The organism is Pseudovibrio flavus, assembly GCF_009711345.1.
Classification (GTDB): domain Bacteria; phylum Pseudomonadota; class Alphaproteobacteria; order Rhizobiales; family Stappiaceae; genus Pseudovibrio; species Pseudovibrio flavus.
In genome coordinates this window covers 206790-256442 of the sequence record NZ_SMMA01000063.1, presented here as the reverse complement: position 1 = coordinate 256442, position 49653 = coordinate 206790, and the positions used below count along the sequence as shown (strand labels likewise).

At 52.1% G+C, this 49653-nt stretch carries 41 protein-coding genes; 24 read left to right on the top strand and 17 right to left on the bottom strand.

All coding sequences use genetic code 11. From position 1 onward, the window contains the following. Nucleotides 1-613: glycerate kinase type-2 family protein (locus E1162_RS13000; protein WP_306455037.1), on the top strand; the 613-nt coding region annotated here is incomplete at its 5' end. Between the two features lie 167 nt (nucleotides 614-780). Here E1162_RS13000 and E1162_RS12995 read toward each other — a convergent pair. After that, nucleotides 781-1749 (bottom strand): hydroxyacid dehydrogenase, encoded by a 969-nt coding sequence (locus tag E1162_RS12995; RefSeq protein WP_155131643.1) that lies wholly within the window; start codon nucleotides 1747-1749, stop codon nucleotides 781-783. A 308-nt stretch (nucleotides 1750-2057) separates the two neighbouring features. On the opposite strand from E1162_RS12995, the gene E1162_RS12990 reads away from it, so the two are divergent. Then, nucleotides 2058-2771 carry a FadR/GntR family transcriptional regulator gene (locus E1162_RS12990; protein WP_155131640.1) on the top strand — a complete coding sequence of 238 codons (714 nt, stop codon included), beginning with the start codon at nucleotides 2058-2060 and terminating at the stop codon, nucleotides 2769-2771. A 234-nt stretch (nucleotides 2772-3005) separates the two neighbouring features. Here the strand turns inward: E1162_RS12990 and E1162_RS12985 are convergent, their stop codons facing one another. Continuing rightward, nucleotides 3006-3911, bottom strand: a complete 906-nt coding sequence (locus E1162_RS12985) for a hydrogen peroxide-inducible genes activator (protein ID WP_155131637.1) — start codon at nucleotides 3909-3911, stop codon at nucleotides 3006-3008. A 166-nt stretch (nucleotides 3912-4077) separates the two neighbouring features. Between E1162_RS12985 and katG the strand changes: the two genes are divergently transcribed. The 4 genes from katG to E1162_RS12965 all read left to right on the top strand — a co-directional run bounded on the left by katG (nucleotide 4078) and on the right by E1162_RS12965 (nucleotide 9394). After that, the gene (katG, locus tag E1162_RS12980) at nucleotides 4078-6243 is read left to right on the top strand and encodes a catalase/peroxidase HPI (RefSeq protein ID WP_155131634.1); all 2166 of its coding nucleotides are present in this window, start codon (nucleotides 4078-4080) and stop codon (nucleotides 6241-6243) included. Nucleotides 6244-6491: 248 nt separating this feature from the next. Further along, on the top strand, nucleotides 6492-7496 hold the full coding sequence (locus tag E1162_RS12975) for a DctP family TRAP transporter solute-binding subunit (RefSeq protein ID WP_257098953.1): 1005 nt from the start codon (nucleotides 6492-6494) through the stop codon (nucleotides 7494-7496). An 82-nt stretch (nucleotides 7497-7578) separates the two neighbouring features. Next, the gene (locus E1162_RS12970; RefSeq protein WP_155131631.1) at nucleotides 7579-8073 is read left to right on the top strand and encodes a TRAP transporter small permease; all 495 of its coding nucleotides are present in this window, start codon (nucleotides 7579-7581) and stop codon (nucleotides 8071-8073) included. Beyond that, nucleotides 8066-9394 (top strand): TRAP transporter large permease, encoded by a 1329-nt coding sequence (locus E1162_RS12965; RefSeq protein WP_155131628.1) that lies wholly within the window; start codon nucleotides 8066-8068, stop codon nucleotides 9392-9394. Before E1162_RS12970 ends, E1162_RS12965 begins: the two co-directional genes overlap by 8 nt. Before the next feature lie 55 nt (nucleotides 9395-9449). On the opposite strand, the gene E1162_RS12960 is transcribed toward E1162_RS12965, so the two are convergent. Both E1162_RS12960 and E1162_RS12955 read right to left on the bottom strand, forming a co-directional pair. Further along, a complete protein-coding gene (locus E1162_RS12960) occupies nucleotides 9450-10046 on the bottom strand; it encodes an outer membrane protein (RefSeq protein WP_155131625.1) in 597 nt (198 codons plus the stop codon). A gap of 108 nt (nucleotides 10047-10154) precedes the next feature. Beyond that, nucleotides 10155-11249 carry an ROK family transcriptional regulator gene (locus E1162_RS12955; RefSeq protein WP_257098952.1) on the bottom strand — a complete coding sequence of 365 codons (1095 nt, stop codon included), beginning with the start codon at nucleotides 11247-11249 and terminating at the stop codon, nucleotides 10155-10157. Between the two features lie 168 nt (nucleotides 11250-11417). Between E1162_RS12955 and E1162_RS12950 the strand changes: the two genes are divergently transcribed. From E1162_RS12950 to E1162_RS12930, 5 genes are all read left to right on the top strand, one after another. Continuing rightward, on the top strand, nucleotides 11418-12776 hold the full coding sequence (locus E1162_RS12950; protein ID WP_257098951.1) for an extracellular solute-binding protein: 1359 nt from the start codon (nucleotides 11418-11420) through the stop codon (nucleotides 12774-12776). Between the two features lie 68 nt (nucleotides 12777-12844). Next, the gene (locus E1162_RS12945) at nucleotides 12845-13801 is read left to right on the top strand and encodes a carbohydrate ABC transporter permease (RefSeq protein WP_155131616.1); all 957 of its coding nucleotides are present in this window, start codon (nucleotides 12845-12847) and stop codon (nucleotides 13799-13801) included. Further along, a complete protein-coding gene (locus E1162_RS12940; protein ID WP_155131614.1) occupies nucleotides 13802-14902 on the top strand; it encodes a carbohydrate ABC transporter permease in 1101 nt (366 codons plus the stop codon). A 4-nt stretch (nucleotides 14903-14906) separates the two neighbouring features. After that, nucleotides 14907-15965, top strand: coding sequence for an ABC transporter ATP-binding protein (locus tag E1162_RS12935; protein WP_155131611.1), 1059 nt, complete (start codon nucleotides 14907-14909; stop codon nucleotides 15963-15965). 2 nt (nucleotides 15966-15967) lie between these two features. Then, on the top strand, nucleotides 15968-16834 hold the full coding sequence (locus tag E1162_RS12930; protein ID WP_155131608.1) for an endonuclease/exonuclease/phosphatase family protein: 867 nt from the start codon (nucleotides 15968-15970) through the stop codon (nucleotides 16832-16834). Nucleotides 16835-16895: 61 nt separating this feature from the next. Here the strand turns inward: E1162_RS12930 and E1162_RS12925 are convergent, their stop codons facing one another. The 5 genes from E1162_RS12925 to E1162_RS12905 all read right to left on the bottom strand — a co-directional run bounded on the left by E1162_RS12925 (nucleotide 16896) and on the right by E1162_RS12905 (nucleotide 21946). Beyond that, nucleotides 16896-17564, bottom strand: a complete 669-nt coding sequence (locus E1162_RS12925) for a GntR family transcriptional regulator (RefSeq protein ID WP_155131605.1) — start codon at nucleotides 17562-17564, stop codon at nucleotides 16896-16898. A 260-nt stretch (nucleotides 17565-17824) separates the two neighbouring features. Beyond that, nucleotides 17825-18937 (bottom strand): mandelate racemase/muconate lactonizing enzyme family protein, encoded by a 1113-nt coding sequence (locus E1162_RS12920; RefSeq protein WP_155131602.1) that lies wholly within the window; start codon nucleotides 18935-18937, stop codon nucleotides 17825-17827. Nucleotides 18938-19010: 73 nt separating this feature from the next. Continuing rightward, a complete protein-coding gene (locus E1162_RS12915) occupies nucleotides 19011-20342 on the bottom strand; it encodes a TRAP transporter large permease (protein ID WP_155131599.1) in 1332 nt (443 codons plus the stop codon). Nucleotides 20343-20351: 9 nt separating this feature from the next. Further along, a complete protein-coding gene (locus E1162_RS12910; RefSeq protein ID WP_257098950.1) occupies nucleotides 20352-20870 on the bottom strand; it encodes a TRAP transporter small permease in 519 nt (172 codons plus the stop codon). Nucleotides 20871-20932: 62 nt separating this feature from the next. Beyond that, nucleotides 20933-21946: a TRAP transporter substrate-binding protein gene (locus E1162_RS12905; protein ID WP_155131596.1), complete on the bottom strand. Its 1014-nt coding sequence runs from the start codon at nucleotides 21944-21946 to the stop codon at nucleotides 20933-20935. 350 nt (nucleotides 21947-22296) lie between these two features. Between E1162_RS12905 and E1162_RS12900 the strand changes: the two genes are divergently transcribed. Continuing rightward, nucleotides 22297-23382, top strand: coding sequence for a mandelate racemase/muconate lactonizing enzyme family protein (locus E1162_RS12900; protein ID WP_155131593.1), 1086 nt, complete (start codon nucleotides 22297-22299; stop codon nucleotides 23380-23382). Between the two features lie 94 nt (nucleotides 23383-23476). Here E1162_RS12900 and E1162_RS12895 read toward each other — a convergent pair whose 3' ends face one another. Genes E1162_RS12895 through E1162_RS12885 form a run of 3 tightly spaced genes read right to left on the bottom strand, consistent with a single transcriptional unit; the run spans nucleotide 23477 to nucleotide 26315 of the window. Further along, the gene (locus E1162_RS12895; RefSeq protein ID WP_155131590.1) at nucleotides 23477-24184 is read right to left on the bottom strand and encodes a DUF1868 domain-containing protein; all 708 of its coding nucleotides are present in this window, start codon (nucleotides 24182-24184) and stop codon (nucleotides 23477-23479) included. Continuing rightward, nucleotides 24181-25167, bottom strand: a complete 987-nt coding sequence (locus E1162_RS12890; protein WP_155131587.1) for an endonuclease/exonuclease/phosphatase family protein — start codon at nucleotides 25165-25167, stop codon at nucleotides 24181-24183. The genes E1162_RS12895 and E1162_RS12890 overlap by 4 nt, the downstream gene beginning before the upstream one ends. 14 nt (nucleotides 25168-25181) lie before the next feature. Further along, entirely contained in the window at nucleotides 25182-26315 is a 1134-nt protein-coding gene (locus E1162_RS12885; protein WP_155131584.1) for an ROK family transcriptional regulator, read from the bottom strand. A gap of 258 nt (nucleotides 26316-26573) precedes the next feature. Between E1162_RS12885 and E1162_RS12880 the strand changes: the two genes are divergently transcribed. The 4 genes from E1162_RS12880 (at nucleotide 26574) to E1162_RS12865 (ending at nucleotide 35197) form a co-directional block, all read left to right on the top strand. Then, nucleotides 26574-27557: a Bug family tripartite tricarboxylate transporter substrate binding protein gene (locus E1162_RS12880; RefSeq protein ID WP_155131581.1), complete on the top strand. Its 984-nt coding sequence runs from the start codon at nucleotides 26574-26576 to the stop codon at nucleotides 27555-27557. An 88-nt stretch (nucleotides 27558-27645) separates the two neighbouring features. Further along, nucleotides 27646-28347, top strand: coding sequence for a tripartite tricarboxylate transporter TctB family protein (locus E1162_RS12875; RefSeq protein ID WP_155131578.1), 702 nt, complete (start codon nucleotides 27646-27648; stop codon nucleotides 28345-28347). A gap of 18 nt (nucleotides 28348-28365) precedes the next feature. Next, complete coding sequence (locus E1162_RS12870) at nucleotides 28366-29880, top strand: tripartite tricarboxylate transporter permease (protein WP_155131575.1); 1515 nt, start codon at nucleotides 28366-28368, stop codon at nucleotides 29878-29880. A gap of 181 nt (nucleotides 29881-30061) precedes the next feature. Beyond that, complete coding sequence (locus E1162_RS12865; protein ID WP_155131572.1) at nucleotides 30062-35197, top strand: Ig-like domain repeat protein; 5136 nt, start codon at nucleotides 30062-30064, stop codon at nucleotides 35195-35197. Between the two features lie 123 nt (nucleotides 35198-35320). On the opposite strand, the gene E1162_RS12860 is transcribed toward E1162_RS12865, so the two are convergent. The 4 genes from E1162_RS12860 to E1162_RS12845 are packed head-to-tail and all read right to left on the bottom strand — an operon-like array spanning nucleotide 35321 to nucleotide 38779. Beyond that, the gene (locus E1162_RS12860; RefSeq protein WP_155131569.1) at nucleotides 35321-36073 is read right to left on the bottom strand and encodes an SDR family NAD(P)-dependent oxidoreductase; all 753 of its coding nucleotides are present in this window, start codon (nucleotides 36071-36073) and stop codon (nucleotides 35321-35323) included. Then, nucleotides 36064-37083, bottom strand: a complete 1020-nt coding sequence (locus tag E1162_RS12855; RefSeq protein WP_155131566.1) for a ketopantoate reductase family protein — start codon at nucleotides 37081-37083, stop codon at nucleotides 36064-36066. Before E1162_RS12855 ends, E1162_RS12860 begins: the two co-directional genes overlap by 10 nt. Next, on the bottom strand, nucleotides 37080-37781 hold the full coding sequence (locus tag E1162_RS12850) for a creatininase family protein (RefSeq protein WP_155131563.1): 702 nt from the start codon (nucleotides 37779-37781) through the stop codon (nucleotides 37080-37082). The genes E1162_RS12855 and E1162_RS12850 overlap by 4 nt, the downstream gene beginning before the upstream one ends. Before the next feature lie 2 nt (nucleotides 37782-37783). Then, nucleotides 37784-38779 (bottom strand): GntR family transcriptional regulator, encoded by a 996-nt coding sequence (locus E1162_RS12845; RefSeq protein WP_155131560.1) that lies wholly within the window; start codon nucleotides 38777-38779, stop codon nucleotides 37784-37786. Nucleotides 38780-39009: 230 nt separating this feature from the next. On the opposite strand from E1162_RS12845, the gene E1162_RS12840 reads away from it, so the two are divergent. The 6 genes from E1162_RS12840 to E1162_RS12815 all read left to right on the top strand — a co-directional run bounded on the left by E1162_RS12840 (nucleotide 39010) and on the right by E1162_RS12815 (nucleotide 46046). Beyond that, nucleotides 39010-40578, top strand: coding sequence for an ABC transporter substrate-binding protein (locus tag E1162_RS12840; RefSeq protein ID WP_155131557.1), 1569 nt, complete (start codon nucleotides 39010-39012; stop codon nucleotides 40576-40578). A 72-nt stretch (nucleotides 40579-40650) separates the two neighbouring features. After that, entirely contained in the window at nucleotides 40651-41625 is a 975-nt protein-coding gene (locus E1162_RS12835; protein ID WP_155131554.1) for an ABC transporter permease, read from the top strand. Continuing rightward, on the top strand, nucleotides 41625-42551 hold the full coding sequence (locus E1162_RS12830) for an ABC transporter permease (protein WP_155131551.1): 927 nt from the start codon (nucleotides 41625-41627) through the stop codon (nucleotides 42549-42551). Before E1162_RS12835 ends, E1162_RS12830 begins: the two co-directional genes overlap by 1 nt. After that, nucleotides 42548-43516, top strand: coding sequence for an ABC transporter ATP-binding protein (locus tag E1162_RS12825; protein ID WP_155131548.1), 969 nt, complete (start codon nucleotides 42548-42550; stop codon nucleotides 43514-43516). Before E1162_RS12830 ends, E1162_RS12825 begins: the two co-directional genes overlap by 4 nt. Next, entirely contained in the window at nucleotides 43513-44556 is a 1044-nt protein-coding gene (locus tag E1162_RS12820; RefSeq protein WP_155131545.1) for an ABC transporter ATP-binding protein, read from the top strand. Before E1162_RS12825 ends, E1162_RS12820 begins: the two co-directional genes overlap by 4 nt. Further along, complete coding sequence (locus E1162_RS12815) at nucleotides 44553-46046, top strand: carboxypeptidase M32 (RefSeq protein WP_155131542.1); 1494 nt, start codon at nucleotides 44553-44555, stop codon at nucleotides 46044-46046. Before E1162_RS12820 ends, E1162_RS12815 begins: the two co-directional genes overlap by 4 nt. Nucleotides 46047-46105: 59 nt before the next feature. Here the strand turns inward: E1162_RS12815 and E1162_RS12810 are convergent, their stop codons facing one another. After that, nucleotides 46106-46768, bottom strand: a complete 663-nt coding sequence (locus E1162_RS12810) for a GntR family transcriptional regulator (protein WP_371311931.1) — start codon at nucleotides 46766-46768, stop codon at nucleotides 46106-46108. A 119-nt stretch (nucleotides 46769-46887) separates the two neighbouring features. Between E1162_RS12810 and tcuA the strand changes: the two genes are divergently transcribed. After that, nucleotides 46888-48291, top strand: coding sequence for an FAD-dependent tricarballylate dehydrogenase TcuA (gene tcuA, locus E1162_RS12805; protein WP_155131537.1), 1404 nt, complete (start codon nucleotides 46888-46890; stop codon nucleotides 48289-48291). Further along, nucleotides 48278-49411 (top strand): tricarballylate utilization 4Fe-4S protein TcuB, encoded by a 1134-nt coding sequence (tcuB, locus tag E1162_RS12800; protein WP_155131534.1) that lies wholly within the window; start codon nucleotides 48278-48280, stop codon nucleotides 49409-49411. The genes tcuA and tcuB overlap by 14 nt, the downstream gene beginning before the upstream one ends. Nucleotides 49412-49653 lie beyond the last annotated feature (242 nt).

Here is a 49653-nt window from a genome sequence, read left to right as displayed (position 1 = left end):
GAGTGGCTTTGAGGGTGGTGCCCGCGAAGTATTGGAAGATTGCGCTTCTCAGGCAAGTCGGCCGTTCTCACTCAAAGGCGTCAATATTGAAACCCATATGGTTGCAGCACCTCAGTTGGCTCTAGAAGCAGCCGCAAAGCTCTGTGAAGCCGAGGGCATTCCAGCTTACATTCTGGGTGACAGTATTGAAGGCGAAGCCTCTGACGTTGGCGTTGTTATGGCAGGTATGGCCCGTCAGGTTGAGAAATACGGCCAGCCGTTCAAGGCTCCATGTGTTCTGCTTTCCGGCGGTGAGACCACTGTAACGCTGAAGGGCAATGGCCGCGGCGGCCGCAATGTGGAATTCCTGCTTTCTCTCGCTGTTGCCCTTGATGGACAAAAAGGCGTTTACGCGCTTGCAAGCGATACTGACGGTGTCGACGGCATTGAAGAGATTGCTGGCGCATACTGCGATCCAACCACGCTTGCTCGCGCTTGGGACAAGGGCATCAACCCGCGTGAAGCGCTGACCAACAACGACGGACATGGCTTCTTTGAAGCCATTGGCGATAGCGTGATTACCGGTCCTACCCGCACAAACGTCAACGACTTCAGAGCAATTCTGATAGCTTAACCACTCAGGAAACCTACTGAACAAACCCAGCCTTTGCGCTGGGTTTGTTTTTTCGCAAGAAAAAGCCCGCCACAAATGTGGCGGGCATCAATCGCAAGGAAAGCGCTATCTATTCAAAAAACTCAAGGAAGGGATATTGATCGATAGAGCGACGATTGATCTCTTACTCAAGCTTCAAGCGCCTTAGGATTAACGATCAAGCTCGCATCATGACAGCCATCAAGGTAGTTCAATGCATTAATGGTAGCGCCATAGCACATTCTCGCCATCGCCTGCTTTGTCTGCGCTGCGCAATGCGGCGTCAAAATCATCCGCTCGTTCTCAAGCAAAGGATTGTCGGATTTCGGTGGCTCGGAAGAATATACATCAACGCCAGCTGCAAAAACATGACCTTCACGGATTGCTTCATCGAGCGCCTTCTCATCAATCAATGCACCGCGAGCAGTATTAATTATAATGGCGCCTGGTTTTAGTTTCTGAATCCTTTCGCCAGAGAGGAGGTATCCATCCTCAGGCCCCTTCGGCGCATGAATACTCAAGGCATCTGCATTTGAAAGTGCGTTATCCAAATCTCGCTCCAAGATGTAACCTGCTTTTTCGACATGAGCAGCATCGACAAATGGATCGTAAACTGTAACTTTCATGCCAAGTGCAGTGCAGAGCTCTGCCATTCTGCCGCCAATTCGGCCAAAACCGACGATGAGCATATCGCGCCCATCCAGCTCCATTGAATCAATCGCTTCACGGTGATTGAAATTATGCACCCGCACCGCTGCATCGTAGCTTTTGATCTGCTTGGCAGCGCTGAGCAGTAGGGTAAGAGCATGTTCAGCTACAGCACGCGATGTAACGTTTCCGGTAACGATTACCGGAACGCCCGCTTCTGTTGCCGCCGCTACGTCAATGTTATCGCAGCCCACACCTGTACGAGCGATGATCTTCAAGTTCTTGCCTTGAGATAGTACCTCATTGGGAAACGGCAAATAGCGCAGAACCAGCGCTTGAGCGTCCGCAATTTCCTTGGCAAGCGTTTCAAGATCAAACTGCTGAACATAGACGCTCTGGATGTCGCTGCGCTCCTGCAGCAATGCGGTGGCGGTGCTTTCTAACCCACCGTATACAACAAGTTTCTTCATAGACTAACCATTTCAACTGAGTAGAGTGGAAGCCCATTCAACAACACGGCGACCACCAAAATAGAACCTGCATTCGAAGCTGTACGCTATCTGCCAGCGACGACCTTCTTTAGTGATATTATCTTAAAAGGAATATTATTGTATTAGGAGATTATCTTAGATATAGTATCTTTTAGAGGGCAGGCGCAATTAAATACCAGTGCAATTCAAGCCCTAAAGGATAAACTGGATTTCGTTTTGGCGACCAAGGGTGTATCTGATCAAATTACCCCAACAAAACGAACAGTCGTAGCGAGAAGATCATACAAATGGCTCAAGAGAAGAAGCAGACACTTACGGAGAAAGTTAAGCTGGATCTTCGTGCTCGAATTGAAGCCAATGAGTATGAGGTGGGCACCAAGCTTCCCAAGGAGAAAGATCTTATTTCTATGCTCGGCGTTAGCCGCACCGTTGTTCGCGAAGCGTTGGCCCAGTTAAGCGCAGAAGGTCTTTTGGAGATTAAGCACGGGGTTGGCGCCTTCGTGACGTCTCCCCAAAATGGGGAGCAATCCAGAGGCCTATTCGACCACAAGTTCGAGACCGTCGCTGAAATTCTGGAGCTGTTTGAACTGCGCTTGGGTATTGAGATTGAAGCATCCGGCCTTGCTGCGGTTCGCAGATCTCCTGCGCAAGATGCGGCGATCCGTGAAGCCTTTCAAGCATGGAAAAGCTCCCTCGAGACAGGCGAGAATACCGGCGCTCTGGACTTCGAAATGCATCTTCGCATAGCAGAAGCTACAAATAACCGCTTCTATGCGGAGTTTCTTCAGTTCATGACAGACAAGTCATCGGAGAAATTTGAACAAATTCGCTTCTCTGGCCGCGTAGCAATCAAACTCAATCGGACAGAACAGCTTATTGAAGAGCACAAGCAGATAATTGATGCGATTACACTGCAGCAGCCAGAAAAAGCCCGCGAAGCTATGCGCGAGCACCTAAAAGGCAGTGAACACCGCTTCCGTGAACTCTCCCTTCAAATCTGAGTAAGAGTAAGGCCGGAGGAAGGTACGCTTTCCTTCAAAACCTTCACCGCATTTGGGCAGAGTGATGCCTACGCTGCACACATAAAGCCGCTGCAACCTAGCACGTCGAGTTCTTCGAATAGCCATTTTATGCCCGCTTCACCCGCTCCTGGTTCTACTCGCACCGGGACACTGCCTGAGCGATGCTAGCGGCGCAAACCACCGTCTAATCAAGCGAATATAAATGAGTTCCGCTTATGAAGCCTGCAGTCTTCTAAGACCTGCTTCTTTCACCACTTCTGCCACTTGCATGAACTGCTTTTCAAGGGGTGAGGATTTTCGCCATACCAAGCCCACTGTGCGCGATGGACGGGGCTCTGCCAGCTGCGCGACCGATACGGATGAGGAACGGGTTTCGATAGGTACAGCCATTTCCGGAATGAGTGTTACGCCGATGCCCGTGCCCACCATCTGTACTAGAGTTGTCAGGGAACTGCCCTCCATCATCTCACTGGGTGCTTCATCGCCAATACTGCAAAACGACAGGGCCTGATCACGAAAACAGTGCCCCTCCTCCAAGAGAAGCAGCCTCATTTCCCGAAGCTTTTCTGAATTCGGTATGGGCTTGTCGCTATCCTGCAGCGGTCGCACCAGTACGAACTCTTCTCTAAAAAGCTCAATCTCCCTCAAGCTCGGCTCGGAGATCGGTAGTGCCAGAATTGCCATATCAATGCGGCATTCGATGAGGTCTTCAATGAGCGTCTTTGTAACCGTTTCCCGCGGCCGCAAATCGATACCCGGGAATTTGGCCGAAAGTGCTTGAATAACCTGAGGCAGGAGATAAGGCGCGATGGTCGGAATAATACCAAGGCGAAGCTTCCCTACCATCGAAACGGTAGTAGACCGCACAAGGTCGTCAAGCTCGTCAACTGCGCGAAGAATGCCCCTTGCCCGTTCGGCGAAGTCCTCTCCAAGTGCCGTTAGGCGAACTTGTCTGGCGCTGCGCTCCACCAGCGGCGCGCCGACGATTCCTTCCAGCTCGCGAATCTGCATAGAAAGCGCTGGTTGCGTTATTGCACAGTCTTCGGCAGCTTTACGGAAGTGACCATGTCGGGCAAGCGCCTCAAAGTAACGTAGATGCTTCATGGAAAACTTAGCCATAAGAAAATCTTATCACGAAAGTCAGGTAATGCAATTGGCCTTCATTTTTTATTATTGATAGGCTTCGCTCAGTTTCTTTGGCAAGCAATCGAGTTTGGTCGCCGGCAAACAAGTTCACAAAACAAGCCGAAGCCAGAGCAACAAAACCACGGTTAGGAGTTTAATGATGGACGCGAAAGTAGGTGGCTGCCCCGTTGCACACGGCGGGAACACTTCAATGGCAAAGCCGGTTACCAAGTGGTGGCCCAATGCCCTGAACCTTGACATTCTGCACCAGCACGGCGCTAGAACCAACCCGATGGACGAAGGCTTCAATTACCATGACGCGGTGAAGAAGCTGGACTTTGACGGGGTTAAGGCTGACGTTCGCGCCCTTTTGCACGATAGCCAATCTTGGTGGCCAGCAGACTGGGGTCACTACGGCGGCTTGATGATCCGCCTGTCTTGGCACTCTGCAGGTTCTTACCGTATGCAGGACGGTCGTGGCGGCGGCGGTTCCGGCAACATCCGCTTCGCACCCCTTAACTCTTGGCCTGATAACGCCAGCCTCGACAAGGCACGCCGCCTTCTGTGGCCGGTTAAGAAGAAGTACGGTAACGCCCTTTCTTGGGCGGACTTGATCGTTCTGGCAGGAACGATTGCATATGAAGACATGGGCCTTAAGACCTTCGGCTTCGGCTTTGGCCGCGAAGACATCTGGGGGCCAGAAACAGACGTTTATTGGGGTTCCGAGAAAGAATGGCTCGCGCCATCAGAAGAGCGCTACGAAAACCTTGATGACGCGCACTCTCTCGAAAACCCTCTTGCTGCAACCCACATGGGCCTCATCTACGTGAACCCAGAGGGTGTGGACGGCAACCCTGATCCTGTAAAAACCGCTGCAATGGTTCGTGAAACCTTCGCCCGCATGGCGATGAATGACGAAGAGACCGCAGCCCTCACTTGTGGTGGCCATACCGTTGGTAAAGCGCATGGTGCGGTGAGCCACAAGAACATTGGTGTAGAGCCTGAAGCAGCAGGTTTGGAAGCGCAGGGCTTTGGCTGGGCGAACCCGGATCAGGACGGCAAAGCATCTCAGGCCTTCACCTCCGGCATTGAAGGTGCATGGACAAAAGAGCCAACAAAGTTCGATATGGGCTACTTCGATTACCTCTTCAAATACGACTGGGTACTCAAAAAATCTCCTGCCGGTGCTTGGCAGTGGGAGCCAGTGAATATGCCGGAAGAAGAAAAGCCGGTAGATGCAACTGACCCGTCTATCCGCCATAACCCGATTATGACGGACGCCGATATGGCAATGAAAGTAGATCCGGTTTACTTCGAAATCTGCCAGAAGTTTATGGCTGATCCAGAATACTTCCGCGATGCTTTTGCCCGCGCATGGTTCAAGCTGACCCACCGCGATATGGGACCAAAAGTACGCTACGTAGGCCCGGATGTTCCTGCAGAAGATCTGATCTGGCAGGACCCGGTTCCAGCAGGCAAAACCGACTATGATGTAGCTGCTGTCAAAAAGCTGATCGCAGAGAGCGGCCTGAGCGATGCCGAGCTGATTTCTACTGCTTGGGATAGCGCAAGAACCTATCGCGGCTCTGACAAGCGCGGCGGCGCAAACGGTGCTCGTATCCGTCTCGCTCCGCAAAAAGACTGGGAAGGCAACGAACCAAAGCGTTTGGCAAAAGTGCTTGCTATACTGGAGCCTATCGCAGCTAAAACAGGTGCCTCTGTTGCGGACGTGATCGTTCTCGGCGGCAACGTTGGTCTGGAAAACACTATCAAAGCTGGCGGCCACAGTGCAGAGGTTCCATTTATCGCAGGTCGCGGCGATGCAACTGACGAGCATACCGACGCAGCGTCCTTCGAAGTACTGGAGCCACTATCTGACGGTTTCCGTAACTGGCAGAAAACCAAGTACTTGGTAAGCCCAGAAGAGATGATGCTGGACCGCGCTCAGTTGCTTGGCCTGACAGCTCGTGAGATGACCATCCTTGTTGGCGGTCTGCGTGTTATCGGTGCCAACTATGACGGCAGCAAGCATGGTGTGTTTACAGACCGTGAGGGCGCACTAACCACGGACTTCTTTGTAAACCTGACGGATATGGATTTCAGCTGGCACCCAGCTGCAAATGACACCTATGAGATCCGTGAGCGTGATACAGGCAAGCTGAGATGGACTGCCACTAGCGCAGATCTGGTGTTTGGTTCCAACTCCATCTTGAGAGCATATGCTGAAGTCTACGCCCAGAACGACAACGAAGAAAAATTCATCAAAGACTTCGTTGCCGCATGGAACAAAGTGATGAACGCTGACAGGTTTGACATTCACTCATAAGTCCAGCCAACGCCGAGCAGGTTCAGCCTGCTCGGCTTTTTTGCGTTCTGCTGGCAACTCCCCTACCGGCACACTGCCAACCTCTAATTGTTGTTGAGTTTTTTTCAGGACACTATTGGAGAAGTAAGGGAATACTCAAATATAAAACTCCGACAATCTAATTCATTATTTTCACCAATAGGGCGGCCAAAACAGCGCCGGACTACGAAAAGTAGTCACCAAGCCAACGATTGGTGGGAGTAAGTAAGTTGGATATCAAGAAATTTAGAAACACTGTTCTGGCGTCCGTAGTAGCAAGCACATTCGTGATTGGTGCGGCCGCGGCAGACACTATGCGTCTGACCCATAACGTGGGCGACACAACCACGTGGCACAAAGGTGCCGAGCGCTTCGCAGAGCTTCTCAAAGAAAAAACCGATGGCGACTATAAAATTCGCATCTTCCCGAACTCCCAGCTAACCGGAGGCGACCAATTGCGTCAGCCTGAAATGGTTGGCCGTGGCGCTATCGATTTTGTTCTGACTTCTGCGATCAACGTTACCCCGCTGATTCCTGAGATGGCTGTTTTCTCGCTGCCATACCTCTACTCCAACTACGATGAAGTAGACGCCACCACCCAGAACGGCCCTGCTGATATGCTCTCCGACATTTTGCTGGAGCGCGGCATCGTGGTTTTGGCTTGGGGTGAAAACGGCTTCCGCGAGCTGACAAACAACACCCGCCCGGTGAAGTCACCTGATGACCTTAAAGGCCTAAACCTGCGCGTCGCCGGCCCAATGTATATCGACGTGATGAACGCACTTGGCGCGAACCCTCAGCAGATGCAGTGGTCAGAAACTCTGACAGCTCTGCAGCAGGGCGTGGTTGATGGTCAGGAAAACCCGATCGGCGCGGTTATCATTCCTCAGCAGGTCTTCGAAATGCAGAAGTACCTGACTGCATGGCACTACTCATACGACGCGATCTTCCTTGGCATCTCCAAAGCTAAGTGGGACAAGCTGGACGATGCTGGCAAAGCACTCTTCCGTGAAGCTGCTGAAGAATCCATGCAGTATCAGCGTGAAATCTCTCGTCAGGCAACGGCTGAGGGCATCGACTTCCTGCGCGAAAAAGGCATGGAAGTTTACGAGCCAACTGCAGAAGAGCTTCAGGCTTTCCGTGCAGCGACCAAACCTGCATTTGATGAGTGGGCAACTCGCGTAGGCCCAGAGATCGTTTCGGCATTCCAGAACGCGATCAACTCTGTTCAATAAAACAAAGAGAAACCAAAGGGCGCCCCTTCCCCATTAATCGGAAGCGGGCGCTTTTTGAGCTTTCCACCAAGGCACTATACTCATGGCTTTCTTGTTTCGTGAGGCGGAAAAAATCATTTGCGCCGTCATTTTTTTGGGCATGACCCTTCTGGGTTTTGCCAATGTTGTTGTGCGCTACGGCACTAACTTTTCTCTCGCTGCTACCGAAGAACTGCTCACTAACGGCTTTCTTCTTCTCACGGTCTTTGGTGCTGCAATCGCCGCCCGCCGTGGTGAACACCTCGCCGTTACCCTCATCCATGATATTTTGCCTCCGGTTCTACGCAGGGCCGTTTTCATTTTCTCCGCATTCGTGTCGGTGACACTGCTGGCCTTGTCCGCCTATTTCTCTTGGGAAGTACTGTTTAACCAATGGTCTAGCGGCATTCAGTCTTACGCGCTCGGCATTCCTGCTTGGTACTATCAGGCAGCTGTTCCGTTTGGTTTCGCCCTTATCCTTTTCCGATATCTGCAGCACGCTTTTGAGACCACCCGTCCAAGCTCGACAGGTCAAGTAGAGACACTTCCTCATGTTTGAGAGCTTTTTGGACCTTTCAGCCGGAACGCAGATGGTTCTGCTGTTCTTCATCCTAATGTTTTTGCGCGTGCCTGTGGCGTTCTCGCTCGGCGCTTCTGCAATTTACACCATGTGGCAGATCGGCTTTGGCTTGGAAATGGCGGGCGATCTCATCGCCACCGGTATCGCCAAGTATTCTCTACTGGCTATTCCGTTCTTTATTCTGGCCGGTACTCTTATGGGACGACTGGGCATTGCAGAGCGAATGATCCGGTTCTTTCGTGTGCTGATCGGCTCCACGCCAGGTGGTATGGGTGTTGTCGGCACCGTCGTTTGCCTATTCTGGGGCGCGGTATCTGGCTCCGGCCCTGCATCTGTTGCAGCCATTGGACCAGTCATCATCAAGGGCATGGAAGAAGATGGCTACGCGAAAGAGTTTGCAGCAGGGCTCGTATGTACCGGCGCGGCGCTTTCCATCGTAATTCCGCCATCCATCGGCTTGGTGATCTTTGGCGTTATAGCGCAGGCTTCCATTTCCAAACTCTTTATGGCAGCCGTTGTTCCGGGCCTATTTATGGGCTTGGCAATGTTGGTCGTGTTGCCGTTTGCACGGAACAAAGACCGTAGAGGTGAACCTCACACTGCACTGGAAGCTTTAAGCCCTAACCCTTTTGAAGGCATGCCTTATAGCCAGCGCCTATGGGTTTCGTTCAAGGAATCTTTCTGGGGTTTGATGACGCCCGTTGTTATTCTTGGCGGCATCTACTCCGGTGTATTTACGCCGACAGAAGCAGCCCTTGTAGCAACCGTCTATGCCATTGCAGTGGGAGCCTTTGCGTATCGTACATTGACCGTGAAGGGACTGTATGAAGCACTCACCGATGCAGCAGCATCTTCTGCAGTTGTCATGCTTGTCGTTGCTTATGCCAGCTTGTTCGGTTGGGTTGTCACGGTAGAAGACCTTGTAGGCACTTACTCGGAAGCTCTACTTGGGCTTAGCGATAACGAATGGTGCATCCTTCTAGCAATCATGGTCATTCTGCTCATTGCAGGTATGTTCATGGATGCGGTGACGGTGATGTATATTTCCCTGCCGATCTTCCTACCGGTAATGAGAGAGCTCGGCTGGGACCCAGTATGGTTCGGCGTTGTTGTCATGATTAACTTGGCGATCGGCTTGATCACCCCGCCTGTTGGCATCAACCTTTACGTGGCTGCAAACGTTACCCGTCAGCCTATTGAGCGTATCGCAATTGGCGCTATGCCATTCCTCATCGCCAGCCTTGTTGGCCTTGCGATCGTGGCGGCCATTCCTCAGATCACGCTATTTATGATCAACTAAACCGCAAAGTGGTATGGTGCGCTTAAACACTAAACGCACCATACACCCATGACCTCTAGAATTTGTAGGCGATGCCAAGAGAAACTTGGTTCTGGTGACCCTCGATGCTAAACGGCGGATAACCGTTGAAATCATATTCCTCTTTACTCATCTTCAGGTGTTTGTAATCAACACGTGCGGTAACGTTGTCGGTCAGCTTGGTCTCAAGGCCCCCTCCAACAGCAAACCCAACATGCGTATTGGAAGCCTTTTGCCCATCATCAAACCGCCTTACCTCATATCCTGCTAGCCCGACGCCAGCGGATAGGTAAGGTAAAAAGTTGCCTGCGTCATATCCTACGCGTACGGTGCTTGTTGCACTCCACTTTGCATGCGACCGAGTGAAGCCTGACGAACTAACCGCTGTAAAATTGGAAGCGGTTACATCGGCCTCAACACCAAAGACAAACTGATCGATGGATACTGTATAGCCAGCAAAAGCCCCACCGATTCCAGACTCTAGAGACCTTGTGTTTCCGAGACTATCTTTCCCGGAGATAGAGCCAAGTCCGCCTTTCAGGCCCAGATGAACGCCATCCCAACTTCCGAACTCATCGGCAACAGTGGTGGTCGGCGCTACCAACATGCATGCAGCTACAAAATACTTAAGCATCAAAATTTCCAATAATAACTATATATCCCGATGCTATTTCTGCCTTCATTATGGTTAAAACTACGTATATTTACACATTGCACCATTAAACAATTTGAAATTCGCATTTCAACGAAGCGCTAAAGCGGCGGCGCCTCTAGCGGCCGCATAGCTGCCAGAGAATTCCGAAACAGAGATCGACGGCTGCAACAGCGTCCCTCTTTCAGTTTCCGCGAGCTTGGAAAAATCAACTCGGGAAACCACCGCCTTGAGGATCGCTGGCGGCATAGTTCCGCCTACAACAATGCCTTGCGGGTCATAAAAGGCCGTTGCCAAGAAAAGCATATCAGTCAGCTGTAAGCTGGCCTTTTCCAGCCAATCATCAAACAGAGACGGCTTTGTCTCGTATAGCGACACAAGCTCTGCAGAAGAGGTTACGTGGTGGCTGTGCCTTCCAAGGTATTCCAACAAGTCCTGAGTAGACGGACGCGACTTACCCCATCTTGTTAGCGCACCCATCTTACCGGCGTTGCCGTGATGTCCGCGATAAACCTCGCGCAAAAGAACCGGAGCACCGCCAATACCCTTGCCTATATAGGCATAGAAGAAGCTTTCGTATCCTTCAGGGTTGCCGAGCATGTTCTCGCAGGTTGCCGCTGCAATCGCATCGTTTTCCAGTCTAACCGGCACATTGAAGGCCGCGCCTAGCTGAGCAACGATCTCATCCGCGTTCCATGCCTTCATGCTGGAGGATAGGACAACGCTTTGTCGGTCGGACATAAAGTTGGCTGAAAGAGCAAGCCCGATGCCGTTTAATTTGCTTTGCTCCAACCCCTCTGCAACCATCAGCGCTTGGAGTTTCTCGCTGGCAAAAGACGTTGCCTCTTCCGGTGAGCTGAAAGTGTTCTCCTGCCGGTACTCGCCGCGAATCCCCCCAGCCAAATCCATCAGCACCATAGTGATGTGATCGGGTGATAAAGAAAGCCCCGCTGCACAAGCAGCATCACCCTTAAGGCTTAGAGACACAGCAGGTTGTCCACGCGTACCAATGCGCTTCTTCTTACCCTCTTGAAGCAAGCCAGCTTCAATCAACGTGCGAATTTGAACGCTAATGGAAGCTGGAGTTATGCCAATTAAATCAGAAAGATCAGCGCGGGAAAGGCTGTCATTACGGCGCAGTAAATCGATGATTTGTTTTTGTGTTTCGGACAGTGAAAGGGGCAATTCTGTGAGCCTCAAAACGCAGAGGACGCTCCGGTCCATCTGGAAAATTCATTATTAATTTGCCAAAGTGTCATTAATTAGTCAAACTAACTAAATAAATATATTTGTATTCGCGGTGGCAAAACGCACCGTAGAAACTCTTATTGGTGGGGATGGGTTCATATGTCAATGAAGGCGATTATTGGTTCAGCGCTTGTGGCTGCTACCGCTCTTACAGCAGCGCCTGCTGCTATTGCTGAAGAAGTAACGGTTAAGCTTTGGTCGCGCGCTGACCGTGCAGGACCACTGCGTGCAGGCAATATTGTTGCAGCAGCAGATACTTTGAACGAGATGCTGAAAGCCGCGGGCTACGACAAGACTGTAAAGGTCGAGTTGATTGAGACCAATGCAAAAGGCTTCGATGCGGATGCTTTGGACCTGCTGAAAGCTCACAGTGTTGGTCAAGGGCCAGACATTGCCGTTGCTGCGCACGAGTGGATCGGCTCTTTCGTGGAAGCTGGCTTTGCCGCAAATCTTGAAGGCCACATCGCGTCTGTTTCTGACATGTACGCCGACATCATCCCTAGCCTCTGGACTTCCGTTTCCTACAAAGGCGAGCGCTACGGCGTGCCGCAGGATTCTGAAATCCGTATGTTCTTCTACAACAACGACAAGCTGCGCGAGCTTGGCAAGTCCGAAGAGTTCATTGCAGGCCTGCCAGCCGCAGTCAACTCTGGTGAATTCACCCTGTACGACGTCTGTGATCTAGCAGGTGAAGCCGTTGAAAAGGGTGTTGCCGAACAAGGTCTTCTGCACCGCCCGAACGTCGGCCCTGACTTCCAGATGCTGATGGCCTCCTTCGGCATCGAAATGTACAATCAGGACGAAGCGAAGTTGCAGGTTTCTGCCAGCAAGCTTGAAGAGTATTTTGGTTGGCTCAACTACTGCGTTGGCAAGAAAGCAATCCCTGCTGACATGACCTCTTGGGACTGGTCTTCCGTTCACAACGCATTCCGTGGTGACAAGACCGCTCTCATCAAGTTCCATGGTATTTGGCACGGCAACAACCAGCTCAAAGCATGGGGTTTGGAACTGAGTGACAAAGAAGGCTACTTCGACAAAATCACTTGGACGAACGCCCCTTCCGCATCCAAAGGCGGCGAGCCTTCCAATATGTCCCACCCGATCGTTTACGTTGTTAACGAGCAGTCCGAGGTGAAGGATGTTGCAGCAATGCTGGTGGCGCTTGCTTCCCAGCATGTTCCTAACACGCGTCACGCGGTAACCACCAACCATACGCCAATCGCTTATGGCCAGACAGCAATGCCTGAGTTTGTCGAAAAAGGCTGGCTGCAGATCGCAGGTACTCCGCTGCTTCAGTACGCGCAGTTCATGCCAAACCACTCCAAGATCGGCCAGTACAACGCCATCACTTTCCAGGGTGTTCAGGCAGTTGAAACTGGCGAAATGGGCCCGGAAGAAGCTGCTGAGTTCGTACTCGACGAACTACAGGCAGAACTCGGCGATGACGTGATCATCCTCGACTAATACGGCAACCATGCCATGCGTCGGAGGGGCCTCATGCCTCTCCGGCTTTTCTATGCGGGCAACTCTCCATGCACTCTTCTCTACAAAGCGCTAGTAAACGCCGGCAGGTGTCGAATGCAGCCCTGTTTATGGGGCCAGCAATCCTCCTCTTACTGCTGTTTTTCATAGCGCCGATCATTCTCAATATCTTTGTCGCGTTCTCCGACATGCACCAGACAATCGAGTTTCGTGAATTCACCACGAAGCAGTTTGGTAAGCTGTTCAAGGCTGACGATGACGCCCTGCTGGGCTTTTCTCTGCGCTATGCCTTCAACAAAGCTCTGGTGCTCTCCGCGATTTATGTGTTCTTCACGCTGCTTTTCTTCAACGTGGGCTTTGGGTTGATCCTCGCGATTACGACAACGTCTATCCCTGAGCGCCTCGGCACGTTCTACCGCGCTGTGTGGCTGCTGCCGCGTATGAGCCCGTCTGTTGTCTACGCCCTCCTTTGGCATTGGACGATTACGCCGACAGAAGCAGGCTTGTTCAACCAGATCCTCATTTATGCCGGTCTTGAGCCGATCAATCTGAAGCTCAACCACCCGATGCTACTGATCATTCTTGCGAACGGTTTCATCGGCGCTTCTATGGGCATGATCATTTTCACCAGCGCTATTCGCAGCATTCCGAAGCACTTGTTCTACGCAGCCAATGTTGATGGGGCCGGCCCGCTTTCCATCATCCGTTTCGTTATACTGCCAGCGTTGCGTTGGCCGCTGAGCTACATCACCGTTTACCAAACACTCGCCCTGCTGGTTTCGTTTGAATACATCTGGCTTCTCATGGGGCCGTCGCGTTCAACCATGACGCTGGCGATGCTGGCCTTCACCAAGTCTCTCGCGCCGGATATCGGCGGTGGGCAGTACGCATACGGCGCAGCCATCTCTCTCATTCTTATCATTATCGGCATTATCGCAGCTCTGGGCCTATGGCGTCTAACCAACATGAAAAAGCTGCTGCAAGCGCCAAAAATCGAGGTGCAATAAATGACCGAGGTTATTCATTCCCCTGCGCCTATTGAGGCAACTAAGGAGCAGTCCAACTCACCGGACTGGACTGCTCTTGCAAAGAAGGCAACCTTTGCAAGGCGCATGCGCCTTGGCCTGCTGCTTGCCTTCCTGACGCTTTGCAGCCTGCCAATCGTCCTGCCGTATTTCTGGATGTTCATGATCTCGTTCACCGCAAAACTGGGTGAGCCGGAATCTGGAACTATGTGGATCGCCTGCGCAATTCTGGGCCCTATCATTCTGGGCTATGGCGCGGCACATATTCTGCTGCCAAACCCGAAGGCACGATTGCTTGCAGGGGTGTTTATGGCAACAGCTGCCATCGGCTTGCTCTATGCGTTTATCGGCAGCGAATTCCACTTCTTCAACTACCGCTTCTTTGTAACACCGGACCTCATTGAGGGAACACTCGGCAAAGGTACTGTTGAAGGGCAGTTCCCTTGGGTATGGGAGGCGTTCGGCAACTCGCTTCTGTTGGCAGGTGCACAAACAGCTATCGTGGTGATCGTCTCTACGCTTGCCGGTTATTATCTCTCGCGCTTCGCCTTTGTGGGCCGCGCAGGCTTCCTGCAAAGTTTGCTCGTTTTGCAAGCTTTCCCTGCAATGACGCTTATCATCCCGATCTTTCTCATCTCCCACTATGCAGGCCTGCTCAACACCTTGGTCGCGCCAATGTTGGTCATCACGGCGCTGGAACTTCCGTTCTTCATTTTCATCATGAAAGGGTTCTTTGACGCTGTTCCTTGGGACATCGAAATGAGCGCGCTGGTGGATGGCGCAAGTCGTAAAGAGGCGTTTGCAAAGGTCGTTCTGCCGCAAGTGAAAGTGGGTATGATGGCCATTGCTATCTTCGCGTTCATCAAAGGGTGGGAAGAGTACATCTTTGTCTCATCCCTTCGCACTGGTTCCTCTTACTGGGTGATGAGCCTCTATCTCTACTACGTATCCGAGGACGTGATGGGCGTTGACTACGGTCTCGTTGCAGCTGTTGGCATGTTCTACCTAATGCCCGCACTGCTGCTCTATGTCTTCACCCAAAAGTACCTCACACAGATGTCTGTTGGCGGAATTAAAGGCTAGCTCCATGTCTAAAATTGACCTGAATAACATTACAAAAGCTTGGGGCGAAAAAGCTGCTGTCACAGGCTTGAACCTGTCTATTGCTGATGGCGAACTTGTAGCTCTGCTGGGACCATCAGGCTGCGGTAAGTCTACAACCCTCATGATGCTTGCAGGCATCTACGCCCCAACATCAGGGGACATCCTGTTTGACGGCCACCGCGTGAACGAAGTGGAGCCGCGAGACCGGAACGTCGGTATCGTGTTCCAGTCCTATGCCCTTTATCCCAACATGACTGTTCGCGAGAACATTCTGTTCCCGCTTCGGTTCAAGGGCAAAGTGGGAGCGGCCGAAAACAAAAGGGCCGAGGAAATGGCTGATCTAGTTGAGATCGGCGCTCTGCTGGATCGCCGCCCTTCGCAGCTCTCCGGCGGCCAACAGCAACGTGTTGCCTTGGCGCGCGCTCTCATCAAGCGCCCCAACCTTCTTCTACTGGACGAGCCACTTTCGAACCTCGATGCAACCCTGCGCCTGACCATGCGCACGGAGATCAAAAAGCTGCAACGGGAGCTTGGCGTAACAACCATTCTCGTTACCCATGACCAGCTTGAAGCCACAACCATGGCAGATCGCGTTGTCTGCATGAACGCCGGCACCATTGAGCAATCCGGTTCAGCCGATGATCTTTACCTACGCCCTTCGAGCTTGTTCATCGCAGGCTTTATCGGTTCACCGCAGATGAACCTTTTGCCTGCCACGGCAAGTGGAAATGCCGTCGCTTGTGGCGCTCTCCAGATGCCAATCACCGGCACGCTAAACGGCGATGTGATGCTGGGTCTGCGACCAGAATACCTCCGTTTTGCGGAAGAAGGCATTGGCGGGAATATTGCCAGCATCGAGCCGATGGGACGTGAAGTTCTTTACGCAGTGCAGACGGAGCTAGGCCTACTACGCGTTCTGGAAGCGGGGGCATTACCACGCTTATCAGCAGGTGAAACGGTGAAAATAGCCATCGAAAGAGACAAGAGCCTGATCTTTGATCAAGCACACGGGCAACGCACAGAGCTTAAGCTGGCAGCATAACGATGAAATTCATAAGCTATAACATTCAGTACGGCTTTGGAGCGGACGGTGTAAACGACCTTTCCCGAATTGCAAATGAGGTACGCGGTGCCGACGTGATCGCCCTACAGGAAGTAGAGCGCTTCTGGCAGCGATCTGGCGAGACCGATCAGGCGGCAGTGCTCGGCGAGCTTCTCCCAGACTACTACTGGGTCTATGGTGCAAACCTTGATATGGACGCCTCCACCAAAGATGCCGAGGGCCGCGTACACAACCGACGCCGCCAGTTCGGTACGATGATCCTGTCTCGCTACCCGATTATCTCGTCTCGTAATTTTCCGTTGCCAAAATACGCGACCATGACCCAGCATTCCATCCAGCAAGGCATTCTGGAAGCGGTCATCGCACTACCAAGCGGGCCGGTGCGCGCTTACAGCGTTCACCTTTCCCATCTGTGTAGCGAAACCCGCATTCCGCAGGTTAAGGCGATACTGGAGATCGTCAATCGCGCTCCGCTGGAAGGCGGCGCGTGGTGTGGCGGCCATCCAAACCCATCCTCCGGCTGGACAGAAGGCGAAATGCCGCCAATGCCGCGAGAAGCTATCATCATGGGCGACATGAACTTCACCAATGAGGCGCCAGAGTATGATCTGATAGTGGGAGTTAGTTCCCCCAAACACGGCCGACTGGTGAACCCGCTCGGGCTTGCGGATGCTTATGTTCTAGCAGGCAACGATGAATATGATGGTTACTCTGTCATTAGTCAGGAGTACCGCATCGACCATTGTTTCATCTCAAGCTGGCTTGCTCCAAAGGTCAAACAAGCTTGGATCGACACGGACGCGCAAGGCTCTGACCACTATCCTTTGCATTTGGAAATAGAGCTTTAGAGCCTTACCAGTTGTGTTGGGCACGCATAAAAAGTTTGCCCAACACCAACAGACCATGCGCCTATTTTTGAAGGCTGCTCTTGCTGAGGTAAACCGGTGGCAAGCGCTGGATGTGTTTATCCAGATGCTCAATGTGCTTCGCCATCTGATTGCGTGCGACGGATTTCTTGCCCTTAGCCAAGGCGCTCAAGATCAGCTTGTGTTCGTTGACCGCGCCCTTCTTATCCGCATTCACCAAAGGCAGCGGCCCGCAGTTGATTGCACGAAGGATATGCATTCGAGACTGCTCAATTGTATCCCAAAGCCGCTGGAAGCCAGTTAGCTCGCAGAGAAATTTGTGAAAGCAGAAGTCGATATTGTGGGCTGCTTCGAAGTCTTCGTCGTGAACAGCGATTTCTTGCGCATCAACAAAGGCGTTCAGCTTCGCCATTTCTTCATCGCTCAGACCGCGCTGCGCCAAGTGCTCAGCGACGGAGCATTCCAAAGCCGAACGGATAAATGCCTTCTCGCGAAGAAAATCGATATCGATCAAAGAAACGCGGGAATACTTGTTCGGCACCATCTCCACTAGCCCTTGCTGGGCAAGAAGGATCAACGCTTCACGTACTGGCGTAATCGATACGCCAAGGTCTTCGGATATCTTGTTTTTATCCAGTATCGTTCCCGGTGGAAGAGCGCAGGTAATAATCTGCTTTGCTAGTGTTTCCTGAATAATTTCCTTGGAAGACATCGAGGAACTTTCCGCCACTTCTTGTTAATCCACCTAATGAAACTCTTTTGGCACTATCTCAGGAGCAACTGCCAGCAGCAATACACCGGCTTACGTACTTATGCCCTGATCCTGAACCCTATTTCTGTAGCACTGCTGAAACCCATTTGTATTTTGACAAAACAACGGAAGTCACAGAGCTAACCAAACGCCCCAGCGCAGGGGGTATGGCAAAAGGGCTTGGACCTTGACTGGGAGGACAAGGTCCAAGCTTTCAGTGTTTACTTAGAAAACTCGAGTGTACAACCCTCCACCCGCATTTTGTTGATCACTTCCCAGTTCCAGTTGATGCCAAGACCAGCCTCTTCAGATGGGAACGCATAACCGTCTTCCATGCGCATGGTGTCATTGGTGATCAAGTCGAGCTGCGGGATGTATTCCAGCCAGACACTGTTTGGAATAGCGCATACGAGACCGAGGTGAAGTTCCATCAAGAAGTGAGGGCACACCGGAATATTGAAGGCTTCAGCCATATGAGCGACCTTCAAGAACGGTGTGATACCGCCAATACGCGCAACGTCGATCTGCGCGATGGAAGCGCCGCCCATAGCGAAGTATTCTTTGAACTGGCTGATGGAATATAGGCTTTCACCAACTGCAATCGGAACGCTGGTAGAACGAGCAAGCTGAACGTGCTGACCAACATCATCGCCATGGATTGGCTCTTCAAACCATGCGCAACCCACTTCTTCAAGAACGCGCGCACGGCGAATTGCTTCAGATGCATTAAAGCCCTGATTGGCATCGGTCATGATTTCGAAGTCATCACCAACTGCGTCGCGAACAGCGATCAAGCGAGCACGATCTTCAGAAATGTGGGCAGAGCCGAGCTTGACTTTGGAAGCTCTAAAGCCGTTTTCTTTTGCTTCCAGAGCCTCTTCTACCAGCTGGCTCTTTTCAATGTGCAGCCAGCCGCATTCGGTGTTGTAGAGAGGAATTTTGGTCTTAGCGCCACCAGCCATAATGTGCAGTGGCTGCTTAGCGCGGCGGCAACGCAGATCCCAAAGAGCAGTATCAATGGTTGCTAGCGCGAGAGACGAAATCGCACCAACAGTAGTTGCGTGGGTAACGAAGAAAAGCTCGCGCCAGATCGCTTCGATAGCCTCTGCTTCTTTGCCGATGAGGCGAGGAGCAAGAGTGTTCTTCAAAAGCGCGATAATGGAATGACCGCCTGTGCCGATGGTGTAAGCGTAGCCAGTACCAACACAACCATCGCTGTCCGTAATGCGGACAATTGGCGTTTCCTGAGATACAAAGCTCTGGATAGCGTCTGAGCGAACTGTCTTCGGCTTCAGATCAACCATCATCACTTCTACGCGTTCAATTTTCGCCATTTTTATTCTCCGATTTTATTCAAGTATTTGCAGATTTTTTATTTGCGGCGCTGTGGTGCGCCGGGAGTTCAAACTAGTTCATGAGGCTTGGCAGGAAGGTAGAGAATGCCGGTACGTAGGTAATCAGCAATAGACACACGATCATCGCATAAATGAACGGGATCAATGCTTTAACTACACGTTCCAGAGACACTTCACCGATAGAACTTGCAACGAAGAGGTTCGCGCCAAGTGGAGGCGTACAGAAGCCGATTGCAAGGTTACAGGTCATGATCACACCGAAGTGGATCTGATCTACACCCACGCTCTGTGCCACAGGAAGCAGGATCGGGGTCAGGATGATGATCGCCGCAACGGTTTCCATGAACATACCAACCAGAAGCAGAAGGATGTTGATGAGCGCCAGAACGATAATCGGGTTGTCGGACACAGTCGTGATGAGGTCTGCAACCTGATTAGGAACCTGTTCCATTGTGAGCAAGCGACCGAACGCGAACGCCATAACAACCATGATCAAACAGGTCGCAGAGGTGATTGCAGTACGGGAGAGCAGCTCTGGAAGGTCTTCCCACTTCAGTTCCTTGTATACGAACATAGAGATGAAGAAGGCATAGCCCACAGCAACAGCGGCAGCTTCAGTTGGAGTGAAGATACCGCCGTAGATACCGCCAAGAATGATGACAGGAACCAGAAGGGCCCAGATGGTGTTTCCATCATCGCTCTGTGCAGTTTCGGCCTTTTCTTGAGCACGGGCACGATTGTGCTCTTCCAGCTTTTCAATCGCCTCATTTAACGGAGACTTACAAGCTGTTGCGCCTGTCGCAAAAAGATAGCGCGCAATAACAGCGTAACCAGCACCGAAGAGAATACCCGGAATGACACCGCCGAGGAATAGATCACCAATAGACTGGTTCGCGGTTACACCATAGATGATGAACGGGATGGACGGCGGGATCATAACGCCGATCATGCCGGAGGCAGCTGTCAGCGCAGAAGAGAACCCGCGGTCATAGCCGCGCTTTTCCATTTCCGGCACCATGTTCGAACCAATCGCCGCAACGGTTGCCGGAGAGGAGCCGGAAATCGCAGCAAAGAACATGGAAGCAAGAATGTTAACGTAAGCAAGACCTGCTTTTACGTTACCAACGAGGCGCGCAGCAGAAGCCACGATACGGCGGGAAAGACCACCGCCCTGCATGATGTCACCAGCCAGAATGAACATAGGCACGGCAACGAGAACGAAGTTGTTAGCGCCGGTTACAGCACTTTTTACCAGCAACGTGACAGGTGGCGTATTTGGCAGCAACTCAAGAACGATAAGGGAGGCCATACCAAGGCACACACCCACCGGGGCGCCAAAGGCCACGAGGATCGCGAAGGATCCAAAAAGAACCATACTAATCATGGGGATGCCTTACAAAACGCTCGCAGCTTCAGGCTCTTTCAAAGCCCGAATGTCAATAATCAGGTTCTGAACCAGTCGATAAACCGAAAGAGCAGAACCGATTGGAAGGGAGGCGTAGAGCCAGAACACTGTAATGCGCTCACCCGTGAAAGGGAATTCCAGCACAGGCGAACGCTGACGCAGCATCAGCGGGCTGGTGCACTGTTTGTAACCGATCCATGCAAGCCAGACGAAGAAGATCACCATTGCAATGCCAACCGCAATGTACATCAAGCGCTGTACCTTTGGTCCGGCCATTTCAGGAAGAACAGTGATGCAGATGTGTTTGCGAGTTTTAAAGCCGTAGCTCACACCGATCCAGATGAACCATACAAAGGTCCAGCGAACCAGTTCTTCAGACCAGGAAAGGGAATTCCCCATTACATAGCGCATGAATACCTGCGCCATGATGAGCACAGCAATGGCAGCAACGGCAGTAACGAGGAAGTATTTTTCTAGATTTTCATCCAGAAGCTTCAGGAGTTTCATTATTAGGTTCTCACGAGGGATTTCGGGGGCCGTAGAAGCCCCCGAAAGAGATCTATGCTGGATTAACCTTTGTTCTCGACTGCCTTGCGGAGAACTTCATAAGCTTCTGGGTCAACCATACCCTTGAGGTCTGCGGAGATTTCGGAGATTCTGTCTTGGAATACCTTGATCTCTTCAGGGGATAGAGCGTTCACCTTGCCGCCTTCTTTTTCAAGAATAGCGATCATTTCCTGCTCTTCCTTGGCAATAATTGCCTGCTGGTGTGCTTCACCTTCCTTCACAGCGCGCAAAATCAGGTCCTGATAGTTTTCAGGAAGAGATTCAAAGCGGTCAGGGTTCATAACCACGATGTGAGTGGAGTACACGTGGTTGGTAAGGGAAACAAACGGGGCAACTTCGTAAAGGCGGCTGGTTACGATAGCGCTGAGTGGGTTTTCCTGCGCATCTACAACGCCCTGCTGCAGAGCGGAGTACACTTCACCGAATGCCATTGGTGTTGGGTTCGCACCGAGGTGACGGAACGCTGCCATGTGAGCGTCAACCTGCATGGTGCGGATCTTGATGCCATCAAGGTCTTCTGGCTTGTAGATCGGGCGTACAGAGTTGTTGATATTTCTGAAGCCAGTTTCAAACCAGCCGAGGCCTTTGAAACCGATTTCTTCTGCGCGTTTGAACAGCCACTCACCATAAGAACCGTTAAGAGCTGCCAATGCAGTTGCTCTGTCTGGGAACATGTAAGGCAGTTCGGAAGCTGCGAATGCGGTATCCCAACCCGCAAGAACAGCAACGGTGGAAGCGTTCAGATCGATTGTACCGTCCTGTACGAATTCTAGCAGCTCACGGTCTTCGCCCATCTGGCCATTCGCGTAGATTTCAACCGCGATTTCGCCTTTAGATTCTGCTTCAACAACTTCTTTGAATTTCTCCCATGCTTTATGCATGTGGAACTGCTCATTGTTTCCGTGCGCTACACGCAAGGTGTATTCAGCCGAATAAGCAATGCCCGACGCAAAAGTACAGCCCACAAGCACTGTGGTGGCCAAAGCTTTGCCTAGGTTCTGGAAACCAAATTTCATTTTCTTCTCCCAATCGTTGGTCAATTGCGACCAAACAAATCTCCGCTTCGGATACCTTTTTTGTCCGGAGCGGCCGTAAGGGGGCAGCGCTGAGATGAAACTAGCCGCATCCAGAAATCACTCGCGCTCGCCGCCCTACCGATATATTGGTAAATGGATTCAAATCTCGCATCAATCACGATCACTACTTAGATCGAATTTATGATCAACAATTTGAGATTATATAAATCTCATTATTTCAATAGGTTAACTAATGCAAAAAGAAACGTTTTCTGGGTATGTATATATTTACGTATTCCACGACCTCATCATCCAATATTTAATATATCAAAATATATTGGAGTATCCTGATGAAAATTGAGACTATGGAGTTCTTTCGAACGACGTCACCGCTCACTAGACCGATCGCCGACGCGACACATACGATTTCAGAAATCAGCTTTTATGTGGTTCGGTTGAGGTTGCGTAGCGGTGTGGTTGGCGAGGCATACCTTCTGTCTTTTCATTATTCCCGACACGCGATTGAGGGAGCACTTCGCGACCTCGAACCGCTTGTAAGAGGCAAAGATTGCAACCAAATTGGCATCTTCATGAAGGAAGCCCAGCATGAACAAGAATACTTTGGGCATGATGGCATACACAAAAATGCACTTGGAGTGGTCAATGTTGCATTGTGGGATGCACTGGGTAAATCGCTCGGCCAGCCAATATGGAAACTCTTCGGCACCACCGCTACAAGGGTCCCCATTTACGGCTCAGGTGGCTGGCTTTCCTATAGCACTGAGGAGTTGATCGAAGAGGTTCTCGGCTACAAGGCACGTGGGTTTAAGGCTGTAAAAATAAAGGTCGGCACGCCTGAAGAGCACGGCGGCGTCGAAGCAGATCTTGAGCGACTTCGTTTGGTTCGCGAGACGGTAGGCTCCGATCTAAAAATTATGATGGATGCCAATCAAGGAATGAACATTCCTGATGCCATTGCGCTTTCCAACCAAGCAAAGGAGCTCAACATCCTATGGTTTGAGGAGCCGGTCGTTCATACTGATTTCGAAGGCTTAGCCTTTTTGCGCCAGAAAACAGGCATATCAATTGCTACTGGCGAGAGAGAATACAGTGTTCGCCCACTGCAAGCGCTTATCCAAAAAAATGCAATTGATCTTTGGCAACCAGACCTAATTCGCATGGGAGGCGTCGAAGCGTGGAGAGAAAGCGCGTCCTATGCAAACGTTCACCATATCCCTGTGCTGCCGCATTATTACAAGGATTATGACGTGCCGCTTCTTTGCACTATTCCAAACGGGTTTGGTGCTGAATCCTTTGATTGGATTGATCCGATTATCGATAATCAAATGGTTATCAAGAACGGATTTGCCTATCCACGTGACCGTCCAGGCTGGGGTTTTTCTTTCCGTGATGAGCACTTGCAAGAAGTGAGGTGATCAATCCTCGATAACATTTCAGAAAGACCAAATGTTTACCGACTGCGCTATCAAACTTCTAATTTAGCGGCGCAGTCGGCGAAAGGAGTAACGCTTATTCCCAGCCGCGCACGGGCTCAAAATGCGTCATATCCTGATACTCACAAAACTCGACACGGTTAAATGTCAGAATTGGCTGTTCTGCGATGAATTTAGCATAGAGCTCGGCCATCGCCGCTTCTTGCGCACGCGCAGCGTCGGCGTTGAGCCACTTCAACATGTAATCGAAACTAATATGCATTTTGCTCGCTATGGCTTCTGGAGCAAAGAGTTTCAAAGCGTTTTCCAGATAGCTTCTGAACTGACACAGGCGTTCGGCATCTTCGTCGCTGGCTGGCTCAAGATAAAGCACATGGCCAGAAAGGGTTGCGGTTAGTTCCTGAGGTTTAAAGCTAATCGGAACCGGCGGCACTAGATCTTGAAGACGCTCAAGCATACGAGAGCTAGCCTCGCTCTGGCTCAAGTCCCTTGGAAAATCTTCCGGCCAATATCCCTGCTTCGGGTTGTCCATGTGCACACCTCTGAAAAGGGTCACATGAAAGCTGGAGGCAGGCAGATACGAAAAGCACTCATTGCCCGGCAACTGCTGCAAAGTTTCCTGCAGCTCAACCAGTAGATTATGCAACGGGCTTGGCTGCTCCGTATGGCACACAAACGTGGTGCCAGCAAAGCGAAGAGCAGAGCCATCAGCTGCAAATTTGCGGTTCAGTTCCGGCGGCGTTGTGCCAAGCCCCTCACCTGTCAATCTATTGAATACGGTCATTTCAGGATAATTTCCGTTTGGATCATTTCGTGATCGGAGATTGCTTCGCCAGCTTCATCTACAGACGGATGGATCGCCGAATTTTGCGCGTGAAGACCTTTCACAAACAACCAATCCAAGTGAGCACCTTCTCGATAGATGCCGCCGTATTTGCGGCAATCGCGGGTCGTTCCTCCCTCGCAGTTGCACTCCTGCCAGCTAAAGCCGTGCTCTTGCGCGATATCGAAAAGTCGTTCCTTGCGGAAGTCGAAGCCTTCCAGCGCAGCGCCAGCGTTGAAGTCACCGCCAAGAACGACTGGACGTCCATTCGCGTAGGCCTCCAGCTCTTTGAAGAGAGTGCGGGATTGGGCAGCGCGGCCCTCTACCTGACTGTCACTTTCCAAGTGCGCAGCGGCAGCGATAATTTCCTTGCCGTCCACCAACAGGGTAGCGAACACTGCGACGCGCTCACCAACGCGGCGGCGTTTAGTGCGCGGACTGATGAACCAGTCAGCAGCGTTGTCGAGCCTTACCAGCTTTGCATCAAGGATCGGGTAGCGGGAAATAACAGCATTGCCATGGAAGCCAGCCGCCTGAGAGGCATCAGCATCTTCACCCTGATACAGCTCACCAAATTCTACTGCAAATGCGTAGGCTGCGCCGAGAGGCTCTGCGATCTCCTTAGGTGCATGCTTGAAACCGGTGCGCCATACGCCGATGTCACACTCGCTCAGAAGGGCTACATCAATTTGATGTTTGAGCAGAATGTTTGCAGCGGTATCCAGCTCATGCCCCTGCTGAATATTCCATGCTGCAACGCGCAGAGTATTCTCTCTTAGCTCTGGAGAAGAAGCTGTTCCACCTACTTCAATCTGCAGCAGGCTTGGCGTCTCCGCATTTGCTTGCAATGCTGCTTCAGCAGTTCCTGGAAGAGCAAGAAGGCGAGCCCGTTCCGGGCCGTCGATTGGACTAAGTTGATCCACAATAAGGGATTGGCTGGTCATTTCATTTGATCTGATTAAGAAGGGATATCTAGCTGAATTCGGTTAGGGTCCGTGCCGCACAAACTGTAGATCGGCAGGTAGGCCGCACCAATTGCCGAGGCGGAGGAGCCAATGTCGGTGGCGCGGAGAAGAGGACGCGGAAATTCCGGTTTGTCCTCGAATAGCTTTTCAATATGGAGAGCGTCCGTCAGCACACCAACCACCTCTTTTGGCAAAAGGCCGCCGATAATAATCACCTGAGGCGCAAGCCACCAATGGGCAGATCCGATAGCCTGAAGTAGCTGATTTGCAGCGCGCTGGATCCAGCCATCAAATACGGCATTGCCCGCTCCGACAAAGCGAGAAATGTCCTTAAAAGAGTTACAGGTTTCGCCAGCGAGATTGAGCGTTTGAACGAGGTCGCGGCCGGAAGGGCGTGGCATGGAGTATGGGAACATACCGCCGATTTCACCAGCATTACCGCTGGTACCGCGAAACGGCTGACCATTGAGGATTAGTGCACCACCAACACCATAGCCCAAGTGCAAACACACCACGTTTTCTACACCGCGCCACTGGCCAGAATAGAACTCCGCGAGCGCAGCAGCATTTGCCACGTTATCTGCAAACACCGGCAAACCAAGCTCAGCGGTAAAACGCTCTTGTAGTTCACCGCTCCGCCAACGTCTTAAAGGCTCAGGCGGCTGGAAGTCCCCCGTATAGCGGTGGAAGTAGCCGGAAAACGCCATACCAACACCAAGAACCTGCTCTCTAGCGACGCCTGCCTGCGCCAACATTTGAGGCAGGACTTCAGCGGTGTTTGCAGGAATGTTCTCGGGGTTTTGTGCGTCGAACGGAACACGTTTTTTGTGCTCTACGTTTCCAGCAAAATCAAGCAGGACAACTTCCATCTCTTTGAGATGAAACGTAATGCCGAGAGAATAGGCACCACTACCGTTTAGTGCCAAAGGCAACGCAGGTTGACCTCTGCCAGATGCGATCTTCTCACCCTCACAGACCAAGCCTGCTTCGATAAGGTCGCGTGATATGCGCGTGAGCGAACCTGCCGTTAAACCAAGAAGTGCGGCCAACTGGTTTCTAGGCATAGGATCATACCGCCGGAGACACTCCAGAACGCGCTTATGACTATGCCCCAAGGTCAGCTTCATCGATTCCTCTTAGGTTAGGGAGCACCCATCTACCAGCATTACCCCTGCGACAGGATGGTAATCACATGGCCTGATATAGGTTTATTAAGTTCACCAATTCAACTTAATTATGTCAAAACCACACATTTTCGCCCTATTTAGGCGTTTACACATATTTTCATGTTATAGGAACGTCATATTAAATTGCTTTAATCAAATTAATCACTGCTCATGCACTGACCATAAAACTAATCGATCGTCCAATTAGGAAAACCAAGGATGAAAAAGTTTGCAGGCCTCTTGGCAGCTACCTCCCTTCTTCTAACCTCCGCAGCATTTAGCTCTGGCGCTATGGCTCAAGACTGGCCAGATGAAGAAAAGGTTGTTTCTGTTGTCGTGCCTTTTGCTGCCGGCGGCGGCACCGACACTGCGTTTCGTCAGCTCACTGAGGAAGTAAAAAAATACCTCCCTGCACGCGTTCAGATCGTAAACATTTCTGGTGCTGGTAGCGCGAAGGGCACCAACGAAATGCTTCAGATGCCTGCTGACGGTTATGCTGTTCTGGCTTCCGGCACGCACACCATTGGCGCAACCATGCAGGGTCTGACCCCTGGTTACGACCAGCTGGACCAGATCCTTGGCCTGAACTGGGATCCATTCATCGTTGCTGTTTTGAAATCCCGTCCATACAAAGACTTTGACGGTCTTGTCGCAGCGGCAAAAGAAAAGCCAGGCAGCATCTGCCTTGGTAACGCAGGCATGGGCGGCGCAACCGGCCTTGCATCCGTTGGCATCAACCTCAAGTTTGACCGCGCATTCAACGTAACCCCGTTCAACGGTGGTCAGAACCTGCGTGCTGACGTTCTCGGCGGTCGTTGTGAAGCTGGTATCTTCTCCCAGTCCGAAATTCTTGCGAACGCTGAAGAACTGCAGCCACTTGTTGTTCTTTACGAAAACCGCTCTACCCTTGATGCGCTTTCCCACGTTCCAACTCTTGCTGAAACCGGCCACGGCGACCTTGCTGTACCAGGCGGTTCTTACAAGTCCCTCGCAGTACATAAAGACGTACCTGCTGACGTGAAGAAAATTCTTGCTGATACCTTTGCTCAGGCATTCAAATCTGAAGCTTATGCAGAGTTCATGGCAAACAACGGCGTTATTGCTGACTTCAGCGAAGGCGACGCAGCTGAAGCATACTTCCAGAGCCTTGTAGAAGGCTTCGAACCACTGGTTCGCGAAGCTGGTCTCTATAACAAGAAATAAGAAACGCCCCCCCTTTCGAGACAGCAGATAGGCCGGGGTTAACGCCCCGACCTATTTGCGTTTCATAACCCCAGTGAAACACAAAAATATGCGCTTATCGCTGCACCAGCTCTTTCCGCTCGGTCTGTTCATCTCAGCGATCGGATATTTGGCATTTGCACTTGGCATGCCTTCAACATCCATGATCGGTGATAGCTTTGGATACGATCCGGGCTCAGCGGTGGTACCTGTAGGTGCTGCCCTTGTGTTTGCCGCCTGCGCCCTTTGGTCCTTCTTCAAGAGCTTGAAAGAAAAAGGCGAAGGCGGACTGCCGGCGAATGCTCGCACCCTCATTTTCCTAAATGTGGTGCTTTCTATCGTATTCATCGCTGCGTTCCGCCATGTCGGTTTCCTTCTGTCTACCGGCGTAATTCTCTACGTTCTGATCTGGCTGAACCTGCGCGCGATCTCTGAAGCGTCGTCCCCAATCCGTGCGGTTGTTTGGGGCTTGGTGACAACAGGTTACCTCGTCGCCATGTATTCCGTTTCTCGTTTGATCATCAAAACGATGTTCAAGCTCGCGAGAACCCACGGATATTATGAGCTACGCGACCCGTTCTATCAGGCCCTTGCAGTTGTGGGCGTATTCCCGCTGCTCTTCATCGCGGTTGGCTATCTGCTTCCTAAACTGGGCGCGACCCGTCAGGAAGTTACGCTCATTCAGACCAGCGTTGGCACAACCTTGTCTGTCTACGTGCTCTTCCGCCTCATCTTTCTTGTGCAGCTGCCTCAAGGCCTGCTCTTCTGGTAAGCAGCCGGGATTACATTCATGACTGATATTCTTAGCGGCCTTGATCTGATTATGAACGCCCAGACAATTTTCTGGGTGGTCGTTGGTTCTATTCTCGGCATCATTCTGGGTGCTCTGCCTGGCTTGACCGCAACGATGGGCGTGGCATTGATGCTGCCCATCACATTCTACCTTCCAACTGCAACCGGTATGGCCCTGCTTATCTCGGTTTACACTGGTGCCGTTTCCGGTGCTTCTATCCCGGCAATTCTGCTTGGTATTCCGGGTAACCCGAACGCTCTGGCGACGGTAGAAGACGGTTACAAACTGGCTCAAAAAGGTTTGGGCAGCCTTGCACTTGGCAGTGCGGCGCTTGCATCCCTTATTGGTGGTTTCCTTTCTCTTCTCATCCTGTCCTTCTTTGCACCGTTCCTAGCACAGGCAACCCTTGCCTTTGGTCCGGCTGAAAAGTTCATGCTCGCTTTCCTTGGTATGGCTGTAATTGCAGCAGTAACCAGTAAGGACTTGAGCAAGGGCGTGATGATGGCAGCGCTCGGCGTTTGCCTTTCCTTGATCGGTACCGACCCGTTCACAAACGCACCTCGCATGCCATTTGCTGACGTACTGTCTTCGACACCTCTTCAGAGCGGCATCAAACTGATCCCTGCCCTTATCGGTCTCTTCGGTATCTCGCAGGTGCTTTACGATCTGGAACGCCTGAAAACCGGCAACCTCGCAATGCCGCAGGTGAAGATGGTTTACCCGTTCCCGACCATGAAGAAGCTGTGCCAGATGTGGCGCGTTATTCTGGAATCGACCGGTATTGGTACGGTGATCGGTGCAATTCCGGGTACCGGCGCAAGTATTGCCGTATTCCTTAGCCATGAGCGCGCAAAACACATCACCAACAAGCCGGGTTCCAAACTTGATAAAGTCGGCACCGGTTCTGTAGAAGGTGTGTTTGCTCCAGAAATCGCGAACAATGCGGTTACCGGCGGCGCACTCATTCCAGTTCTGACACTCGGTATTCCAGGCGACGCTGTAACAGCAGTTCTGCTGGGTGCTCTGCTTGTTAAGGGCATTGTTCCAGGTCACGAACTGTTCGTGTCCAACATGCCGCTGGTTTACAGCATCTTCTTCGGCATGGGTCTGTCTCTGATCGCAATGTTTGTGTTCCAGATGGCAGGTATTCGCCTATTCCCGAAAGTACTCGGTATCCCGCCTTCCCTTCTTATCCCGATTGTTGCGATGCTTTCCTTCGTCGGCACCTACGCAGTTGATGGTCAGGCTCCACTGACCGCGACCTACAACATGGGTGTAGCGTTTGCTCTAGGCGTCTTCGGGTACTTAATGAAGAAGGCGGACTATCCGGTCAGTCCTTTGGTGCTCGGGTTGATCCTTGGCCAGATGCTAGAGGAAAACCTACGCCTTGCAGTTAAGCTGGCTCAAGGTAGCTACCTGACTTTCGTTCAGAGCCCTATCGCATTGACCATGCTGGTTGGTGTCACGCTAGCTCTTCTGCTGCCTCGTTTACGTAAGCAGAAAAAAGCGTAATATCCAAGTCAAGACAATAAAGCCCGCTGCGATTTGCCGACCTTTTCGGCAGACCGGCGGGCTTTTTTATTTGGGCCACATTTAGCCTTTGAGATACGTCTAAATACTTTAAATAACTAAACTTCTTCCAATCTCCTTCAACTACCCATATAGCTTCGAATAAAACCATAGAGCGATAAAAATGCTACGCACACTTCTTCGCATCTTAGCGATCATAGTCCTTAAAATTCTTCTGATCGCTTCGATGACAACTCCAAGCCTTGCGTTGAAAGAGTGCAACGTCGCAAACTTGGCGACAAATGGTTTTAGCGGGCGGGTTAATTATCAGGAAGGAGAAATCCTTCCCTTGAGCCCGACCTTGGAGGGCAGGAAAGGACCGCCGCCAACGGGGACCGTAAAGGCTTTCGTCGGTGGGCGGCTGGCGGCAGAAACAACGATCACCTCCAGCTACACCGGCGGATATGTCGATATTGACATTCCCGGCCAAATTGGTGGAGCCCATTCCATTCATTGGGAATATCATCCAGACAGCGCTGCCCAGGCCACTTATGGTAAGGCATGTCGGTTCGTAATAGATGCCGAAGTAAAAGTTGCGTTTAAGGGCGCTTCCGTTCACAAAATAATCGACCACAATGGAAGCTCACATACACCTTCATACAAACCCATAAAAGTACCGCTTAATTCAGAAGTCATTGCAGTGATCGAGCGTTCTGGAATGTCTGATGCAGGCCATCAGAAGGTTTTGGATTCACAAAACTCGGATGGGATCTACTACCAATTAGCATCATGTTACGTGAAAGATAGCAATGGTAAGGCGCTCTTCTGCGCAGGCGGACAGAACACGAGAGTGTACACGGGCAATGAGTTTGTCGTGCCTAGTATCGACGTTCATCCACGTCAGGAGGTGATCGATTCGGATGGGTTCTTTGCGAAATCTCTTACGCTCCTCCAATACAAAAGCGATTGGTTCGCAAAAAAAGACTCCACTTTTTCAATACACTATGAGAAAGCGCCCGCGACGGTTTCAATCGAAACCAGTCCCACTGCTATTGTTGGAGAAGGTAGCCCTGTCACGATCGCCATACCTGCCGATCTCTCAGAAGGATATGTAAAGCTCACCGAAAACGGTGTTGGACGAAACATCCCACTCTCTTCATTTTCCGGTGGTCGGCATACCTATATCTTTACGCCTGATAGGAATGCCACGCATACTTTTGAAGCCACGCTACATACCTTTACCCATTTTGGTGAGACTGCTACTGCGGTCGAAGTTGGCGCGGGCGTAGAGATCTCGTTTTCTCCGCCACAGCAGCCGACGCTTCCAAGTGGCAGCTTCCTTTCAGATAAAGACTATCAGGTTCCCGTTACTGTAAGCTCTAGTGGTGGCCCGACACCCACCGGTCAGGTGGCACTCTTGGTCAATGGCTACCAACGTTCTCCTGTTGCTCTGGATAGCTCAGGCAGCGCCGTGTTGACTTTGAATACCACCAACAAAGGCGACCAATCTATAGCAGTTCGTTACTTGGGCGATGACGTTTATTTTGACACCAGTTCTGCTGCTCAGACTTGGGTGGCAAAATATCGGGAAATAGAAGTAGAACTCATTCCAGTAACAGAAGACCTCGTTGCTAAGGGAACCATCACTTACAAAGCTCGGGTCACGAATTTGAATGAGGACGAAGTACCCAAGGGGGATGAAGTTACTGTTGTAGGAATTGGCGATAGTCCCGTGGAATTACGTAGAAACAACTCCACACAGGGGGTCAACTACTGGGAGTCATACAGCAAGTACTTTACCCCCGCTGTGGCAGGTGATGTAACGCTAACTGCCAGCTACAAGCCCACATTTTCCTATTACGAGGAAACGGTCTCATCTGATACCACGTTCAGCGTACGCAAACGCAGAGCTGAGCTTAGGCCCAACATACCAACCGATTGGAGAGCTGGTAGCGAAAAAGAAATTACCGTTTCTCTGATTGATTTGGATGATCAAAATGAATCTCGGGTCAGAGCATGGCACGGGGCCTCAGAGCTTGGTCTTGAAGGGGGCTCCGGGAAGCATGAACAGCTGTATGGGCATCCAACCCATGGAACTGCAACCGTAACATGGACGCCTACAACAGCAGGCACTGCAACCATAAAGCTGACGAGCCGCGCCTCAGACGTCTATGAAGCTGCAACCCCTGTAACCGAGACTTTCGAGATATTGAAAGTTACGCCCAAGCTAACTCTGTCACTTAGCAAAAGTGCAGCGCATTTCGGCGATGAAATAACTGGTACAGCGTCCTTCACTTACTACTACCCACTGGATCGCCCTGAAGAGAAAATAACTTTCCAATGGCCCGATGGAACACAGCAGGAAGTGGTCGGCTCCAATTCCTCACCAATCATACAATACAGTCACACATGGACTGCGAACAAGCTAGGTGACTTTGAAGTAACAGCATCATTCCCCGGTAACAGCAACTTTGAAAGTCTGAGTGTCTCCAAACCGCTAACGGTTAACGCGCGGCCTGTTACGTTAAACCTCAGTGCCGAGCCAGCATCAGGCAATGAAGTTGAAAAGCCCGTCCAGCTAACTGCGACGGTAACTGACAATAATGATAGTGCGGTTGTACCGACCGGCACCGTTGTGTTCACATCCAGCCTGACCCGCCAAATCGTTGCGACGGTCGATCTTGATGCAGCAGGTACTGCAGAGACATCTTACACACCAACGGGAGAGGGTGACTACACCGTCACGGCTGCATATACCAATAAGGATGGGCATTTCGCGGGTGCAACAGAGCAAATCAACCTGACCGTCGTCAAGCGGCCGGACGGCTTTAGCTTCAACAGTAGCGGAGCATCTGCAGTCGTCGATGAGCCGGTTACGTTCCAGTTCTCAGCGGGAGATGGTAGCGAGCGTATCGCCACGGGCAATGTCACGATTACGGCAACTGATCAGCAGCCTGTTACCAAAACGCTCGCTGATGGAATGGGTACGCACATTTGGACGCCAGAGTCGGATGCAAGTTATGCGTTCACTGCCAATTACAGTGGTGACGCTGCCTTCCCTGCCGCAGAGCGGACGCAAAATATCACCGTCACAAAACGCCCGCTGGCCGTATCATTGCAGTCAGACATCTCGAACCCCAATGTGGGCGCTCCGGTCACCTTCACAATTAAAGCCTCTGACGAGAGCGCGGCAGCAGAAAAAATCGTTCCTGAAGGGTCGGTCATCATCACGAAAAATGGAGCCGACTTCGGCACCTATGCTCTGGACGACAATGGTGCGGCGACATTCAGCTGGACACCAGATGCCAAAGGCAGCTCTGATTTTGTCGCAAGCTATGCGCAAAACAGGATATTCGCAGGAGCTGAAAGCCCAAAGAAGACGATAGACGTTTCACTAAGAGCCCCGGAATTTATTTTTTCCGTCAATAACGTAGAGCCGCAGGTCAAAGAAACCATCATCTTCTCCATGGATTTACGAGAAGCAACCGGTCATTCTTTTGTGCCTTCCGGCATGGTCGAACTGCTTATCAATGGTGCTGTAGAAACTACGATTGAACTGGTCGATGGTTCTGCGACCTATGAGTGGACTGCAGACACCGAAGGTGCGGTGAACTTTAACGCTACGTATCTGGGCGACGCCACATTTGATAAAATCAATGCGTTGGGCTTAGTTGTAAGTGTAAACCGGAGAGCGCCGACCGTTACACTCATCTCCGATCTTGAAGAGCCCAAAATCGGGCAGGATATAACCCTATCAATTGAAGCAGGTGATACACCGGAATCCGAGTTCATACCCACCGGCGAAGTAGACCTACTGCTCGATGGTAATGTGCTAACAACGCTTACTCTTGCAGATGGTAAGGCATCGCACGTTTGGCGCTCAGACACCGCGCTCGCAGCATCCTTTATTGCCCGCTACAAAGGCGACAGCACCTTCTCGGCTCAAGACAGTGACAGTTTGTCTTTGGGCGTGGAGCGATATGATCTGGATGTATCTCTAACCTTTAGCGAACGCCCTATTCATGGCCAGTCCGTTGACCTTGTCGCCAACGTAGACGTTATCGAACCGGCGCCTCCTGCAACACCAATGCGGGCAGCTCGCACCCCGGTTCCGGTGCCAACGTTGACAGTCGATTTCAAAATCAACGGCCAGCACGTTGGTAGCAGCGATGTTGATGAGCATGGCATCGCCCGTACAAGCTGGCTGGCACAAGAAGGTACCCATCGATTTGCAGTAGTGGTTCGCGGCACAAACGCAACCAATGAAATAGAACATGGGCATACCACTCCTGTTTCTCCAGATATTCAGGGGCTATTTGATGAAAAGCGGGAAGAGGTTGCCCGAATTATGCGTGAGGACGCGCTTCGCGCGGCTGACGCTCGCCGCAAACAGTCTGACTACTTCCTGAAAGGCGCTCGTGAGCGACTAAGAGGCGGAGATGAGGCCGTTGCCCGCGCTGCAGATAAACCGCTAGATTATATCTTCAACGTCAACGCTGATGATGAGCAGAGCAACTTGCAAGGCGGCCTTGAAGGGCGAAAGCATCTGGATGCCTTCGACTACGTTTATTATGGCGATATGTCGATTACGCGGTCGGACGACCTTGGAACTGCAGTGGAGTTCAACACAGCGATTGCCGCAGAACGGCGCGTTTCGCCAAGCCTGCTGCTCGCGGGTTACTTTGGCGCTGAAGGCTCAAGCACCGATATAGACGGCAGCCTGACAGGACGGGTTGGAACGCTAGGCGTTAATCTGGGGCTCTATGGTGCTAAGTTGATTGGCGATAGTGTCGTCATCGATGGTCAGGCATCTCTTGCCCGCTTGCAGCATGATATGGGCCTGCAGGATGCAATTATCGGCATCGACGGTGAGTATCAAAGCACTGCTCTACAGGCGAGCTTTGGTATCTCGGGCAAGCATACCTTTGAGCATTTCTCTATCGAGCCAGCCATGGAGTTCCACCACACAAGTATCTTCCTGGAGGATGCCTCGCTTGATGCGACTGTTGACGGCTGGACCGAAGCGGTTGCAATGGGCAGTGATGAAATCCACGAAACCCGCTTTGCGTTCACTCCGCGCTTTGCTGTTCCTTTGACAGCGCTAAACGACGGTATGCTGAACCTTGAGCCATCCCTCATCTGCGAGCGTTTGGCTTATAGCGGGTCCGATAGCGAAACGGATTGCGGTTACGGCATGGAGATGGGTTTGGGCGCCTCCTTCGCAGAAGGGCGCGGACAAACAAACATCAGCTTTGAGAGCGAGAATGTGAACGACAATCACACAACCAGCTTGAGTCTGAAATGTAACTACAAGTTCTAAGGTTTAGCCTTCTGATCGGGGACAACCCCAATCCAGAGGCCATCGAACTCAACACAAATACAAAAAAGCCAGCCTCATAACAGAGGCTGGCTTTTTTGCTGTCATCAAACTGATGAACTGAACTTAAGCGTGACCACCATCAACGCTGATGATCTGACCGGTAATCCAGCCCGCTTTATCCGAGCAAAGGAAGGCAACTGTATCCGCGATATCCTGCGGCTCGCCCAAACGGCGCATATGGATACTGCCAAGAATAGCCTGCTGCTTTTCGGCCCCAAAGGCTTCCCACTGCTTCTCCGTTGAAGGATTGGAGAGGATGAAGCCCGGTGCAACGGAGTTAACCGTTATGCCGCAAGGCCCCAACTCCAACGCAAGCTGGCGGGTTAGACCAACAAGCGCATGCTTTGCAGATGCATAGGCCTGAATACCCGTAAGGCTCGGCTTAAGACCAGCGCCAGACGAAATGGTCGCAATGCGACCACTACCCGCGGCCTTCATGGAAGGAACGAAGCCTTGTGCGCACCACATGGCCGCATCGACGTTGGCCTGAAAGATGGCCTGCCAATCCGCCGTGTCGATTTCTTCCAGCGGCCGACCCACCTGCCCGCGCACACCGCCAGCAGAGGTAACCAGCCCATCGACTTTGCCGTGCAGCGCCAAAACGTCTTCGCAGACAGCAAGCGCACCTTCGCGATCACCCAGATCACCGCTATGCAACGTGATACCGTCGGCTTGAAGCGCTTCCATGCCTTTGGCGTCGATATCAATCGCAGCAACCGTTGCACCTTCCGCTACAAGTTGGCGTGCGATTGCAGCGCCAATGCCTTGAGCAGCGCCGGTCACAGCAAAGACTTTGCCTTCAAGATCTAATTGCATTGCGACACCAGAATATCAACGAGCTCAGGCTCCTGCTCGCGACGTCCCTCTTCAATGTCGTGAATGAGTTCAACCATCTTGGCAAGAACTGGCACAGAAAGGCCAACTTCGGCTGCCACTTCAACCATGGCGCCGATGTGAGCATCGACTTCGGTCTTGCGCTTTCGCACTGCCAGATCTCGCCAGATACCAGAGTGGGTTTTGGCTGTCTTGCTGTTATGCGCAACCATCAGGTCCATCGCTCGATTGATGCCCTCAGCGTCATTGCTTCCAAAGGCATCGGGATCAAAGCCGTTGAAGCCGATTGGAGACGCGCCAACCGCTTTAGCAAGGCTCATCACTTCATGGCCGAGCTGGGCAAATGCCGGGCGATGTTCCATGCGTGCCATAGAAGCGGCCATGGAATCTTGCGTCAGCGCTGTACAATAAAGCAGAGCTCCATAGCCCATTTTGCCCCACAGGTAACCCCAGATGTTATCGGTCGCAACGGCGTCCGGTTCCAGAGTTTGCAGCAGTGAATGGAGGTGAGCGATACGATCACTCATAGTGCCGTCTAGCTCACCAATCGCAACAGCCGCGCGGTTACCATAGAGGATGCGGCCCGGTTCCAACCAATCAGCGCCAAAGTTTACAAAGCAGCCAACAGTGTTTTCCGCGCCAATCCGTTCAGCAATGACCTTTTCATTCAGGCCATTTTGGGCAGAGACCACATAACCACCCGGGGCAAGATGCGGGATAAGCATCTCAAGGGCACCCGCTGTATGATGCCCCTTAACCGCAAGAAACACAGTTTCGAACTGGCCTTCAAGCTCTTCCGGCGTACTTGCAGGTAAAACCTGAGTAAACTCTTCAACCGGCCCCTCGATAACAAGGCCGGTGGTGCGCATGGCTTCAACGTGCTCGGCAACGATATCTACCATATGCACTTTGTGACCAGCCCGCGCGAGATACGCGCCGATGATGCCGCCAATAGCGCCGGCACCCCAGATTAGGATTGGAGCGTCGCTCATTTCCAATCGCCTTCAAGAAGATCGCGGGTTTCTTCAACTGCGATAGACCACAAACGGTTCATATCTTCGTCAGGCTTTTGATAGTAGCCGCCGTAGTTACCATCACCCATGAACTCACGCACACCAGCAGCGTTTAGATCACGAAGTTTGGAGAAATCGGCCATTGGCTTTTGCTCGTTTGGCAGTTCTCGGCCAGGCAGACGGGTAATCGGGAAGTTCTCCATCCACGAAGCATGGCTTGCAACAGGATCGATCTCCTGAACGCATTCCCATGTTTTCGGCGCACGCCACCAATCATGGAAACGGCATTTTGCATCCGGATGCGCTTCCATCCATTCCATTGCGACGACTTGTGCTGGGCTGTTGCCTCCGTGTCCGTTCACGATGAGAATTCGGCGGAAACCAGTTGCGTAAAGGCTATCCAAGATATCGCGCACAACTGCTGCGTAGGTTGACAGTTTCAGTGAAACAGAACCCGGATAACCAAGGAAATATGGCGCAAGACCGTATGAAACTACAGGAAATACCGGCACGCCGAGAGGCTCCGCTGCGGCTGCAGCCACCTCTTCAGAAAGGATGGAATCCACCGACAGGCTGAGATACGCATGCTGTTCGGTGCTGCCCAAAGGCAATACGGCGCGATCGTCGTTCTTGAGGTATTCTTCGACCTCAAACCAATTTGAATTGGCGATTTTCATTGTTATTTCCTGAATTTACCAGTGGTGGTTCGCAGCGCATCCAGCGCTGGAAGAAGTTTGGTTTCGATTGAATGCCTGTCTGGCGTATGGCGGTATTCAAAGCAGCTTTGGTCAGGGCGTAGTTTTTCCCGCAAGAACTCGGCACCTGATGCGTAAACAACAACATCAGCTTCCGCGAGCGCTTCATCCAAACCGCGCTCACCGCGAACAATCATCTTAAGACCCGCAATTTGAGGAGCGTACCGGCCTACGCCCGCTCTCATAGCGGTAACAAAACTTGAAAAATACGAATACGCCAGAACCTTGGATTCTGACGGGATGCTGGCGAGCGCAACGCGGGTCACCCGATTAACCAACATAGTCAGGCTCAGAACCGGAACATCCGGTGTTACCTGCTCCACCTTTTTCTGAAGCGTTGCTGTGGTGACGATGAAATCAATGTTCTTAGGAGGTGTGCGTGCGAACTGCGCATAGGTGATGGAAAACACTTCATCACCTTTCGGCAAATAAGGACGGATCTCATCAGCGTAGCCTCCGGTAGCAGGCGCGAAATTGCCGACCACCAGAACCCGGAGAGACCGTTGCTCGCTAGGGACCGGTGCCATACTAACTCTGAGGGCCAGTTCCTCCCGCGAAACGCCGCAGACTTGTGCAAGGCGGACGAGATCAACAATCCGCTCATCCAACTCTTTAGACAGTTGAGCAGATAAGCGTCTTCCCTCATCTTTTACGAAGGTTCCCGCGCCAACACGGCCTTCGATCAAACCCGAGCTCTGCAATCCTGCATAAACATTAGACACAGTTACAGGCGACATGGCTAATTTTTGGGCAAGATGCCGAATGGTCGGCATACGAGTTCCAGCAGGTAAATCACCTGACGCTATACCGAACTCTAGCGCGCCCCTAAGTTGCACCGACAAAGACACAGGAGAACCGCGGTCTATTGCAGCAACTATTCTATCGATAGCCATGTCTGTGGTGTTCTGATTTGCATCCATAATATTGTTACACTGCACTAAAACAATAGGGTCCGTCAATCAGCTTGAAAGCACCTTCAAGCCTAATTATTGGGCAACTTTGTTATAATTTCTGAATAGTTTCATTTTGTTTGTAACATGGTTGAGTTTCCCTCAGCTTGACTAAGCGCTATGGCAGCCCCTAATGTGACAGGCAATGATAACATTATAAATCTTGTATCACTTGTACGTGGTCTCTTGGGGCAATTATCATGAAGAATACTCTAAAATGCGCGGTAGCTGCCGTCGCACTTTTGGTCTCTGCACCAACCGTTTTCGCTGCGGATCTGGTTATCGGCGTTCGCGCAGGTCCAGACTCCATCGACCCGCACTGGTCTACCCTCGGCACACAAGCAGAAGCTCTGCACTACGTTTACGACACTCTCGTAGATGTTGATGCCAAGCTTCAGTTGAAGCCGGGCCTAGCTCTTAGCTGGGCCGCAGTCGCTGACACGACTTGGGAGTTCAAGCTGCGTGAAGGCGTTAAGTTCCACGACGGCACACCATTTACCGCAGAAGACGCGAAATTCTCCATCGATCGTATTCCTCATGTGACCGGTCCAAACCCTATGACCCTCTACACAAAGTATGTAGATCGCGTAGAGGTTATTGACGATTACACCCTCCATGTTCACACCAATGGTATTGCTCCGTCTCTACCAAATGACTTCACCCGTTTGTTTGTAATCCCTTCTGAAACCGGAATGGATGCACGCAACGCCGAGTTTAACTCCGGTGAAAAAGCGGTTGGTACCGGTCCCTACACTTTCGTGTCTTGGCAGCCTAAGGGCGACCTCGTGCTTAAGCGCAACGACGGTTACTGGGCAGGCGAAACCCATTGGGAAAACGTTGTTCGCCGCGAAATCGCTGACGATGCTGCACGCGTAGCGGCTCTGCGCTCTGGTCAGGTTGATATGATCAACTATGTTCCGGCAGCTGACTACCTTGCGATGAAGAACGACAGCGACGTTGAAACATTCGTTGGCGACTCCGTTTACATCCTGAACATCGCGCCAAACGTGAAAGACGTTGAACCACAGCCTATCAAAGTCAACGGCGTTGAAGTTGAAGGCAACCCATTGCAGGACATTCGCGTTCGTAAAGCACTGGACCTTGCGATCAACCGCGAAATCCTCGTGAAGATTGTTCTTGAAGGTCTTGGCACCCCAGCAAACCAGCTGATGCCAAAGGGCTTCTTTGGTTACTCCGAAAACATTCCGGCAGCTTCCTACGACATCAAACAGGCAAAAGCTCTGCTGGCTGAAGCTGGTTACCCAGAAGGTTTCGAGATCGACTTCACCTGTACCAACAACCGTGTACCGGGCGACAGCGTAGTGTGTGAAGCACTGGCACAGATGTGGTCCCGCCTTGGCTTGAAGGTAAACGCGCAGGCTCTCAACGGTACCGTATTCTTCCCTGCAGATGCACGCGGTGAGTACACCATGTCCATGTCCGCATGGGGCACAATTACCGGTGAAGCAGCATACACCTATGGTGCGCTGACCCACTCTCGCAACGACGAGCTTGGCTTCGGCAACTTCAACCGTACCGGTTATGCAAGCGAAGAGTTTGACAAGGTATTCCAGCAGGGCACTCAGACCCTCGACCCAGAAGCACGCCGCCCTCTTTATGAGCGGGCAAGTGAAATTGCTATGGAAGACCGCGCTCAGATCCCAACGATCACTCTCCAGTTCGTTTCTGCAGCAAAAGCTAACTTGCTGTCTTATGAGCCACGCGTAGACCAAGAAATCCGCGCCTACGAAATCTCCCCGGCTAAGTAATCAAGAAAAAGCGCTGCGCCCGTCCCGTTTATGGGCGCAGCTATTGCTGCCGACCAATTATCTAGAGGTTAAATGCTCAGCTATCTCGTCACCCGGCTTGCCCAAGCCGTGGTTGTGGTCTTCGCTATGTCGGTGATCGTCTTTGTTGGCGTTTTCGCCATCGGCAACCCAATCGACGTGATGATTGATCCTGGTGCAACACAGGAAATTCGTCAGCAGATGATTGAAAAGTATGGCTTTGACCAGCCGCTATACGTTCAATATTGGACTTTCCTTGAAAACGTCTTCCAAGGCGATATGGGAACATCTCTGGTCTATAACATTCCGGTAATCGAACTCGTTTTTTCGCGCTTTCCTGCTACTTTGGAACTCGTTCTGGTTGCCGTTGGCATCGCTGCTGTTATCGGCATTCCTGCAGGTTTGTGGGCTGGCTACCGCCCGGAAAGCAAAAGCGCCAAACTTATCATGGCTCTTTCCGTACTCGGCTTCTCCGTACCGACCTTCTGGATTGGCATGCTGCTGATTATGGGCTTTGCCGTTGAGCTGGGTGTACTGCCTTCTGGCGGCCGCGGCGACGTTGGCTCTTTCCTTGGCATTTCAACATCTCTGGCAACTGCAGATGGCTGGAGCCATATCATTTTGCCAGCAATCAACCTGTCGCTGTTCAAAATGGGCCTTCTCATCCGCCTGACACGCGCAGGTATGGTGGAAGCGATGTCCATGGATTACGTGCGCTTTGCACGCGCTCAGGGCTTGCCGGATAACCAGATTGTTTTCAGCCACATTCTACGCAACATCTCCATTCCAATTGTAACCGTCTTCGGTCTTGAACTTGGCTCCACCTTGGCCTTCGCCGTTGTAACCGAAAGCGTCTTTACTTGGCCGGGCGTTGGTAAGCTGATCATCGACTCCATCATGCAGCTAGACCGCCCTGTTATGGTTTCCTATCTGGTGCTTGTTGTTATCCTGTTTGTTTTCATCAACCTCGCTGTTGATCTGATCTATGCGTGGCTTGATCCGCGTGTCCGCCTAAAAGGAGGCGCATAATGGCCGAGATCTCAACCACGCCACCTGTACAAGTAGAAAACCCACTTGAAGGGCGCGTTGAGCGCCTGCGCAATTTCTGCTCCGACTTCAGCCAGTCAAAAGTTGCTCTGGCAGCACTGGCTGTCATCATTGCCCTGTTTGCAGTTTCCTTTGGCGCTCCAATCTTTTCGCCGCAAGATCCTTACGATCTCGCGATGCTGGATTGGATGGACGCGTTCCTTGAACCGGGTTCCGAAGGCTCTGGCGGCTATATCCATATTCTCGGTACAGACAACGTTGGCCGCGATATGCTCTCAGCAATCTTTTATGGATTGCGCACCAGCTTCATGATTGGCCTATCCGCTGGCGCTCTGGCTCTTCTCGTCGGCATCTGCGTAGGCCTGACTGCTGCTTACTTTGGCGGCAAGATTGAAGCCGTGCTGATGCGTGTTGTTGATCTGCAGCTTTCTATGCCAGCTATCCTTCTGGCACTGGTGATGATCTCTATTCTGGGTCAGGGCATTATGCAGATCATCATGGCTCTTGTGGTCGCCCAGTACGCTTACTTTGCCCGCACCACGAACGGTGCTGCAAAAGTTGAGCGCTCAAAAGACTACATTGAAGCTGCACGCTCTACTCCGTTGCCAACGCACCGTGTTCTGTTCCGCCATCTGCTGCCAAACGTTATGCCTCCGCTCATCGTTGTGGCAACGGTTCAGGTCGCCTCCGCAATTGCGCTAGAAGCCACCCTCTCCTTCCTAGGTGTCGGCTTGCCGCTTACCGAGCCGTCTTTGGGTTCTCTCATTTCCAACGGCTTTAAATACATTCACTCCGACCGTTACTGGTTGTCCATCTATCCGGGTATTGGCCTCATGATCGCAGTTATCGCCATCAATCTGGTAGGTGATCAGGTCCGTAAGGTGCTCGATCCGAGGAACAGCCGATGACCGCTGCCCTAGAAGTTCGTGGTCTCACCACGCAGTTTGAAACCCGTGGCGGCGTTGTCACCGCAGTCAATAATGTAAGCTTCAAGGTAGAGCCGGGTAAGGTGCTGGGCCTTGTGGGCGAAAGTGGCTCTGGCAAGAGTGTAACCGGCTTTTCCATTATGGGTTTGATTGACAACCCGGGCCGCGTTACCGCCGGTGAAATCTTCGTTCACGGCGTGGATATGCGTAAACTCAGCGCAACCGAGCAGCGACAGATGCGTGGCCGTGATATCGCTATGGTGTTTCAGGACCCGATGATGACGCTGAACCCTGTTCTGCGTATCGGCGACCAGATGGCAATGGCCGTTCGTGTTCACGAAAAAACCACCAAGCGTGCTGCTTGGGACCGTGCAAGAGCTGCTCTGGAGATCGTAGGTATTCCGTCTGCTGGTGAACGCCTTTGGGCCTATCCGCATCAGCTTTCCGGTGGTATGCGCCAGCGTGTTGCAATCGCTACGGCGCTCCTGCACCAGCCTGCAGTGATCCTTGCCGATGAGCCGACCACTGCACTCGACGTGTCCATTCAGGGCCAGATTCTTGCAGAAGTTCGCCGTCTTGCAGATGAAACAAACACGGCAATCGTCTGGGTAACCCACGATCTTGCTGTGATCTCGTCTTTCGCGGACGACATCGCTGTAATGTACGCAGGCCGCATTGTGGAGACTGGAACGGCGGAAGAAGTTATCGCCAATCCGCGCCACCCGTATACCCGTGGTTTGATTGAGTCTGTGCCGTCTCTTCACCAAGCAGGTGAGAAGCTGCCGCAGATTCCGGGTGCTACTCCGCAGCTTTCCAAGCTGCCACAGGGTTGCCCGTTCCGTCCTCGTTGTAACGTTGCAAACCAAGCTTGTCTTGGTGAGCCACCTGCTCACGACCTTAGTGGTCGCCGGGTAGTGTGCCACCGCCCTCTGGAGGCTGCAGCATGAGCGATATCCTGCTGAAAATCGACGCAGTATCCAAGCGTTTCACTCGCAAGCCGGGCGTTGTTGCTGCTGCAATTGACCGCGTTACTGGTAAGGACTCCACGGTCACCGTGCACGCTGTATCCAACGTGTCTCTAGAAGTAGAGCGCGGAGAGGTTCTCGGCATTGTGGGTGAATCCGGATGTGGCAAGTCCACACTGGGCCGAATTGTGTCGGGTATCTATGCGCCGACTGAAGGCGAAGTGCTGCTTAACGGCGACATTGTTGCCAAAGAGGTGCACGGTGCAGTTCAAAAGCAGACAACCCGTGTGCAGATGATCCATCAGGACCCTTTTGCAAGTTTGAACCCACGAATGAAAGTTGGTGAGATCATTGCTGAAGGACCGCGCATTCATGGCCTCATTCCTGCAAAGGAAGTCAATGACCGCGTAGGAGCGTTGTTGGAGAAGGTTGGCCTTGAGCGAGCCTATGCGAACCGCCTGCCACACCAGTTCTCCGGTGGTCAGCGCCAGCGTGTTGCTATTGCCCGTGCGCTTGCCATGTCTCCAGAACTGCTGGTTCTGGATGAAGCAGTGGCTTCTCTCGACGTCTCCATTCAGGCGCAGGTTCTCAACCTGTTCATTGATTTGCGAAAAGACCTCGGCTTGACTGCGCTGTTCATCAGCCACGATCTTTCCGTGGTCCGCCATGTTTGCGACCGCGTAGCCATTATGTATCTCGGCCGTCTTGTGGAGCTGGCTCCTGCTAGCGATCTCTATGAAAAGCCTTTGCACCCTTACACCAGCGCTTTGTTCGATTCCGTTCCGAAGCTCGGCGTAGGCAAGAGATCATTTGCAGCAATTCAGGGCGAAATTCCATCGCCGATCAATCCTCCGTCTGGCTGCGCATTCCATCCGCGCTGTCCATTTGCGGGCCCGCGTTGTAAAGTTGAAATTCCAACTATTGCTAAAGCGGGAACAGGCCGATCCGTTGCCTGCCATATCCATAATGGTGGCACAGGCGCTGAGGCCTCTGTTCCCGTATTTACGGAAGCTGCTGCATGAACGAGAACTTCAAGGGTCTTGTTGGCCGCCTGAATGACGTGCTCAGTACAGTCAACCTCCTGAGCTGGGATGCGCGGGTTATGATGCCTTCTGGGGGCGCTGAAACCCGCGGCCACCAGATCGCAACTCTCATGGGTATCGCGCGTGATATGGTCCTCGATCCTGCAATGGTCGAGGCCGCACAGGCCGTCTTTGAAACCGCGCAAAGTGAAACGGATCGCCGCGCAGCAAGTGCTGTTTTGGAAGCGAGTTCCTATCACTCCAAGATCCCTGCTTCATTGCTGCGCCGTAAGGCAGAGGCTTCTGTAATTGCTGGCAATGCTTGGGCAGATGCGCGCGCCACTGCCGACTTCAAACTGTTTCAGCCTCATCTTGAAGACATCGTTTCCTTGGCGCGAGAAACCGCTCAGTGCCTTGGCTATGAAGATCACCCGTACACCCCGCTTGTCCAGGTTTATGAAGGCGGAGCAACCGCAACCGGTCTATCTCAATTCTTTGATGAACTGCGAAGCGGTATTCGGCCGATCCTTGAAACGGCGTTGTCTCGCCCTGCACCGCGCAAAGACTTCTTGTACCGTGATTTCAACATCGAAAAGCAGAGAGAGTTTTGCGCCAAGATTGCTGAAGAGCTAGGTTACGACACCGCTCGTGGCCGCCTCGATACCACGGTACATCCGTTCGAGATTTCCTTCACCCGCAACGATGTGCGGATCACCTCGCGCTGGGACCCTAACTACTTGCCGATGGCCATCTTCGGCACCATCCATGAAACGGGACATGCGCTGTACGAACAGGGCGTGAAGGATGAGTACACCCGCAGCGCTCATACAACCGATATGATCGGGCTGTATGCTGTAGGCGGTAACAGTTTTGGTATGCACGAAAGCCAGTCGCGCCTTTTAGAAAACCACATTGGCCGCTCTCCAACCTTTTGGGCGAAGCACTACGGCACGTTGCGTGACACCTTCCCTGACCAACTGGGTGATGTGAGCGTTGAGGAGTTTGTAGCAGCCGTTAACCGCGTCGATCCGGGCCTCATTCGCGTTGAAGCGGATGAGATGACCTACGACTTGCACATCATGCTACGGGTTCGCCTCGAAATGTCATTGATGGATGGTTCGCTCAGTGTTGCAGATGTTCCAGCAGCATGGAATGAAGCAATGGAAAACGACCTCGGACTTTGCGTGCCAAACGATGGTCTTGGCTGCTTGCAAGACGTTCATTGGTCTCACGGCTACATTGGTTCGTTCCCGACCTATACAATCGGCAACAGTACAGCAGCCCAGATCATGGCGCACATCAAAGCGACTGACCAAAACGCTCACGCCAAGATGATGAGCGGTGATGCGGAGCAAATTCAGTCCAAGCTTGGCGAAATGGTGTGGCAGCACGGCCGCGCTGTTAGCCGCGCTGAAATCCTCGAAGGCATTGGCTGCAACGCCTATGATCCAACCGCTTACCTGAATTACCTTTCTGGCAAATTCAACTAAGCCACAGCACGAAGCGTGATGCGTGCAGGAAGGCGTTCAACAACGCCCGTACCCTTCGGCTAAATTTCTTGGGCCTCACGCATCAAGCGCATTCTCATCCGCTGCGCGTATTCAATATGTTTACGTGCAGCGGCATCAGCCTTATCAGGATCACGCTGACGAATGCCCTCAAGAATTGCCTTGTGCTCCTCGTAGGCTTCCTTGATACGGGGCGAGCCCTCCAACGTTGTACCACCTAACACCGCGAGCGCATTGCTAAGCGCCATAACCGATTTCAATAGAAACGGGTTTTTCGCAGCATGGTAGAGGTATGTATGGAACTGTCGGTTTGCGGCAGCGGCTTTACGCTCATCTCCATCAGCTTCAAGCATCAAAGCGTTTAGCTCTTCCAGCTCACTGATTTCCGGCTCAGAAGCATGCTGGGCCGCCATGCGCGCTGCTGTACCTTCCAAAACTGCCCGCATCTCGTAAAGCTCGATCACCTCACGCTTGCTCATCTGCTTTACGACAGCACCAAGCCGCGGCTCATGAACGATCAACCCTTCGCCTTCTAGCCTGCGAATAGCATCCCTCACGGGCGTGCGGCTGATCCCAAAACGTTCCGCGATTTCGACTTCCCGAATGCGCGCACCCGGCCCGATTTCGCCTGTTTGAATCGCTTCAAACAGTTTCTGATAAGCCGCTTGACTGCGAGATTGCTCGCCGCCTTCCTCTGTACTCACGCGCATTCCTCCTCTGAGATCCGTCGATTTTTCTGCCACTTCCAATTGTCTATTGCAATCAGAAATATTTCTGAATACATCTGTATACATAGGTATTCATATTTACTTGGAGTGAGACCATGAGGGAGGAAATCGAAGGCCGCACCTTCGATGTTCTGGTCATCGGCGGCGGGCATGCCGGTTTGACCGCAGCCGTTTGCGCTGCTGAAAAAGGGGCAACGGTCTGTGTGCTGGAAGGCGCGCCACACACGCACCGCGGGGGCAATAGCCGCCACACACGTAATTTGCGTGCTATGCATGATGCGCCCACGGACGTGCTAACGGACGCATATCCTGAACAAGAGTATTGGGAAGACCTGCTGAGGGTCACCAAGGGCAAAACCAACGAGCAACTGGCTCGCATGGCCATTCGCGGCTCATCTGAAAGTGTCGCGTGGCTGCAAGATCATGGCGTCCATTTTCAGCCTGCACTCGGTGGCACGCTACATCTTGGAAGAACCAACGCCTTCTTCATGGGCGGCGGAAAGGCAGTGATGAACGCGCTTTACCGAAGTGCACGAGACCTCGGTGTAGTGGTGGCATACGATGCGCCAGTTAAGGATCTGGATTTCCAGGACGGCTTTTTCCAAAGTGCCACAGTGGAGAGCAAAGAAGGCACTTATGTTGCCAAAGCAAAAACGCTCGTAGCCTCTGCTGGCGGGTTTGAGGCCAATCTAGAATGGTTAGAAGAAGCTTGGGGACCGACGGCAAAAAACTTCCTCATTCGCGGTACGCCATATAACCGCGGCGACTTACTCAAAACACTACTTGCCTGCGGTGCGCAACAAATTGGCGACCCGAAGCAATGTCATGCGGTTGCGATTGATGGCCGCGCACCAAAGTTCGACGGCGGCATTGTTACCCGCGTGGACTGCGTCTCTCTAGGAATCGTTGTGAACGTCAATGGTGAGCGGTTCTATGATGAAGGCGAAGACTTCTGGCCTAAGCGCTATGCTATTTGGGGACGCCTTGTGGCAGGTCAACCAGAGCAATTGGCTCACGTCATAATCGATAAGAAGTCCGAGGGCATGTTTATGCCACCGGTATTCAAACCAGAAGTGGCCGACACCATTCCGGAGCTTGCTGCAAAAATTGGCGTACCTGTTGAGACGCTTGAACAAACAGTGAGCGACTTCAACGCCGCTGTCGTGGACGGCGCCTTCAATCACACAGAACTGGATGATTGCCATACCGAGGGCCTGGCGGTGAACAAAACCCACTGGGCAAGAACAATCGACAAACCGCCGTTCAGAGCGTTCTCACTAAGACCGGGCATCACCTTTACCTATCTGGGAGTGGGAGTAAATGAACGCGCCCAGATGCTCATGGATGACGGGAAACCTTCAGCTAACGTTTTTGCTGCAGGTGAAATCATGGCCGGAAACGTTTTGGGTGAAGGGTATCTGGCTGGAATTGGTATGACTATTGGCGGTGTCTTTGGCCGCATTGCAGGTAAGGAGGCCGCTCGCCATGCACTTAACTGAGGCCCTGAAAGATGCCGACCGCATCATGTCTATCTGCAACGCCTGTCGTTATTGCGAGGGGCATTGTGCAGTATTTCCGGCAATGGAGAAGCGGCTAGAGTTTAACCCCGCTGACCTGAACTACCTCGCAAACCTTTGCCATAACTGCGGCTCTTGCTACCACCATTGCCAATACGCAGACCCGCACGAGTTTGACGTCAACGTGCCGAAAACGTTCTCCAAGGTACGCACGGAAAGCTATGGTGAATATGCTTGGCCGCCGGTGATGAAGGGCATCTACAAAAAGAACGGCTATTGGGTCGCTGGAATTGGCAGCGCCGCAGTAATCGGCTTTACGGTTTTGACCTCAATGATCGTTGGAGGTGCAGCCTTCTTTTCACCTAATCCCGAAGGCTTTTACGGCATCATGCCTCACAACGTTATGGCAGGCATCTTCGGCTTCGTGGCGATTTTTGCGCTCTTCGCATTGTTCATGGGCATTGCGCGTTTTTGGTCTGCAATCGGACTTCCCAGTCCGCTAGGCCTAAAGCGAGCTGAAATCCTACAAGCTATTCACGACGCGCTCACGCTTAAGTACATGGGTGGCGGCAATTCTGATGGCTGCACATACCCGGATGAGAAACCATCGAAGTGGCGTAGGCGTTTCCATCACATGACGTTCTATGGCTTCATGTTGTGCTTTGCCGCCACTTCGGCTGGAACCATCATGCACTACCTTGCCGGCCTTCACGCGCCCTATGATTTTACCAGCCTGCCCAAAATTCTCGGTAGTCTGGGCGGCATTGGCCTGCTTATAGGTCCTGCTGGGCTTTTGTGGCTTAAAGGCAAGGCTGATGACCGTGTGAAAGATGAAAACACCACAAGCATGGATATCGCGTTCCTTGTGCTGTTGTTCATGGTCAGCCTAACCGGTTTTGCTCTGGTTTTCTTGGGCGGAACAAGCTTGCTCGGCCTCGCCCTCACCGTCCACTTGGGCTTTGTGGCTACGTTTTTCCTTACAGTGCCTTATGGCAAATTCACCCACGGCTTCTATCGTTTGGTAGCGCTCATCGCTCATGCATACGAAGAGAAAAACGGGAAAGCTCTACCGGTAAAAACAGAGACCAAGATGGCGGCATAAACGCGCTATTTGCCAAAAGAACTTCAAACCAAAGAAGCCCCGACCATGCTGCATGGCCGGGGCTTTTTGGATGGTGGAGTTTTGGAGGAACCCATCCAATCTTTGATTACATGATGCCGAACTTCTTGAAGGCGTCAGCGGTGCTCATGCCGTTTTGCAGCGCTTCAAGCACTTCGTTTTCACCGCGGGCTTTCTCAACTGCGCCTTCAAAAGCTTCCACTTCGATTTCCTGCGGAATGACT

Excerpts from the sequence above, each read along its gene's own strand:
- E1162_RS12875 (WP_155131578.1), top strand. The coding sequence starts at position 27,646 with ATGCGCTTATCGCTGCACCAGCTCTTTCCGCTCGGTCTGTTCATCTCA.
- E1162_RS12970 (WP_155131631.1), top strand. The coding sequence starts at position 7,579 with ATGGCTTTCTTGTTTCGTGAGGCGGAAAAAATCATTTGCGCCGTCATT.
- katG (WP_155131634.1), top strand. The coding sequence starts at position 4,078 with ATGGACGCGAAAGTAGGTGGCTGCCCCGTTGCACACGGCGGGAACACT.
- E1162_RS12915 (WP_155131599.1), bottom strand. The coding sequence starts at position 20,342 with ATGATTAGTATGGTTCTTTTTGGATCCTTCGCGATCCTCGTGGCCTTT.
- E1162_RS12905 (WP_155131596.1), bottom strand. The coding sequence starts at position 21,946 with ATGAAATTTGGTTTCCAGAACCTAGGCAAAGCTTTGGCCACCACAGTG.
- E1162_RS12835 (WP_155131554.1), top strand. The coding sequence starts at position 40,651 with ATGCTCAGCTATCTCGTCACCCGGCTTGCCCAAGCCGTGGTTGTGGTC.
- E1162_RS12885 (WP_155131584.1), bottom strand. The coding sequence starts at position 26,315 with ATGAAGCTGACCTTGGGGCATAGTCATAAGCGCGTTCTGGAGTGTCTC.
- E1162_RS12940 (WP_155131614.1), top strand. The coding sequence starts at position 13,802 with ATGACCGAGGTTATTCATTCCCCTGCGCCTATTGAGGCAACTAAGGAG.
- E1162_RS12815 (WP_155131542.1), top strand. The coding sequence starts at position 44,553 with ATGAACGAGAACTTCAAGGGTCTTGTTGGCCGCCTGAATGACGTGCTC.
- E1162_RS12900 (WP_155131593.1), top strand. The coding sequence starts at position 22,297 with ATGAAAATTGAGACTATGGAGTTCTTTCGAACGACGTCACCGCTCACT.
- E1162_RS12895 (WP_155131590.1), bottom strand. The coding sequence starts at position 24,184 with ATGACCGTATTCAATAGATTGACAGGTGAGGGGCTTGGCACAACGCCG.
- E1162_RS12860 (WP_155131569.1), bottom strand. The coding sequence starts at position 36,073 with ATGCAATTAGATCTTGAAGGCAAAGTCTTTGCTGTGACCGGCGCTGCT.
- E1162_RS12925 (WP_155131605.1), bottom strand. The coding sequence starts at position 17,564 with ATGTCTTCCAAGGAAATTATTCAGGAAACACTAGCAAAGCAGATTATT.
- E1162_RS12945 (WP_155131616.1), top strand. The coding sequence starts at position 12,845 with ATGCACTCTTCTCTACAAAGCGCTAGTAAACGCCGGCAGGTGTCGAAT.
- E1162_RS12820 (WP_155131545.1), top strand. The coding sequence starts at position 43,513 with ATGAGCGATATCCTGCTGAAAATCGACGCAGTATCCAAGCGTTTCACT.
- tcuA (WP_155131537.1), top strand. The coding sequence starts at position 46,888 with ATGAGGGAGGAAATCGAAGGCCGCACCTTCGATGTTCTGGTCATCGGC.
- E1162_RS12920 (WP_155131602.1), bottom strand. The coding sequence starts at position 18,937 with ATGGCGAAAATTGAACGCGTAGAAGTGATGATGGTTGATCTGAAGCCG.
- E1162_RS12935 (WP_155131611.1), top strand. The coding sequence starts at position 14,907 with ATGTCTAAAATTGACCTGAATAACATTACAAAAGCTTGGGGCGAAAAA.
- E1162_RS12985 (WP_155131637.1), bottom strand. The coding sequence starts at position 3,911 with ATGGCTAAGTTTTCCATGAAGCATCTACGTTACTTTGAGGCGCTTGCC.
- E1162_RS12890 (WP_155131587.1), bottom strand. The coding sequence starts at position 25,167 with ATGACCAGCCAATCCCTTATTGTGGATCAACTTAGTCCAATCGACGGC.
- E1162_RS12880 (WP_155131581.1), top strand. The coding sequence starts at position 26,574 with ATGAAAAAGTTTGCAGGCCTCTTGGCAGCTACCTCCCTTCTTCTAACC.
- E1162_RS12995 (WP_155131643.1), bottom strand. The coding sequence starts at position 1,749 with ATGAAGAAACTTGTTGTATACGGTGGGTTAGAAAGCACCGCCACCGCA.
- E1162_RS12855 (WP_155131566.1), bottom strand. The coding sequence starts at position 37,083 with ATGAGCGACGCTCCAATCCTAATCTGGGGTGCCGGCGCTATTGGCGGC.
- E1162_RS12840 (WP_155131557.1), top strand. The coding sequence starts at position 39,010 with ATGAAGAATACTCTAAAATGCGCGGTAGCTGCCGTCGCACTTTTGGTC.
- E1162_RS12870 (WP_155131575.1), top strand. The coding sequence starts at position 28,366 with ATGACTGATATTCTTAGCGGCCTTGATCTGATTATGAACGCCCAGACA.
- E1162_RS12845 (WP_155131560.1), bottom strand. The coding sequence starts at position 38,779 with ATGGATGCAAATCAGAACACCACAGACATGGCTATCGATAGAATAGTT.
- E1162_RS12950 (WP_257098951.1), top strand. The coding sequence starts at position 11,418 with ATGAAGGCGATTATTGGTTCAGCGCTTGTGGCTGCTACCGCTCTTACA.
- E1162_RS12960 (WP_155131625.1), bottom strand. The coding sequence starts at position 10,046 with ATGCTTAAGTATTTTGTAGCTGCATGCATGTTGGTAGCGCCGACCACC.
- E1162_RS12850 (WP_155131563.1), bottom strand. The coding sequence starts at position 37,781 with ATGAAAATCGCCAATTCAAATTGGTTTGAGGTCGAAGAATACCTCAAG.
- E1162_RS12930 (WP_155131608.1), top strand. The coding sequence starts at position 15,968 with ATGAAATTCATAAGCTATAACATTCAGTACGGCTTTGGAGCGGACGGT.
- E1162_RS12825 (WP_155131548.1), top strand. The coding sequence starts at position 42,548 with ATGACCGCTGCCCTAGAAGTTCGTGGTCTCACCACGCAGTTTGAAACC.
- tcuB (WP_155131534.1), top strand. The coding sequence starts at position 48,278 with ATGCACTTAACTGAGGCCCTGAAAGATGCCGACCGCATCATGTCTATC.
- E1162_RS12965 (WP_155131628.1), top strand. The coding sequence starts at position 8,066 with ATGTTTGAGAGCTTTTTGGACCTTTCAGCCGGAACGCAGATGGTTCTG.
- E1162_RS12910 (WP_257098950.1), bottom strand. The coding sequence starts at position 20,870 with ATGAAACTCCTGAAGCTTCTGGATGAAAATCTAGAAAAATACTTCCTC.
- E1162_RS12990 (WP_155131640.1), top strand. The coding sequence starts at position 2,058 with ATGGCTCAAGAGAAGAAGCAGACACTTACGGAGAAAGTTAAGCTGGAT.
- E1162_RS12830 (WP_155131551.1), top strand. The coding sequence starts at position 41,625 with ATGGCCGAGATCTCAACCACGCCACCTGTACAAGTAGAAAACCCACTT.
- E1162_RS12865 (WP_155131572.1), top strand. The coding sequence starts at position 30,062 with ATGCTACGCACACTTCTTCGCATCTTAGCGATCATAGTCCTTAAAATT.